This window comes from Flavobacterium enshiense (assembly GCF_022836875.1).
Classification (GTDB): Bacteria; Bacteroidota; Bacteroidia; order Flavobacteriales; family Flavobacteriaceae; genus Flavobacterium; species Flavobacterium enshiense_A.
This window is the reverse complement of record NZ_CP090376.1, coordinates 346,028-403,698: the sequence shown is the minus strand read 5'-3', so window position 1 is coordinate 403,698 and position 57,671 is coordinate 346,028. Positions and strand designations below refer to the sequence as shown.

At 39.6% G+C, this 57,671-nt stretch carries 46 protein-coding genes, 2 tRNA genes and 1 riboswitch (2 of these 49 running past the window's edge); of the genes, 26 read left to right on the top strand and 22 right to left on the bottom strand.

What is annotated here, in order from left to right:
- The 15 genes from LZF87_RS01810 to polA form a co-directional block, all read right to left on the bottom strand.
- A protein-coding gene (locus tag LZF87_RS01810) for a thiazole synthase (protein ID WP_272494292.1) crosses the window boundary here: on the bottom strand, positions 1-415 show its 5' portion. It extends 356 nt beyond the left edge of the window; only the first 415 of its 771 coding nucleotides appear in the window; it begins with the start codon at positions 413-415; its stop codon lies beyond the left edge, outside the window.
- Positions 402-1,025, bottom strand: a complete 624-nt coding sequence (locus LZF87_RS01805; RefSeq protein WP_244340700.1) for a thiamine phosphate synthase — start codon at positions 1,023-1,025, stop codon at positions 402-404. Before LZF87_RS01805 ends, LZF87_RS01810 begins: the two co-directional genes overlap by 14 nt.
- The gene (locus tag LZF87_RS01800; protein ID WP_244340697.1) at positions 1,018-1,773 is read right to left on the bottom strand and encodes a hydroxymethylpyrimidine/phosphomethylpyrimidine kinase; all 756 of its coding nucleotides are present in this window, start codon (positions 1,771-1,773) and stop codon (positions 1,018-1,020) included. The genes LZF87_RS01805 and LZF87_RS01800 overlap by 8 nt, the downstream gene beginning before the upstream one ends.
- Positions 1,746-2,330, bottom strand: coding sequence for a thiamine phosphate synthase (locus LZF87_RS01795; protein WP_244340695.1), 585 nt, complete (start codon positions 2,328-2,330; stop codon positions 1,746-1,748). The genes LZF87_RS01800 and LZF87_RS01795 overlap by 28 nt, the downstream gene beginning before the upstream one ends.
- A gap of 129 nt (positions 2,331-2,459) precedes the next feature.
- Complete coding sequence (gene thiC / locus LZF87_RS01790) at positions 2,460-4,283, bottom strand: phosphomethylpyrimidine synthase ThiC (protein WP_244340693.1); 1,824 nt, start codon at positions 4,281-4,283, stop codon at positions 2,460-2,462.
- Between the two features lie 219 nt (positions 4,284-4,502).
- Positions 4,503-4,709 carry a sulfur carrier protein ThiS gene (thiS, locus tag LZF87_RS01785; protein ID WP_244340691.1) on the bottom strand — a complete coding sequence of 69 codons (207 nt, stop codon included), beginning with the start codon at positions 4,707-4,709 and terminating at the stop codon, positions 4,503-4,505.
- 67 nt (positions 4,710-4,776) lie between these two features.
- Positions 4,777-4,873, bottom strand: a riboswitch (TPP riboswitch).
- An 84-nt stretch (positions 4,874-4,957) separates the two neighbouring features.
- Complete coding sequence (locus LZF87_RS01780; RefSeq protein ID WP_244340689.1) at positions 4,958-5,521, bottom strand: DNA-3-methyladenine glycosylase I; 564 nt, start codon at positions 5,519-5,521, stop codon at positions 4,958-4,960.
- A 116-nt stretch (positions 5,522-5,637) separates the two neighbouring features.
- A complete protein-coding gene (locus LZF87_RS01775) occupies positions 5,638-5,886 on the bottom strand; it encodes a hypothetical protein (RefSeq protein WP_244340687.1) in 249 nt (82 codons plus the stop codon).
- Positions 5,887-6,023: 137 nt separating this feature from the next.
- Entirely contained in the window at positions 6,024-6,692 is a 669-nt protein-coding gene (locus LZF87_RS01770; protein ID WP_244340686.1) for a queuosine precursor transporter, read from the bottom strand.
- Between the two features lie 92 nt (positions 6,693-6,784).
- Positions 6,785-7,606, bottom strand: coding sequence for a translation elongation factor Ts (tsf, locus tag LZF87_RS01765; RefSeq protein ID WP_244340684.1), 822 nt, complete (start codon positions 7,604-7,606; stop codon positions 6,785-6,787).
- Positions 7,607-7,745: 139 nt separating this feature from the next.
- The gene (gene rpsB, locus LZF87_RS01760) at positions 7,746-8,510 is read right to left on the bottom strand and encodes a 30S ribosomal protein S2 (RefSeq protein ID WP_244343867.1); all 765 of its coding nucleotides are present in this window, start codon (positions 8,508-8,510) and stop codon (positions 7,746-7,748) included.
- A gap of 138 nt (positions 8,511-8,648) precedes the next feature.
- Positions 8,649-9,035 (bottom strand): 30S ribosomal protein S9, encoded by a 387-nt coding sequence (gene rpsI / locus LZF87_RS01755; RefSeq protein ID WP_035630211.1) that lies wholly within the window; start codon positions 9,033-9,035, stop codon positions 8,649-8,651.
- Positions 9,035-9,490 carry a 50S ribosomal protein L13 gene (gene rplM, locus LZF87_RS01750; protein WP_244340682.1) on the bottom strand — a complete coding sequence of 152 codons (456 nt, stop codon included), beginning with the start codon at positions 9,488-9,490 and terminating at the stop codon, positions 9,035-9,037. Before rplM ends, rpsI begins: the two co-directional genes overlap by 1 nt.
- Before the next feature lie 148 nt (positions 9,491-9,638).
- A complete protein-coding gene (locus LZF87_RS01745) occupies positions 9,639-10,949 on the bottom strand; it encodes a serine hydrolase domain-containing protein (protein ID WP_244340680.1) in 1,311 nt (436 codons plus the stop codon).
- 73 nt (positions 10,950-11,022) lie between these two features.
- Positions 11,023-13,860: a DNA polymerase I gene (gene polA, locus LZF87_RS01740; protein ID WP_244343864.1), complete on the bottom strand. Its 2,838-nt coding sequence runs from the start codon at positions 13,858-13,860 to the stop codon at positions 11,023-11,025.
- 249 nt (positions 13,861-14,109) lie between these two features.
- Here polA and LZF87_RS01735 point away from each other — a divergent pair, with 249 nt between their 5' ends.
- Both LZF87_RS01735 and LZF87_RS01730 read left to right on the top strand, forming a co-directional pair.
- Positions 14,110-15,342 carry a metallophosphoesterase gene (locus LZF87_RS01735; RefSeq protein ID WP_244340678.1) on the top strand — a complete coding sequence of 411 codons (1,233 nt, stop codon included), beginning with the start codon at positions 14,110-14,112 and terminating at the stop codon, positions 15,340-15,342.
- 74 nt (positions 15,343-15,416) lie between these two features.
- Complete coding sequence (locus LZF87_RS01730; RefSeq protein WP_023573323.1) at positions 15,417-15,713, top strand: thioredoxin family protein; 297 nt, start codon at positions 15,417-15,419, stop codon at positions 15,711-15,713.
- Here LZF87_RS01730 and LZF87_RS01725 read toward each other — a convergent pair.
- A complete protein-coding gene (locus tag LZF87_RS01725; RefSeq protein ID WP_244340676.1) occupies positions 15,710-16,420 on the bottom strand; it encodes a polysaccharide deacetylase family protein in 711 nt (236 codons plus the stop codon). The two genes, LZF87_RS01730 and LZF87_RS01725, sit on opposite strands and share 4 nt — an antisense overlap.
- Before the next feature lie 68 nt (positions 16,421-16,488).
- Positions 16,489-19,701, bottom strand: a complete 3,213-nt coding sequence (locus LZF87_RS01720) for a glycosyltransferase family 117 protein (RefSeq protein WP_244340674.1) — start codon at positions 19,699-19,701, stop codon at positions 16,489-16,491.
- A gap of 166 nt (positions 19,702-19,867) precedes the next feature.
- Here LZF87_RS01720 and LZF87_RS01715 point away from each other — a divergent pair.
- Positions 19,868-19,938, top strand: a tRNA-Gln gene (locus LZF87_RS01715).
- A 138-nt stretch (positions 19,939-20,076) separates the two neighbouring features.
- Positions 20,077-20,147, top strand: a tRNA-Gln gene (locus tag LZF87_RS01710).
- A gap of 133 nt (positions 20,148-20,280) precedes the next feature.
- Here LZF87_RS01710 and LZF87_RS01705 read toward each other — a convergent pair.
- The gene (locus LZF87_RS01705) at positions 20,281-21,105 is read right to left on the bottom strand and encodes a universal stress protein (RefSeq protein ID WP_244340670.1); all 825 of its coding nucleotides are present in this window, start codon (positions 21,103-21,105) and stop codon (positions 20,281-20,283) included.
- A gap of 167 nt (positions 21,106-21,272) precedes the next feature.
- On the opposite strand from LZF87_RS01705, the gene rimP reads away from it, so the two are divergent.
- The 5 genes from rimP (at position 21,273) to LZF87_RS01680 (ending at position 27,696) form a co-directional block, all read left to right on the top strand.
- Positions 21,273-21,737, top strand: coding sequence for a ribosome assembly cofactor RimP (gene rimP / locus LZF87_RS01700; RefSeq protein ID WP_244343849.1), 465 nt, complete (start codon positions 21,273-21,275; stop codon positions 21,735-21,737).
- 13 nt (positions 21,738-21,750) lie between these two features.
- On the top strand, positions 21,751-22,995 hold the full coding sequence (nusA, locus tag LZF87_RS01695) for a transcription termination factor NusA (RefSeq protein ID WP_023573328.1): 1,245 nt from the start codon (positions 21,751-21,753) through the stop codon (positions 22,993-22,995).
- A gap of 51 nt (positions 22,996-23,046) precedes the next feature.
- A complete protein-coding gene (gene infB / locus LZF87_RS01690) occupies positions 23,047-25,914 on the top strand; it encodes a translation initiation factor IF-2 (RefSeq protein ID WP_244340664.1) in 2,868 nt (955 codons plus the stop codon).
- Between the two features lie 75 nt (positions 25,915-25,989).
- Positions 25,990-26,967 carry a hypothetical protein gene (locus LZF87_RS01685; RefSeq protein ID WP_244340662.1) on the top strand — a complete coding sequence of 326 codons (978 nt, stop codon included), beginning with the start codon at positions 25,990-25,992 and terminating at the stop codon, positions 26,965-26,967.
- A gap of 243 nt (positions 26,968-27,210) precedes the next feature.
- Entirely contained in the window at positions 27,211-27,696 is a 486-nt protein-coding gene (locus LZF87_RS01680) for a hypothetical protein (RefSeq protein WP_244340659.1), read from the top strand.
- A gap of 96 nt (positions 27,697-27,792) precedes the next feature.
- Here LZF87_RS01680 and LZF87_RS01675 read toward each other — a convergent pair whose 3' ends face one another.
- Entirely contained in the window at positions 27,793-28,182 is a 390-nt protein-coding gene (locus LZF87_RS01675; protein WP_244340657.1) for an SPOR domain-containing protein, read from the bottom strand.
- Positions 28,183-28,385: 203 nt separating this feature from the next.
- On the opposite strand from LZF87_RS01675, the gene LZF87_RS01670 reads away from it, so the two are divergent.
- The 10 genes from LZF87_RS01670 to LZF87_RS01625 all read left to right on the top strand — a co-directional run bounded on the left by LZF87_RS01670 (position 28,386) and on the right by LZF87_RS01625 (position 40,791).
- Positions 28,386-29,687, top strand: a complete 1,302-nt coding sequence (locus LZF87_RS01670; RefSeq protein WP_244340653.1) for a c-type cytochrome — start codon at positions 28,386-28,388, stop codon at positions 29,685-29,687.
- Positions 29,688-29,718: 31 nt separating this feature from the next.
- Positions 29,719-32,772 carry a TAT-variant-translocated molybdopterin oxidoreductase gene (locus LZF87_RS01665; protein ID WP_244340651.1) on the top strand — a complete coding sequence of 1,018 codons (3,054 nt, stop codon included), beginning with the start codon at positions 29,719-29,721 and terminating at the stop codon, positions 32,770-32,772.
- A gap of 43 nt (positions 32,773-32,815) precedes the next feature.
- Positions 32,816-34,222 carry an NrfD/PsrC family molybdoenzyme membrane anchor subunit gene (gene nrfD, locus LZF87_RS01660; RefSeq protein WP_244340649.1) on the top strand — a complete coding sequence of 469 codons (1,407 nt, stop codon included), beginning with the start codon at positions 32,816-32,818 and terminating at the stop codon, positions 34,220-34,222.
- A gap of 6 nt (positions 34,223-34,228) precedes the next feature.
- The gene (locus LZF87_RS01655; protein WP_035630109.1) at positions 34,229-34,756 is read left to right on the top strand and encodes a DUF3341 domain-containing protein; all 528 of its coding nucleotides are present in this window, start codon (positions 34,229-34,231) and stop codon (positions 34,754-34,756) included.
- An 8-nt stretch (positions 34,757-34,764) separates the two neighbouring features.
- Positions 34,765-35,316: a c-type cytochrome gene (locus LZF87_RS01650; protein WP_244340647.1), complete on the top strand. Its 552-nt coding sequence runs from the start codon at positions 34,765-34,767 to the stop codon at positions 35,314-35,316.
- A gap of 22 nt (positions 35,317-35,338) precedes the next feature.
- Entirely contained in the window at positions 35,339-36,850 is a 1,512-nt protein-coding gene (locus LZF87_RS01645) for a quinol:cytochrome C oxidoreductase (protein ID WP_244340645.1), read from the top strand.
- A gap of 20 nt (positions 36,851-36,870) precedes the next feature.
- Positions 36,871-38,037: a cytochrome c oxidase subunit II gene (locus tag LZF87_RS01640; RefSeq protein WP_244340643.1), complete on the top strand. Its 1,167-nt coding sequence runs from the start codon at positions 36,871-36,873 to the stop codon at positions 38,035-38,037.
- 36 nt (positions 38,038-38,073) lie between these two features.
- Positions 38,074-39,876 (top strand): cytochrome c oxidase subunit I, encoded by a 1,803-nt coding sequence (locus LZF87_RS01635; protein WP_244340641.1) that lies wholly within the window; start codon positions 38,074-38,076, stop codon positions 39,874-39,876.
- A gap of 161 nt (positions 39,877-40,037) precedes the next feature.
- Positions 40,038-40,262: a hypothetical protein gene (locus LZF87_RS01630; RefSeq protein ID WP_244340639.1), complete on the top strand. Its 225-nt coding sequence runs from the start codon at positions 40,038-40,040 to the stop codon at positions 40,260-40,262.
- Between the two features lie 7 nt (positions 40,263-40,269).
- The gene (locus tag LZF87_RS01625) at positions 40,270-40,791 is read left to right on the top strand and encodes a MepB family protein (protein ID WP_244340637.1); all 522 of its coding nucleotides are present in this window, start codon (positions 40,270-40,272) and stop codon (positions 40,789-40,791) included.
- Between the two features lie 662 nt (positions 40,792-41,453).
- Here LZF87_RS01625 and LZF87_RS01620 read toward each other — a convergent pair.
- Positions 41,454-42,854: an APC family permease gene (locus LZF87_RS01620; protein ID WP_244340635.1), complete on the bottom strand. Its 1,401-nt coding sequence runs from the start codon at positions 42,852-42,854 to the stop codon at positions 41,454-41,456.
- Positions 42,855-42,945: 91 nt separating this feature from the next.
- Here LZF87_RS01620 and LZF87_RS01615 point away from each other — a divergent pair, with 91 nt between their 5' ends.
- The 4 genes from LZF87_RS01615 to queG all read left to right on the top strand — a co-directional run bounded on the left by LZF87_RS01615 (position 42,946) and on the right by queG (position 45,681).
- Complete coding sequence (locus LZF87_RS01615) at positions 42,946-43,182, top strand: (4Fe-4S)-binding protein (RefSeq protein WP_244340634.1); 237 nt, start codon at positions 42,946-42,948, stop codon at positions 43,180-43,182.
- A complete protein-coding gene (locus tag LZF87_RS01610; protein WP_244340632.1) occupies positions 43,172-43,480 on the top strand; it encodes a GNAT family N-acetyltransferase in 309 nt (102 codons plus the stop codon). Before LZF87_RS01615 ends, LZF87_RS01610 begins: the two co-directional genes overlap by 11 nt.
- Positions 43,481-43,546: 66 nt before the next feature.
- Positions 43,547-44,569 (top strand): Holliday junction branch migration DNA helicase RuvB, encoded by a 1,023-nt coding sequence (gene ruvB / locus LZF87_RS01605; RefSeq protein ID WP_244340626.1) that lies wholly within the window; start codon positions 43,547-43,549, stop codon positions 44,567-44,569.
- A gap of 188 nt (positions 44,570-44,757) precedes the next feature.
- Positions 44,758-45,681: a tRNA epoxyqueuosine(34) reductase QueG gene (gene queG / locus LZF87_RS01600; RefSeq protein ID WP_244340619.1), complete on the top strand. Its 924-nt coding sequence runs from the start codon at positions 44,758-44,760 to the stop codon at positions 45,679-45,681.
- Here queG and LZF87_RS01595 read toward each other — a convergent pair whose 3' ends face one another.
- Together LZF87_RS01595 and LZF87_RS01590 are read right to left on the bottom strand one after the other, a co-directional pair.
- Positions 45,682-46,107: a DUF2062 domain-containing protein gene (locus tag LZF87_RS01595; protein ID WP_244340614.1), complete on the bottom strand. Its 426-nt coding sequence runs from the start codon at positions 46,105-46,107 to the stop codon at positions 45,682-45,684.
- A gap of 1 nt (position 46,108) precedes the next feature.
- Positions 46,109-47,269 carry a phospholipase D-like domain-containing protein gene (locus tag LZF87_RS01590; protein WP_244340612.1) on the bottom strand — a complete coding sequence of 387 codons (1,161 nt, stop codon included), beginning with the start codon at positions 47,267-47,269 and terminating at the stop codon, positions 46,109-46,111.
- A 267-nt stretch (positions 47,270-47,536) separates the two neighbouring features.
- On the opposite strand from LZF87_RS01590, the gene LZF87_RS01585 reads away from it, so the two are divergent.
- The 3 genes from LZF87_RS01585 to sprA all read left to right on the top strand — a co-directional run.
- A complete protein-coding gene (locus LZF87_RS01585; protein WP_244340610.1) occupies positions 47,537-49,831 on the top strand; it encodes an NADP-dependent malic enzyme in 2,295 nt (764 codons plus the stop codon).
- A gap of 96 nt (positions 49,832-49,927) precedes the next feature.
- Positions 49,928-50,509, top strand: a complete 582-nt coding sequence (gene ruvA, locus LZF87_RS01580) for a Holliday junction branch migration protein RuvA (protein ID WP_244340608.1) — start codon at positions 49,928-49,930, stop codon at positions 50,507-50,509.
- A gap of 37 nt (positions 50,510-50,546) precedes the next feature.
- On the top strand, positions 50,547-57,671 hold the 5' portion of the coding sequence (gene sprA, locus LZF87_RS01575) for a cell surface protein SprA (RefSeq protein ID WP_244343843.1). The gene runs 72 nt beyond the window's last position; 7,125 of the gene's 7,197 nt are visible here — the first part of the coding sequence; the start codon lies at positions 50,547-50,549; its stop codon lies off the right edge, out of view.

Genomic DNA, 57,671 nt, shown 5'->3' with positions numbered 1-57,671 from the left:
ACAGTACAGGGTCCGCATGAACGTAAGGAAGGATGATGAAACCCAGTTTAGCTAATTCTTCAGTCGCTTTGAGGGTTTCAATCGGGTCAGGCAGTAAATATTTCGGATCTGGGTGGATTTCAAGTTTCAGCCAGTTCGTTTCCAATGCTTCTCTAGCCAACTGGGCCGCAAAAATGGCTTCTTTCGCATTACGTGCTCCTGATGTGTTTGGTAACAGATTGATGTGATGGTGATTGATATGTGACAATATCGCATCGGTTTCTGTTTCCAAATCAATGCGTTTTAAGGCTACGGTCACCAATTCACTTTCAGAGGCCAGGATTGCTTCTTCCATTTGCTGGTTAGAACCAAATTTTCCTGTTCCCAAAAACAATCGTGATGTAAAAGTTTTGTCGGCTATGTTAAATATTGACATAAAGTTTTTCATTGAGTTGTGTTAATAATTGAGGATTTTCGGTGATCAGACCTGAGATGGCAATGCCGTGTATTCCGGTTTCCATTAGTGACTCAGTGTCCTCTAACCGAATTCCGCCGATGGCATAAACAGGGATGTCCAGGTTTTGGACTTTCATCTGGGCGACAATGTTCTGATAACCCCGCAATCCTAAAATCGGACTGAGATTGTCTTTTGTAGTTGTAAATCGGAAAGGGCCTAATCCGATATAGTCGCAATTTTCTTTAATGCGTTGCAAAACATCTTCTATTGTGTTTGCGGTACCACCAATAATTTTATGGTTACCTAATATGTTTCGGGCGTCTTCTATTTTCATGTCATTCAATCCTAGATGAACGCCGTCGGCATTGATGTGAACTGCCAAGTCAACATTGTCATTAATGATGAAAGTAGCCAGGTATTCTTCGCAAAGTGTTTTTATGGCTTCCGCCAAAGTGAAAAGTTCCTGTGGATTTCTGTTTTTGAACCGCAACTGAATCCAATCGGATCCGTTATCCAAAGCCTGATGAATGTTGTACAGTTGTTCTTTGGTCGTTTTCCCTTGAGAGATATATTGTAGTTTGCTAAACATGGTGATATCCTAATAAAGTTGTGTTTGAGGTTAGGTATTTTTCTATATAATTTTTGGCTTTCATCGATGATAAAATAAAATCATGCCCTAAAGCGAGATTTGCCGTAATAGCAGAGGATAAGACACAACCGGAACCGTGTTTTTCGGAAGTAATGACCTTGGTGCTGACCAATTTTGCACATTCTTCGTCCATGAAGAGATAGTCTACCCCTTTTTGCTTGGGATGATGTCCTCCTTTGAGTAAAACGGAACAATATGTTGAAAGCTCCTGAGCAATTTCCTTTGCCGAATTTTTCGAATCGGAAAGTTTCAGTATTTCATTGTAGTTCGGTGTAATCAAATCGATTTTCTTTAAAATTTTCTGCAGTTCCGCTTTGTTTTCTACGGTTGTGAATTCAAATTCGGTGGTCGATTTCAAGACGGTATCCCAAATGATTTTTGTTCGGGGAGAATGTTTTTTTATAAGGGAAACAATTTTTTTTAAATATTCCAATGAAGGAATAATTCCTATTTTCACGGCTTTTATATCATAAGTCCTAAATATTTTTTTTATTGAATCCAATACAAAATCCAAATCGGTCCATTGTATCATATAGAATTGATTTTCCGTTTGGATGGTATTTCCAGTTGTAATGGCCAGACCGTAAACCCGATGTTGTTCGAATGTCTTAATGTCCGACAAAATACCGGCACCACCTGATGGGTCAAGTCCGGCAATAGTTAAAACGAAAGGACGATTTGCTGACATTTTTTAAAATTTTCAATAGGGTTAATGTTAAGCCAGATGCTTCCCAATAGTGCAACATCATCGAAACCGTGTTCAAGTGTTTTTTGAATGTTTTCTGATGAGATCCCACCCAAAGCAATGATTTTAGTTTTTAAATTGTTGCGTTGTTTTATTGCTTCGAGATGATTGTTACCGGAAATGTAATCTGATTTTGAAATGCTGGAGAAAACCGGACTCAAAAAAGCATAATTCCAATCGCCTTCAAGTGCGTTGAAGGCTTCTATTGAGTGAACAGATGCTGATTTTATCCATTTTGATTCTGAAAATAGTTTGGCTTTACTTCGGTTACTTTCCGTGAAATGTAGTCGGTTGACGCCAAAAGTGTCTGCCAAATGATGGTCACTGTGTAAAACCAATCGGTTTCGAAATTCCAATCCGATTTCCGATAGAAACGACTTCATTTCCGCTTCTGAAAAATCGGGCTTACGCACATGCAATAATGGCAAGCCTTCCGCAAAAAGCGAATGGATAATGCTGATTTCGTTTTCAATGTTAGTCGGATTGGTAATTATGATCATGTTTTTGTTTTAGGGATAAGTTTGAAGAGATAAGGGATAAGTGAAAAGTGTCTGATTTGAAGAAAATCATGTTTTTTTATTAATTCCATGTCTTTTCCCTTGTCCCTTTTCCCTTATTACTTTTAACTCTTACAAATAAATTTCTTTTCCGCTTTCCACAAATTCTTCCGATTTGGCTTTCATGCCTTTGTCGGCCTCGGCTACATCACGGATTTCCTGTGAGATTTTCATCGAGCAGAATTTCGGTCCGCACATCGAGCAGAAATGTGCCACTTTAGCACCATCAGCGGGAAGGGTTTCGTCGTGAAATTCCCTTGCCGTATCCGGATCCAAAGCCAAATTGAACTGATCCTCCCAGCGGAATTCAAAACGCGCTTTGCTCAATGCGTTGTCGCGGTATTGTGCTCCCGGATGTCCTTTGGCCAAGTCCGCAGCGTGGGCAGCAATTTTATAGGTGATAACCCCGTCTTTAACATCTTTTTTGTTTGGTAGGCCAAGATGTTCTTTTGGTGTTACGTAACATAGCATCGCGCAACCGTACCAACCAATCATGGCCGCACCGATTGCAGAGGTGATGTGGTCATAACCTGGGGCGATATCGGTAGTTAACGGACCTAATGTATAGAAAGGCGCTTCCGAGCAATGTTCTAATTGTTTGTCCATGTTTTCCTTAATCATGTGCATCGGTACGTGACCAGGCCCTTCAATGAATACTTGTACATCATGTTTCCATGCGATTTTGGTCAGCTCTCCTAAAGTCTCGAGTTCGGCAAATTGGGCTGCATCGTTAGCATCTGCTATGGAGCCGGGGCGTAATCCGTCACCTAAGGAGAAAGCAACATCGTATTGCTTCATGATTTCGCAGATTTCTTCGAAATGTGTATACAGGAAGTTTTCCTTGTGGTGGAACAAACACCATTTGGCCATTATGGAGCCACCACGGGAAACGATTCCGGTTACACGGTTGGCGGTTAGATGGATGTAACGCAATAAAACTCCGGCGTGAATGGTAAAATAGGAAACCCCTTGTTCTGCCTGTTCGATTAAGGTATCACGGAAAATTTCCCAGGTTAAATCCTCGGCTACACCTTTTACTTTTTCCAATGCCTGGTAAATTGGCACGGTTCCGATGGGTACTGGAGAATTTCGGATAATCCATTCGCGTGTTTCGTGGATGTTCTTTCCTGTAGATAAGTCCATGATGGTGTCGGCGCCCCAACGGCACGCCCATACCGCTTTTTCCACTTCCTCTTCAATTGATGAGGTTACAGCGCTGTTTCCGATGTTGGCGTTTATTTTCACCAGGAAATTACGGCCTACAATCATCGGTTCGCTTTCCGGGTGGTTGATGTTGTTCGGGATGATGGCGCGGCCGGCAGCGATTTCACTGCGCACGAATTCAGGAGTGATTTTATTTTTAGGCGTGTTTGCCCCGAAGTTGTGACCGGCGTGTTGACATTTCATGGCTTTTTGTGCTGTTTCCAGCTGTTCGATGCGTTGGTTTTCGCGGATGGCTATGTATTCCATTTCGGGCGTGATGATGCCTTGTTTGGCATAATACAATTGCGTAACATTCTCCCCTTTTTTGGCACGCATCGGTTTGTGTAAATATTCGAAACGCAGATGGTTCAGTTTTTCATCATTCAGGCGTTGTTTTCCGTAATCGGAGGAAATCTCGGTTAGTTCTTCCACGTCGTTTCGGTCGAGAATCCATTGTTCACGGATTCTTGGCAAGCCTTTTCGAACATCGATTTCGATATTTGGGTCGGTGTATGGGCCCGAAGTATCATAAACGGTTACCGGAGGGTTTTTTTCGGTGTTTCCATTGGTGAGTTTGGTGTCGGAAAGTCTGATTTCTCGCATGGCGACTTTAATCGGGTGGATTTTCCCGTCGATGTAGACTTTTGAGGAATTTGGGAAAGGTTGTCTGGATATTTTTTCTTCTGAGTTCATGTTTTGAATTGCTTTTTTGGTTTTTGTGAGAGTCGTTTTTTAATGTGCGGATTCTGCCAGGGATGGGAGTGGAAAGCCCGTAAAGGGAAAAACTGTTAAAAACAAGTACGTGAAAGGGGCGACCAGCGGAAGCCACTTGCAGGGCTATGTTTTTTTAGTTTTTGACTGCGGACTTGCAACTTTCCGATAGCTATCGGGAAGCCCGGCTGCGCAGCCATTTTATCCGCCTTGTGTTGCTGTAATGATTAAAATATCGTCGGTTTCGGAAAGGGTAGTGGTCTCCCAGTGGATTTTAGGGATAACATTGTTGTTCACGGCAAGCGCGATTCCGTTTTGTTTGTTCGGAAATTCAAGGTCAAGCAAAGCTTGTACCGAAAGACTTTCGCTTTCGAATTGTTTGTATTGGTTGTTGATTTTTAGTTCCATTCCTGTTGGGTTTAGTATATCAAAATACTTTAGGAATGGCTGCAATGCGTGCTTAAAAGCACTCGAATGAAGTCATCTTACTTTTCCCTACGCTGGTATTAACCAGATCAGGTTCAGAGGGTAAAATCTCAGCCTGCGTTTTGCAGACACCCCTAAAGTGAGACAAATGTAGTAAAAATTATGAATTGCGAATTACGAATCGCTAAATTGTTTAGTGGTTGTAATTGTCAACTGAGACTGCAAACTGCCTACTGTTTTCTCGTCCAGCAGTCTTCCACGTGATCATTGACCATTCCTGTGGCCTGCATATGTGCGTAAACTACGGTTGAACCTACGAATTTAAAACCACGTTTTTTCAGGTCTTTACTCAAAGTATCGGAGATTTCGGAAGTGGCGGGAACTTCTTTTATGGTTTTGGGTTTATTGTCCTGAGGCTTGTGGTTTACAAAGCCCCAAATGTAGTTGGAAAACGTGCCGAATTCTTTTTGGACTTCCATAAAAGCGACTGCATTGGTCACAGCGGCTTTGATTTTTAATCCGTTGCGGATGATGCCGGCGTTTTGTTTTAGTGATTCGATTTTGGCTTCGGAATAATTGGCAACTTTCTTGTAATCGAAGTGGTCAAAAGCGTTTCGGAAGTTCTCCCTTTTTGCCAAAACGGTGTACCAGCTCAGCCCGGCCTGAAAGGTTTCCAGAATCAGGAACTCGAATATTTTCTGATCGTCATAAACGGGAACGCCCCATTCGGTGTCGTGGTAGTTGCGATACAAATCGTCTTTTTCGCACCAGGCGCAGCGGTTTTTAAGATTCATTTTCTTTCCCTTTGAATCAAATATATGGTAAAATTCTTTTCAATAGACGGTGAGTATTTAATAAATAAAAAGGGCGATTAGCAAGATTAATCGCTCTTTTTATTTTTTTTAGTAGACTATTCGGGGTCTTGCACTATTATGCATGCACAGGGGTAGCCAGGTATTTTCTCATAATCGCCATGGGCTTGGTGAGTTGGCCATCCTTTTTTACTAATTGTTATTTCGTTAACTTTAGTTTGATTTGCATGTGGATAGTGGCAAATAGTCATTTTGTCTTCCTGGTCGTTTTGTTTTATGTTTGTGGTAAATGCAAATGCAATCAGCACAGCTCCCACTGCTCCCAATAGTAATACATACTTTTTCATATTTTGTAAATTTAATAGTTAATATGTTAAATTTAATTAATGTGCTGATAATCAATATTGGTATTTTTTTTTTTTTGTTGAAATGAGAGAATTTTGGGTTAAAATGCGCAAGATACTTTGATAAATCTCTATTTGAATTATTGAATGTCAGTTTCGGAATTTGTTTCATTCAAATATCTGTCAATAACGTAGTGGCCCAGATAGATTAGAGGTGTTAAAACAACGGCGAGGATTAATTTGAAAACGTAGCCAGTAGCCGACATATTCAGGTATTGGGTGGTTGTGATCTTTCCGGTCAGCCAAAAAGCGATTCCGGTCACAATGAAACTGTCAATTAATTGGGAGAATATGGTCGAACCGGTACTTCGCAGCCAAATCATTTTTTTTCCGGTTTTGTTTCTTAAAAACCAAAAGATGCTTACGTCGATTAATTGGGAAACCAAAAAAGCAATGATGCTCGCGACCATAATGAATAAACCTTGCCCAAATACGGCATAGAATTGTTCGTCATTCACGGTTTCTCCGGTTTCAAAGGCTGGGATTTTGGTACCGATAAAGAGGACGAGTATGCAATAGGCAAACAATCCTGCGGTTATAAAAGACAATTTCTTTACGCCATCGCGACCAAAATGTTCATTGATGATATCTGTGGTGATGAAAACAATTGGCCAGGGCAAAATACCGATACTCATTATGAAAGGGCCAATCTGGATGAGTTTTCCGCCGGTTAATTCGGCTACAATGGCATTGGTGATGAAAATGCCGGCCAATATGATGTAGACAATGTCTTTTTTGGTTTTGAACATAAATTGGGTTTAAAACCAAATGTACGTTATTTCGGAGAATAAAAAAACCCCAGTCTTTCGACTGAGGTTTTCGTTATATAAGTTAGGATGGATTATCCTAAAGCTACACGTCTGAAACCTGTAACAGTTAAACCACCATCAACAGTTTTGATGTATGAAGCAACGCTCATAGAACCGTCTTTGATGAAATCCTGGTTTACCAAAGTGTTGTCTTTGTAGAAACGTTGGATTTTTCCTTTAGCGATGTTGTCTAACATAGCTTCTGGTTTTCCCTCAGCACGTAATTGTTCTTTAGCGATTTCGATTTCTTTTTCGATGATAGAAGCATCAACTCCAGCCTCATCTAAAGCGATTGGGTTCATCGCAGCAGCTTGCATAGCTACGTTTTTAGCAGCTTCGTCACCACCATTAACGTTAGCTGATAAAGCAACTAAAGTAGCGATTTTTCCAGCGTGGATGTAAGATCCTACGAAAGCACCTTCTAAACGCTCGAACTGACCTACTTCAATTTTTTCACCGATAACACCAGTTTGCTCGATTAATTTTTCGTTAACTGTGATACCACCGAAATCAGAAGCTAAGAAAGCATCTTTATCAGCGTAGTTTAACGCTTGGTTAGCTAAATCTGTAGCTAATTTTACGAAACCTTCATTTTTACCAACGAAGTCAGTCTCACAGTTCAAAGTGATAACTACACCAGCGGTGTTGTCAGCGTTTACCACAGCGATAGCAGCACCTTCTGTAGATTCTCTGTCAGAACGGTTAGCAGCTACTTTTTGACCTTTTTTACGTAAGTTTTCGATAGCTAAATCGAAATCTCCATCAGCTTCCACTAATGCTTTTTTACAATCCATCATACCAGCTCCGGTGATGGTTCTTAATTTATTTACGTCTGCAGCAGTTATTGTTGCCATAGTTTTATAAAATTTAATTTGTGTTAAAAGTAAAAATTCCAAATCTCAAATCCTTGATTCCAATGTTTTCAAATCATGAACGAAACGTTACAGATTTTGATTGGAGCTTGGAATTTAAAATTTGGAATTAATTTTTTATTTATTCTTCAGTTGAAGTTGTTGCTTCAGTTTGAGCTGCTGCTACTTCTCCAGCTGGTTGCTCTTCTTTGTCAGATTTTCTATCAGAAAGTCCTTCAATGATAGCGCCAGATACTAAAGATAAAACTTTGTCGATTGATTTTGAAGCATCATCGTTTGCTGGGATAACATAGTCAACCTGACGTGGGTCAGAGTTGGTATCTACCATAGCGAAAACTGGAATGTTTAATTTTTGAGCTTCTTTAACAGCGATGTGTTCTGCTTTGATATCTACAACGAATAACGCAGCAGGAAGTCTTGTCATGTCTGCAATAGAACCTAAGTTCTTTTCCAATTTAGCACGTAGACGATCTACTTGTAAACGTTCTTTTTTAGATAAAGTCATGAAAGTACCGTCTTTCTTCATTTTATCGATAGAAGCCATTTTCTTAACAGCTTTACGGATAGTAACGAAGTTAGTCAACATACCACCTGGCCATCTTTCAGTGATGTAAGGCATGTTTGCTGCTGCAGCTTTTTCTGCAACGATATCTTTAGCTTGTTTTTTGGTAGCTACGAAAAGTACTTTTCTACCAGATGCAGCGATTTTTTTCAAAGCTTCGTTAGCTTCTTCGATTTTAGCTGCAGTTTTATATAGATTGATAATGTGAATACCATTACGCTCCATATAGATGTAAGGAGCCATGTTTGGGTCCCATTTTCTAGTCATGTGTCCGAAGTGAACACCTGCTTCTAGTAATTCTTTAACTTCTACTTTGTTTGCCATTTTGTAATAGTTTACGTTCTTGTGTATTAGCAATGATTTAGTAGCGATTGTCTCGGTCTTAACCATTTAGATGCTAAACTAATTCCCACCTCAATGGGAGAGCAACAAAAACTTAGTGTTTTTAAATAATAATAAATATTAACGTTTAGAGAACTGGAATCTCTTACGAGCTTTCTTCTGACCGAATTTCTTACGCTCAACCATACGAGGGTCACGAGTTAGTAAACCTTCTGGTTTTAAGATTGCTCTGTTTTCAGCTTCTACTTCGCACATTGCTCTTGCGATAGCCATACGAACAGCCTCAGCTTGTCCTGTAGTACCACCACCATATACATTAACTTTTACGTCAAAGTTAGATGCGTTCTCAGTCATAGAAAGAGGTTGCATTACTTTGTACTGTAATGTAGCAGTTGGGAAGTAAGTTGCGAAATCTTTTTTGTTTACGGTGATGTTTCCTGATCCTTCAGTAACATAAACACGTGCCACAGCACACTTTCTTCTACCGATTTTGTGAATAACTCCCATTACTTAAGATCGTTTAAGTTTACAGTTTTAGGTTGTTGAGCTTCATGTTTGTGCTCAGAACCTACATATACGTTCAAATTGCGGAATAACTCAGCACCTAATTTGTTTTTAGGTAGCATTCCTTTTACAGCTTTCTCTACTATTACAGCTGGGTTTTTCTGTTGCTGTACTCTAGCAGTTAAAGTTCTTTGACCTCCTGGGTAACCAGTGTGACGCATGTAAATTTTGTCGTCTAATTTGTTACCTGTTAGGTTGATTTTCTCTGCGTTGATAACGATTACGTTGTCTCCACAGTCCACATGCGGTGTATAACTCGGTTTGTATTTACCTCTTAAAAGCATTGCAACTTTAGAAGCAAAACGACCTAAGTTATGACCTTCAGCATCCACAACGATCCACTCTTTCTGAGCACCCGCTTTGTTTACTGATACTGTCTTGTAGCTTAAATTGTCCACGTTTTTTTTATTTTAATTAAACATTCCATCCCCAATAAAGGGAGTGCAAAAGTACAATTATTTATTTATTATACAAACTCACGGGGGATAATTTTATAAGTTGATTGTCAGACGACTAGTTGATTGTTAGGTTTGTATGTGGAAATTGTTACTCTTTGTTAAACTTAATTTCCATGCCTCCCTGCTTTAATACCATTGTTTTTTGGCCGAATGTCATGTTCACGCCGCCCGGATCAAAGACAAATTCCGTTTCGCTAACCGCATTTAAAGGGAAAGCCCCTTGTCCGGTAGCTTGTGCAATGATCTGTCCTTTATCTACTTTAATGTTGATCTTCATGGGGATTTCTTTTGATGAATAAGTTCCTTCATATGATTTAAGGATTTTTTCATCGACTTTCACCGTTTTCAGATTCGGAAATGTATATGGCATTTTGTAATAGATGCTCAGGATACCAATCATGATGTCGTTTCGGTTGTAGTTGTCGCCGTTCACGATTAAGGAAACGCCGAGTTTTTCGGCCGGATAATACCCGACTACCGATTTATAACCTTCGATACCTCCCGTATGACCGAAAAATTTGCGCTCTCCAAAAGGAAATGTCACCAGTCCGATGCCGTAACTTTCTTTTAGTTGTGTCATTTCGTCTACTGATGTTGGTTTCAACAGTTTGCCGTTAAAGATACTGCGTAACAACATGGTCAGGTCGTTAGCTGTTGAGGAAATGGATCCGGCAGCAAACGGTAATGACATGTCCCATTCCGGGACGGCTTGCCATTGTTCTCCTTTATAAGAATAGGACAATGCTTCGTTTCGTTTTGGATCGACTTTGTCTACTATATAGGTGTTTTTTAGCTTTAGCCTGTCGACAATCCTGTTTTTCAAATTGTCTTTATAGGATGTTTTAGTAATGTCTTCCACGATACAGCCTAAAAGGTAATAGTTGGAGTTGCTGTATTCTGCTTTGGAATTAGGTGCGAAAAGTGGTTTATAGGCGGCAATCTTGGTCAACATTTCTTTTTTGCCGATGGATGCAGTCATGTTTGTGGTGCTGTCGGCATTTACATAGTCGACGATTCCGGAACGATGGCGTAATAAATCGTTGATAGTGATTTTATCCGCATTGGGGATTTGTGGGTAAAATTTTGAAAGCGTTTGGTCAAGTTTCAGTCTTTTTTCTTCTACAAGCTGCATGATCATCACTGCTGTGAAGGTTTTGGTGACCGATCCTATCTTGTATTTCGTGTTCTTGTTGGGCTGCTCTTCCTTTTTGGCTGAAGGTAAACCGTATGCTTTTTCAAAAACCACATTATCTCCTTCGCGGATGCTGATTTGTCCTAAAAAGCGGTTGTTATGGTTCAGATAGCTAAGCAGGCTGTCTATTTTTCGGAAACGCGCGTTCTCCTGGGCTGCAATATTCAGTGTGATAAAGAATGAAATTGCCAAAAGGACTTTTTTCATGATTAATGTGTTTATGGTTTTGTAAACTGCATCTACTTCTGTAAACTGTTGCTCAGGGTTGCTACTGCTGCTCTTAATGTGCCTCCAGCCAGTCTCTTCCGGTTCCTAGATCCACTTCGAACGGAACGGCTAATTTGAAAGCGTTTTCCATTTCGTATTTGATCATCGGTTTGATTTTTTCCAATTCGCTGTTGTGAACGTCGAAAACAAGCTCATCGTGTACCTGTAACAACATTTTTGATTTCCAGTTTTCGGAAGTCAGTTTTTTGTGGATATTGATCATCGCAATTTTGATGATATCGGCCGCACTTCCCTGAATTGGCGCGTTTACGGCATTTCGTTCGGCAGCACCACGCACCACTGCGTTTGCTGAATTGATGTCTTTCAGGTAACGGCGACGTCCGGAAACGGTTTGTACATAGCCATGGCTTCTGGCGAATTCAATCTGTTCCTTAATGTATTCGCGCAATCTCGGATAGGTTTTGTAATACGCTTCTATCAAAGCGGCACTTTCACTGCGTGATAAATTCGTCTGATTGCTCAATCCAAAAGCGGAAACCCCGTAAATGATTCCGAAGTTCACAGTTTTGGCATGGCTACGCTGTTCTTTCGTCACTTCTTCCAAAGGCACATGGAACACTTTGGCGGCTGTACTTTTATGAATGTCCTCTCCGTGCTGGAAGGCTTTTATCATGTTTTCTTCACCACTCATGGCGGCAATGACACGCAATTCAATTTGAGAGTAATCGGCAGATAATAGAGTATAGTTTTCGTCTTTAGCTATAAAGGCTTTTCGGATTAGTCGACCTCTTTCGGTACGGATGGGGATGTTCTGCAGATTCGGGTTATTTGAGCTCAAACGACCTGTGGCTGCTACCGTCTGCATGTAATCGGTGTGAACGCGGTTTGTTCCTTCGTCGACCTGTTCCGGTAAGGATATGATGTAAGTGCTTTGCAGTTTTACCATCTGGCGCCATTCGAGAATCTGACGAACGATTTCGTGTTCGTTGGCCAAATAACTCAGTACTTCCTCGCCGGTTGCATATTGTCCGGTTTTGGTTTTCTTTTGTTTAGTGCCTCCGATTTTCATCTTATCGAAAAGTACTTCGCCCAACTGTTTCGGTGAAGCCAGATTGAATTTCTCGCCGGCAGTTTCATAAATTTTCTGCTCCAACTCTTTGATTTCGAAATCCATATCTTTCGACATCGATTTCAGATAATCCACATCCAAACGGATTCCTTCCCGTTCCATCGCGGCTAGGACTTCGATTAACGGAATTTCGATTTCTTCGAACAGTTTTTTGGTGCCAGTACTATCTAGTTTTGGGTCGAAAACTTCTTTCAGTTGTAAGGTGATGTCGGCATCTTCGGCTGCATATTCTTTGATGTCTTCCAAAGGTACATCACGCATCGATTTCTGGTTTTTTCCTTTTTTACCGATTAAGTTTTCAATCGGCATCGGAGAATATTTTAAATAGGTTTCCGATAAAACGTCCATATTGTGACGCATGTCCGGATTAATCAGATAGTGGGCAATCATGGTGTCGAAAAGTTTTCCTTTTACAGGTACGCCATAATTTGCCAGTATTTTAAGGTCGTATTTTATGTTTTGACCGATTTTTTCGATTTCTTCATTTTCAAAAAACGGTACTATTTTTTGCAATAAAGCTTTGGCTTCTTCCTGATTTTGTGGAAACGGAAGGTAGAATGCTTTTCCTTTTTCCCAGGAGAATGACATTCCTACCAATTCGGCATTAAGGGCATCGATTCCGGTAGTTTCGGTGTCGAAACAAACCGATTTCTGCTGTAATAATGTCTGCATGAAAAGTTGAACACCCAAATTGCCCTGAACGATTTCGTAGTGGTGATTGGTGTTTTCAAGCGTATTGTAATAACTATGATGTCCTGCCGGTGCTTCGCTGTCGCCACTGTCAAAAAGCGAAAACTGATCCTCGTTTTTAGCTGTCTTCTTTGCTGCTTTTGGGGCAGTGTCTCCATTTCCATTTATTTCGTCATATTCTTTACCGCCGCCGAAAAGTTTGTCGAATTGGGTTCGCATCTGACGGAATTCCAGTTCGATGAAAAGGGCGTCGGTTTTTTCTACGTCGGGTTTACTTAATTCATAATCGGTTTCGTTAAACGTTACCGGGCAATCGAGTAGGATGGTGGCCAGTTTTTTGGATAAGACTCCCTGTTCTTTGTTGGCTTCGATTTTCGTTTTCAAAGCGCCTTTCAATTTATCTGTATTGGCAAGTAGGTTTTCCATGGAACCAAATTCCGCCAATAATTTCTTCGCAGTTTTTTCTCCCACCCCCGGTAATCCCGGAATGTTGTCAACGGCATCACCCATCATGCCTAAATAATCAATTACCTGTAAAGGGTCTTGTATTTCAAATTTTTCCAATACTTCCGGAACACCCCAAATTTCGATGTCGTTCCCTAAACGTGCAGGGCGGTACATGAAAATATTTTCGGAAACCAATTGCCCGAAATCTTTATCGGGAGTTACCATGAAAACCTGATAACCTTCTTTCTCGGCTTGTTTGGCCAATGTTCCGATCAAATCATCGGCTTCGTATCCAGCTTCTTCAATAATGGGAATATGCATAGCACGAAGGAAATCCTGTATGTAGGGAACAGCTATTTTAATGGCTTCCGGAGTCGCATCACGGTTGGCTTTATATTCGGCAAACATTTCACTGCGTACCACACTGCCTCCTTTGTCGAAAGCCACGGCCAAATGATCCGGTTTTTCACGTCTGATAACATCAAGCAACGAATTCATGAATCCTAGTACAGCCGAAGTATCGACTCCTTTGGAATTGATTCGTGGATTTTTGATGAAAGCGTAATAGCCACGGAAAATTAAGGCGTAAGCATCTAAAAGGAAAAGGCGTTTTTGCGACATGATTGCGTTAGATTAAAGACTTCAAATATATGAAAAATCAGGACAGGATTTGAGGACATAGCCTAATTACATAGGTTTGTACTGTTGTAAAGTCAATTGTTGAAAGTGGTCTCTTTTTAGTTGGCTGTCGTTGCAAGAATGTTAGTGCTGTTCTCATGTTTTTGTTGCAGAGCCGATTGAAGTTAAAAAAAAGCTAATTAAGCATTGTAGCCGTAATCATTAGTTGTTACTTTGTTGTTTCTTAAAGTAAAAATGATGCGTTTAGTCTTTATTGGGGTTATACTACTTTTGGTGGAGCTCTATGCTTTTCAGGCGGTAAAAACAATAACCCGCGAACGGTGGATATTGATAGTTTATCAGGTCGTTAGCTTTCTCGCTTTTGCATATATTCTGTATGGGTTCAGTCAATTTGACCGGAGAGTAGGGCAGAATTCCCAATCGCTTTTTACCATTGGCTTGTTTTTACTGATGCTTGTTCCGAAGTTATTGATGGCTGTAATTCTTTTAGGGGAAGACATTTTCAGAATGTTTGCTACAATTATCAACTATTTTACGCAGGCTGACAGTATCAGTGAAGCGATACCGGGCAGAAGGAAATTTATCAGTCAGGTTGCTCTTGGTATAGCTGCTATTCCGTTTACTTCGCTTTTGTATGGAATGACAAAGGGGAAATACAACTATAAAGTAATCCGTCAAACCTTGTTTTTTCCTGACTTGCCGGAAAGTTTTGATGGTATGACTATTACACAGATTTCGGATATTCACAGCGGTAGTTTTGATAATCCGGAAAAAATTGAATACGCCATCGATTTGGTGAACCAGCAAAAATCTGACTTGATTCTTTTTACCGGTGATATCGTAAATACACATGCTGTAGAAATGCATCCGTGGATTGATACTTTCCGTAAAATCGAAACGCCAAAATTCGGGAAGTATTCCGTTTTGGGGAATCACGATTACGGGGAGTATGTTGAATGGCCTTCAAATGCAGCAAAAGATAAAAATTTTCAGGAAATAAAAGATTTGTATGGTCAGATTGATTTTAAGCTGTTGCTTAATGAAAACGTCAGAATCAAGAATGGGGAAGATGAAATTGCACTGGTAGGTGTTGAAAACTGGGGCGTGAAATTCAAGCAAGCAGGTGATCTGAATAAAGCTTCTGTGGGAGTTAAGAAAGAAGACTTTAAAATCCTGATGAGCCACGATCCTTCTCACTGGGATGCGGAAGTACAGCATCACGAAAATAATTACCAACTGACCTTATCAGGTCATACCCACGGATTGCAGTTTGGTATTGAAATTCCTGGTATACTCCGATGGAGTCCGGTGCAGTATGTGTATAAACAATGGGCCGGATTATACGAAAATATGGGTCGCTACATTTATGTAAACCGGGGGTTTGGCTTTCATGCTTATCCCGGGCGTGTCGGTATTTGGCCGGAAATAACGGTGATTCAACTAAAAAAAGGCGAAAGAGTAGCGTAATTGCGTAAAAATGTTATATTTGTATACTATTTTTTTAAGAAAAAAAGTTTTTAATTAATCTAAACTTTTAGCTTATGTCAAAATTTGGAGAACTAATCAATACGCAGGTTCCTGTTCTTATCGATTTTTATACCGATTGGAATGAGTCCTCTGTTTCCATGCATCCGGTAATCAGAGATGTTGCAGCGGCGCTAGGCGATAAGGCCAAAGTGATTAAAATTGACGTGGACAAAAACCAGGAATTGGCTGAAGCTTTGCGAATTAAAGGATTGCCAACGTTGATGATTTATAAAGAAGGTCAAATGGTTTGGAGACAATCCGGAGAATTGGATGCCAATACCATAATTGGTCTGGTTCAGGAAAACACTTAATCGATTGTAGCGAATTGAAAACCTTTCCCCTTTAAAATTTCAATTGCTTTCGGTAAAGCATACTCAACATTACGAAAGGCTTTTTTACTATCGTGAAACACGATAATAGAGCCTTGCGCTGTATTTTTAACTACGTTTTGCAGGCATGATTCCGGTGAAATGTTTTGGTCAAAGTCGGCACTTAAAACATCCCACATAATAATTTTATAGCCCTTTTTTCGCAATTGCGTAGATTGGGAAGGTTTTATTTTTCCGTATGGTGGTCGGAATAGCCCCGTTATTTTGCGTGGAATCCCATTGGAATTTCCGTTGTTGGATTTCTCTTTTTCTTCTTTTTTCTCATGTAGTTTTATATCTTGAATTTTCCGGCCGATTTCTTCTTCACATAAACGGATGTTTTCAAGGTATGTATGGTTGGTTGTTTTCCATCCTTGCAGATGATTGTAAGTATGGTTTCCTATGGCATGACCATCAGAAATTACTTTTAGAAAAAGTTCAGGGTGTTTGCGGATGTTATCACCGATGCAGAAAAAAGTGGCTTTCACTTCGTGTTTTTTTAAAACAGACAATACCCATTCTGTGGCTTCGGGAGTTGGCCCATCGTCAAAGGTGAGGTATATTTTCTTTTCCGTATTCGGGAGGTCCCAAACCTGATTGGAAAATATCTTTTTAATTAGTTTGTTTGTTTTTATCCAATAGAAATCCATAACATAAAAATAAGGCTTTCAAAGTTAAAAACCTTAAAAGCCTTATTTTATTTTAGGAAGAATTTTACTTATTCCATGTCTCTTTCAAAAAGAGGAAACAGTTTGTTGTAGCTGTTGAATTTGACTTTGTTTTGATAGTAGAACTCCATATCGCCTCTTTCCTTCATTATGTCAAGTAAGCCTCTGTAGCTTTCGATGTCGGTAACAATGTCTACATATAAATCGTTTTGATCTGTAGGTTTCAGAGTGCTGTAATACATTAGATTTTCCTGATATTTTTTCATCAGTTGAGACAATAGTGTTCTGGCCTTTGTTTTTTCGCCTAATTCATAATATCCTCCTGCAAACGGATCGATAAAACGGTAGTAATCAAAATAATCGACAGGCATTTTTGTTATGGCTAGATCAATCACTTTTTTGGCTTTGTCTTTTTTGCCTTCGTTGATTAATGCTTCCGTTAAACGAGCAAGATTGGTTCTGTAAGAAATACTGTTTTTACGTGTTTCCGGATCATGGTAGATATTCGGACTTTCGCTGTTCCCCCAATCCCAAGACATCACGTTTTTATACATTTTTTCTGTATCAAGATAACCCATTTCAAATTGGTTGGATTCTTCATTTCTCGCTGTTTTCACTGGTACTAATCGATAAACCATGCCTTCTAATTGCAGGTATTCTTTCATCCAGATATAATCTTCGTCGTCAAAACTTCCCGGAGAGAAATAAATAGGACGTTTCCAATTGTTGTTGGCTACCACGTCCAGCATCATCAATCGGTTTTTGTAAATCACACCACCTTTAATGTCTACATCGATTTTTGAAACAATAGAATCATTCAGACTTGATGGAACTACTTTGTTTCTTATAACTGTATTTTTATCTACCGGAATGCTGATTTTATCAGTAGGATAGAATTGTACTTTCTGTCCGTTTGGCATTGTTTCGATCGTTCTTTCATCTCCGGATTGGATAAATTTGAGGAATTGTTCAATCGGGAGCCTTTCTTTTGTGAGTTCTCTGTGAATGACATAATCACGGGTTCCTGCCACATATTGATCGTGTGTGAAGCGTATCGGTAATGGTTCCGATTTGTATACCTTGGCTTTCATTTGGTCGATGTACCAGTCGGTAGCGAAAAGCTGTGTATTTACGATACGAATATCGGTTCTGTAGCCTTCGATTTCCTGGGCGTACCATAGTGGGAAAGTGTCGTTGTCACCGATGGTAAACAAGATGGCATTCGGTTCGCATGAATCCAGATAGGCTTTTGCCATGGCAATTGCTGTGTAGCGGTCCGAACGGTCGTGGTCGTTCCAGTTTTCTTTCGCCATTAATACCGGCGCGGCTAATAATGAAGCGGCAATAATTACCGGGCCGGCTACTTTCGGCTGTAAATATTTTTTAATGGCTTCGTAAAGGGCGTAAACGCCAAAACCTAACCACATTGCAAATACATAGAAAGAACCAACCACGGCATAATCCCGCTCTCTTGGTTCAAAAGGACGCTCATTTAAAAATATCTTTAAAGCGAAACTGGTGAACAGGAACAGTGCCAGTAAAACATAAAAGCTCTTTAGGTCTTTTTTAGCATGGAACACCATTCCGATGATCGCTAATATGAATGGCAAGAAGAAGTAGGTGTTTCTTGCTTTGTTGTTAAGAACATCCGGAGGAAGGTTTTCCTGGGATCCAAGGTGGATTTCGTCAATGAAATTGATACCGCTTAACCAGTTTCCGTTTTGGGAGTCGTATTTTCCCTGAATATCGTTCTGGCGGCCCACAAAGTTCCATAATAAGTATCTCCAGTACATATAGCCGAACTGATATTCAAACATGAATTTCATGTTGTCGCCAAAAGAAGGCTTCTCGATGATTAAATAGTCGCCATATGACTTAAGGAATTTGTCGTAACCTTCAAGGTCTATTTTTCCGGCTGCAAAAGCGCTTCGGAATTCGGAAACGATTTGTACCAATTCGTCTTCGTGAGAATACTCTGGGTTGATGGTGAAGTCTAATGGTTTGGTGAATGTCATGTAGTTTACACGTGCGTCTTCAGTGTCGCCGTACCACATCCTTGGCAAAACGCCATTGTGTTTGTCGTCGCCATTGCTTTTTGCATTGACATAGTTGTTTACGATAACGTATGTGCCTGTTTTGTAGTCTCTTTCGTAGTTGGGTTTGTCATCTTCGTATGGTTTGTCTTCGTCTAAACCGGCATAAGTTTCAGAGAATAATGGGCCGTAGAATGTTTTTTGTTCACCGTATTGCTCACGGTTGTAATAGGCTAAAACCTCTGCGGCATCGGAAGGTTTGTTTTCGTTGATAACTACATTAGCGTTGGCGCGTATCGGAAGCATTAACCAGGTTGAGAATCCAATTAATACGAAAAGGACGCAAAGTAAAAGCGTATTGTAAAGTGGTAGTTCTTTCTTTTTGGTGTATTTCAATCCGAAATAGAAAAAGGCAATAATCAATATGAAAGCAAAAATAGTCCCGGAATTAAATGGCAAGCCAATGCTGTTAACCATGAAGATTTCCATTTTTCCGAAGAATGCCAGTGTGTAAGGTAGTAAGAACTTGAAAACGAAAAATAGAATCGCTACCATTATCACGTTGGCAATTATGAAGTTTTTAACGGTGATCTTTTCGTAATTCTTAAAGTAGTATAGTAATCCTATAGAAGGAATAGTTAGTAAGGCCATAAAGTGAACTCCGAACGAAAGGCCAATGACAAGAGAAATCAGTAATAACCATTTGTTACCGCGCGGCGTGTGCATTTCTTCTTCCCAGCGTAAACCCATCCAGATTAAAAGAGCTATGAATAAGGAAGCCATGGCGTATACTTCGGCTTCGGTAGCGCTAAACCAGAAACTGTCAGTAAAAGTGAAGGCTAAAGAGCCTACAAATGCGCTTCCTAAAACTACAATTGCATTTTCTTTACTGAATTCGGAATATGATGAAATTACTTTTTTTAAGATTAAGGTCATCGACCAGAACATAAATAAAATGGTAAATGCGCTGGAGAAAACAGAAGTCATGTTAACCATCAGTGCAATTTTGCCTGCGCTTGGAGCGAACATCGCGAAGAAGGCTCCAATCATTTGGAATAAAGGTGCGCCCGGTGGGTGTCCGACTTCCAGTTTAGCTGAAGTGGCTATGTATTCTCCACAGTCCCAGAAGCTTAATGAGGGTTCTACTGTTAAAGTGTAGGTTAGAAGTGCGATGGCAAACGTAAGCCATCCTAAAATGGTATTCCACTTTTTAAAATTGAAAGTAGTCATATAAGATATGTCGATTTTTTCAGATTGAATTCTACTACAAAGAAACTCTTTTTTTACATATGGAAACGCTCTGGAAATTTTTTTTAATATTTTTTTGAGAAAAATTTGGATAAAAAAAAATATGTGCTACATTTGCACCCGCAATCACAATGATAGCGCTGGTTATTGGCCTATGGTGTAATGGTAACACTCCGGTTTTTGGTACCGTCATTCAAGGTTCGAGTCCTTGTGGGCCAACAAAATAATCCTCTCACTCTGAGAGGATTATTTATTTTAAAATTTTTTGAATTTTTTTGGTCAACAGGTCGTTCTGATTTTGTTTTGATTAAAATTGTAGTATATTTGTACCCGCTATTGCAAGATAGTTTTGGTTATTGGCCCATGGTGTAATGGTAACACTCCGGTTTTTGGTACCGTCATTCAAGGTTCGAGTCCTTGTGGGCCAACAATAGAAACCTCTCATTTGAGAGGTTTTTTTATTCTATACCTTTATTGTGTTAAGTAGGTTAAGAAGGAGGTGAGGTAAGGCATAAAAAAAAGCCCGTTCGAAAGAGCGGGCTTTTTTATATTTGATATTAATTAGATTTTAAAAGTTACCACAGGTCTTGCGGAGTGGTTTACTAAATCTTCGCTAATGCTTCCGTTGAAGAAGTGGGCAAGTCCTCTTCTTCCGTGGGTGCTCATTCCGATTAAATCAGCGTCTATGCTGTTGGCGAAATTCAAAATGCCTTTTTCTACGTTCACATCGTTATAGATGTGGGTGGAGAAATTATCAAGTTGGAATTTAGCAGCGAATTCGTGCATATTTTTCTCGGCAATACCTGTTGATTTGAAGTTGTTTGGTGTGTTTATGCATACTAAATGTAGGTGAGCGCCAAATTTATTGGTGAATTCAACTGCTTTTGCAAAGGTTTTTGCTACTTCGTCTGAAAAATCGGAAGCGAAAACAAAATTGTTGACATTGAAATTCGGCATTTCTTGTTTAATGACCAAAACCGGGATATCTGAAGTTCTAACTACTTTTTCTGTATTGGAGCCGATGATCATTTCTTTGAAACCGTTAACGCCATGTGAGCCCATTACAATTAAATCGATATCGTTTAATTTGCTGATATCAATAATTCCGGTAAAAGTAGAGTGGATTTTAATGATTTGAGAAACTTCAATGCCATCTAAATAACTGATAGTAGCAAGTTCGTCTAATCTTTCTTCGGCTCTTCTTTTGAAATACATGATTTCAGGAATGTCATGGCCGTGGGATTGAGCGTCGCTTCCTTCATGTGGAAGATCAAGCATATGTAGTAAAAAGATCTCTCCGTTATTTTTTCTGGCAATTTGTGCAGCTACTTTAAGGGCGTATTCGGCGTGGTTTGAAAAATCGGTGGGTACTAAAATTCGTTTCATAATTATAAATGTGAGAAATTCGGGTTAAAATAGTTTTTATAAAAGTATAAAATTATTTAGAATTAACAATGATTTTCAATATTTAAAAAAAATTTGTATATTTGCACAGTTATTTATTAAGGAACTAAATAATGAGGCACGCTATGCGTGCCTCTTTTTATACAGATATGACATTTAAAGAAAAAGTAAGTGGTATTCTGGAGGAAGCTTTAGAACAAAAGCCTTCTCTTTTTCTGATCGACCTGACAATTACTGATGCATTCAAAATTATCGTAACTTTAGATGGTGATAACGGAGTGACACTTCAGGATTGTATTGATGTAAGCAGGGTTGTTGAAAACGGCTTGGACAGGGAGGAGCAGGATTTTTTGCTGGAGGTAGCTTCAGCAGGTGCCACATCGCCTTTGCGAATGCCGAGACAGTTTAAAAAGAACATCGGAAGAAAACTGAAGGTGACTACCGCAGCAGAAAAAATCGAAGCGAATATTACTGATGCAAATGATGAGTTCATTGTTTTGGAATGGACGGCCAGAGAGCCAAAACAAATTGGCAAAGGAAAAGAGACTGTTCAGAAAAGGGCAGAGATAAAATACGAAGATATTAAAGAAGCAATTGTTATAATAACATTTTAAATAGAGAGTTGGTATGGAGAATATTGCATTAATCGAGTCGTTTTCAGAGTTTAAAGACGATAAACTAATCGATAGAGTTACCTTAATGGCAATTTTAGAAGATGTGTTTAGAAATGCATTGAAAAAGAAATACGGTTCAGATGATAACTTCGATATCATTATCAATCCTGATAAAGGGGATATGGAAATTTGGAGAAATCGTGTGGTGGTTGCTGATGGAGAAGTAGAGGATGAAAATTCTGAAATCTCATTGTCGGAAGCCAGAAAGATCGAGCCGGATTTTGAAGTGGGTGAGGATGTTTCTGAAGAAGTGAAATTAATACAATTGGGTAGAAGAGCGATTTTGGCTTTGCGTCAAAACCTGATTTCTAAAATCCACGAACACGATAATACCAATCTTTATAAACAATTTAAAGATTTAATTGGCGATATTTACACGGCAGAAGTTCATCATGTTCGTCCAAAAGCTGTAATTTTGGTAGACGATGAAGGAAACGAAATTGTATTACCGAAAGAAAAACAGATTCCGTCTGATTTCTTCCGCAAAGGGGATAACGTTCGCGGAATCATTGAAAATGTTGAATTGAAAGGAAACAAGCCTCAGATCATCATGTCGAGAACATCTGAGAAATTCCTTGAAAAATTATTTGAACAGGAAATTCCTGAAGTATTCGACGGTTTGATTACGGTTAAGAAAGTAGTCAGAATTCCGGGTGAAAAAGCAAAAGTAGCTGTGGATTCTTATGATGACCGTATTGATCCGGTAGGAGCTTGTGTTGGTATGAAAGGTTCCCGTATCCACGGAATTGTTCGTGAATTAGGCAACGAAAATATCGACGTTATCAACTATACGAGCAATACACAATTATATATTACAAGAGCATTGAGCCCTGCAAAGGTTTCTTCTGTTAAAATCGATGAAGATAAAAAGTCAGCAGAGGTGTTCTTGAAATTAGAAGAGGTGTCTAAAGCAATCGGACGTGGCGGACATAATATTAAATTAGCCGGTTTATTAACAGGTTATGAATTGGATGTTATCCGTGAAGGAAACATTGCTGAAGAAGAGGATGATGTTGAATTAACAGAATTCTCCGATGAAATTGACGGATGGGTTATCGAAGAGTTTGCGAAAATTGGCTTGGATACAGCAAGAAGCGTGCTGAAACAGGATGTTGCCGATTTAGTAAGACGAACTGATCTTGAAGAAGAAACTATTTTGGATGTTATGCGAATTCTGAAGAACGAGTTCGAAGAATAATCCGCGCTAACAACAACACAACACGCATTAAGGTAATAATAAAAAGATTATATGTCTGAAGAAAGAGTAATAAGAATTAACAAGGTTTTAAGGGAATTAAATATTTCTCTAGATAGAGCTGTGGATTATTTGAAAGATAAGGGTCATACCATCGAATCAAGTCCGAACGCCAAAATTTCTAATGAGGAATACTCTATCTTGTGCGGTCAATTCTCTGCCGATAAAGGTAAAAAAGTTGCTTCTTTGGAGGTGAGTGAAGAAAAGAAAAAGGAAAAAGAAGCCCTTCGTATCGAGCGTGAAAGAGAAATTGAAGAAAAACGCAAGCAGGAAGAGGAAAGACAGCGCCAGGAAGTAATCAAAGCCAGGGCTTCTCTTACGGGACCAAAAGCAGTTGGTAAAATTGACTTGGAGCCCAAAAAACCGGAAGTTGTTGCTGAAACACCTTCTTCAGAAAAAATCGAAAAAACGGTTGAGCCAGCTGCTGAAAAAGTAGTTGAAAAACCGGTTGTTGAAGAAGTTCAAAAACCAGTTGAAAAAGTTCAAAAGCCAATTGAAAAAGTTGAAGAAGCTTCAAAAGTAGAGAAGGCGGAACCGGTTGAAAAAGTTGAGGCAAGACCTGCACCAACGACTCCAGAAGCTACTCCTGCTTCAGAGCCGGTAGAGGACGAGAAAATCGAGACACAATACCAAAAACTTTCCGGTACTACCTTTACTGGCCAGACTATCGATTTGTCTCAGTTCAACAAGCCTAAGAAAAAGAAAGAAGATTTCAAAAAAGATGCAGCCAAGGGAACTGCAGCTGGAACTCCAGCTGGTCAGGGACAAGGTGGAGCAAACAAAAATAAAAGAAAACGTATTCCGGGTAAACCGGGTGCGCCTGGAACCGGAGCGCCGGGACAGGGTGGTGGTGCTCAAGGCGGTGCTAACAGACCGGGAGGTGCTGGTAAATTCACGCCTAACAAACCGGGCTTCCAAAAAGGAAACCGTCCTGCTATTGTAGCTAAGGTTGAGCCTACCGAAGAAGAAGTTAAAAACCAAATTAAAGAAACTTTAGAAAGACTTCAAGGTAAAGGAAGTAAATCTAAAGCGGCTAAATACAGAAGAGACAAACGTGATTCTCACCGTCAGAAAACTGACGACGAGCAAAGAGCAATTGAAGAAGGAAGCAAAATCCTGAAAGTAACGGAATTCGTTACCGTAGGTGAAATTGCAACGATGATGGATGTGCCTATCACTAAAGTTATCGGAACGTGTATGTCGCTTGGGATCATGGTAACCATGAACCAGCGTCTGGATGCTGAAACTTTGTCTATTGTTGCTGATGAGTTTGGTTACGAAGTTGAATTCATTACTACTGATATTGAAGAAGCAATTGAGGTTGTTGAAGACAGACCGGAAGATTTGACACACAGAGCGCCAATCGTTACGGTGATGGGACACGTTGACCACGGTAAAACATCCTTGTTGGATTACATTCGTAAAACAAATGTAATTGCAGGTGAGTCCGGAGGTATTACTCAGCACATCGGAGCTTATGGAGTGGAGTTGGATAATGGTCAGGAAATTGCTTTCCTTGATACACCGGGTCACGAAGCGTTTACAGCGATGCGTGCTCGTGGAGCTCAGGTTACCGATATCGCGATTATCGTAATCGCTGCCGATGATGACATCATGCCACAAACGAAAGAGGCAATCAGTCACGCACAAGCAGCGGGAGTTCCATTGATTTTTGCTATCAATAAGGTAGATAAGCCACATGCTAATCCGGAAAAGATCAAAGAACGTTTAGCAGCTATGAACTTGTTGGTGGAAGACTGGGGTGGTAAATACCAATCGCACGATATTTCTGCTAAAACAGGTTTAGGGGTTAAAGAGTTATTAGAAAAAGTATTGCTTGAAGCTGAAATCTTAGATCTTAAAGCAAATGCAAATAAACCGGCTATCGGAACTGTAGTTGAGGCTCAGTTAGACAAAGGACGTGGTTATGTGTCGACAATCCTTGTTCAGGCAGGTACACTAAAAGTTGGGGATTATGTATTGGCCGGTAAAAACCACGGAAAAGTGAAAGCTATGTTCGATGAGCGTGGTAATTCTGTGAAAGAAGCAGGTCCATCTACACCAATTTCTATCTTAGGTCTTGACGGAGCACCTACGGCTGGAGATAAATTCAACGTGTTCGAAGATGAAAGAGAAGCGAAACAAATTGCGGCAAAACGTATGCAGTTGTTACGTGAGCAATCGGTTCGTACACAAAAACACATTACACTTGCCGAAATCGGTCGTCGTATCGCATTGGGTCAGTTTAAGGAATTGAACATTATCCTTAAAGGAGACGTGGATGGTTCTGTTGAAGCATTATCGGATTCCTTCTCTAAATTATCGACAGAAGAAATTCAAATTAAGATTATCCACAAAGGAGTTGGGGCAATTACAGAGTCAGACGTATTGTTAGCTTCGGCTTCGGATGCGATCATCATCGGATTCAACGTTCGTCCGCAAGGAAATGCAAAACAACTTGCTGATAAAGAAGAAATCGATATCCGTCATTATTCAATTATCTATGATGCTATTGATGACTTGAAAGATGCAATGGAAGGTATGTTGTCTCCGGAAATGAAAGAAGAGATTACCGGTACAGCAGAAGTTCGTGAGTTGTTCAAGATTTCTAAAGTGGGTACTATTGCAGGATGTATGGTTACTGACGGAAAAGTATTCCGTAATTCAAAAATCCGCTTAATCCGTGAAGGAGTGGTTATCTATACAGGCGAATTATTAACGTTGAAACGTTTCAAAGACGACGTGAAAGAAGTAGCCAAAGGTTATGATTGTGGTATGCAGGTTAAAAACTACAATGACCTTCATGAATACGACCTGATTGAGTGCTTCCAGGAAGTTGAAGTGAAAAAGAAACTTAAATAAGTTATTCTTAAAATGATATAGAAATCCCGATTCGTCGGGATTTTTTTATTGCCATAAACGAATAGAGTATAAAAAATGCTTTTATTTTTGCGTAATCAAATTCCTAAAAAAATGAATAAGCTGAAATTTTGTCTTTCTTTGATTTTTTTCTTTGTCTTAACGGCTGTTTTTTCGCAGAATTATCGTGATACTGTTATTAATGATCTTCTCAATGTTTCATTTGGCCTCAGTAGAAAAGATAAAGACCAATATCTGGCCGCAAAAGAGAAAGTGCTCAAACTAGAGGAAGATTATGGTTACGAGGTAGATTTGAAGATGAGGCTTATCGACTACAGTTATTTACATAAGGATCTTGGATTCTTCAAGGAGCAACTTGAGATTCTAGTCAAAAACCATGGTTTTACAATTGCTTATATGACCGGGGGCGAATCGTATTCCGATGCAATTATGAAAGGTGAACTATCCCAGTGGTTCAAGGAAATGTATCTCAAAAATCATTTTATCTGGCTTGATAATAACTTTGAAAAGCAAATTGATCAGCGAAAATTACATGATAACCAAATAAAAATTCAGACTATACAGTCAGTGGTTTCAAAACTCCAAGAAACTGAGGCTTTATCGGTAACGGATAAAAAAGCAGTTGATTCCAAGTGCAATGAGGTTCTTTTCAGTACCATATCTTTCTTGCATGATCTTTGTCGTAAATACGATCAATACCCAACTGGAAAAAATTTTGCGATAGTCCAGACAAGCACCATTTCAAAGTTATATATTAATTTAAGCATAAAAGAAAATATCGGGCGTACATGGTTGCTCATTGAGCCGTATATCAAAAAAAGCTATTTAAAGCATGAAACGGATTATAGAGAGTATGTTGTATTCGATGCTTTCAGTTATATTCATTTTGGTTATCAAAAATACGGATTGCTCTCAAAGGACAGTCTTCCTTCCTCCCTCCGTTTCAAAACCCATATAGAAGATATAGCCGGCGAGGTTCCTGTTCAAAACGTTTTTTTTTCGGATAGCATAAAAAGAGAATTTGGCTGGAAGTAAAAAGCATGATAAACTCCTTTTTTGGTTTGTAGTATGATTTTTTGAGTGACACTGCAATTGTTTTAATATGGTGTATATTGTACTTTCTGGTTTTTCGTGGGTAAATAATAGTTAAGATGTGTTTGAGGGAACAGATAGTTAGTGAGATATATAATTAAATGTAAAAAAATTACATAAAACTAATTAAAATTCATAATTTTACTATTAAATTCATAAGGTATTGGGAACTTAAAATGTAGCGTCATGAAATCAAAAATTGCAGTTTATGAAACTCACGAAGAAGCAATAGATGCTATCAAAGTGTTGAATGATCAAGACTTTCCCATGAGTAATGTTTCGCTCTTAGGAACAGCGGAAATTGTTGAAGACCACATCCACGTAAGATCAACGGATACGTTTAAAAAAGCGCCTGCTGTAATCGGTATGGGGGCGGGGACAGTTATTGGTTTACTTTCCGGTATTGGGATTTTTGCGATTCCAGGTTTTGGTTTTTTGTATGGTGCTGGCGCTTTGATTGGTGCCATTGCCGGATTTGACTTAGGAATTTTAACTGGAGGACTTATTTCGTTTTTGTCTTTATTAGGTTTTAAAGATGATGTCGTTGTAAAATGTGAAGAGCATTTGAAAGAAGGAAGATTTATGGTTGTTGTAAACGGTACAATTGAAGAAGTAGAAAATGCAGAACATATTTTACATACTGAAGGAACTCATTTAGAGTTTGTGGAATAGGGAAAAGATAAAAGAGATCTAAATAAAAAAAGCCGGCTAAAGCCGGCTTTTTTTATGGTATATGACTGATTTATCGGTCTGATTTTGAAAATATGTTTACTTATTCGGGCGAATAAGTAGCGCAGTAGGGTATTTTTTTAAAATTTCCTTGTAATTTTTTTCGGCCTCAATTCGGGTTTTGAAAGTGCCAACCCATACCTTGTAGCTCGGATTCGAATAAATAATGGTGCCATCCAGGTTTCTGAACTCTTTTTTGAATTGGGAGAGGTTTTTTTTAGCTTCTTCGTTGGTTCCGTAAAAAATCTGAACCTTATACCTGTCATTAACAGTGATGGACGAGTTTATTTTTCTCTTTTCGTTCAAGAGCATTTCGAACTTCGGATCCTGTACAATGTTAATTTTGGAAGGTTGTGAATAGGCTTTAAAGCCTGAAAAAGAGGATAAAATAAAAAAAGCTAAAATAGATTGGGTTCTTAAAATTCTCATAATAAGTTGATTTGGAACAAAAATACAATTAAAACATTCAATCTGAAAACTTCAATTTATTTAGAATTGGTATAAATTACAATTTATGATAAATTTAAGGTTTTGATAATAGCTCATAAGTCGTATTTTTGTGCCAGTTTTTAAATAAGGCTTGTTCTTATCTGTGAAGAACAGTGCTAAATTTAGTTGATAATCTTTTAATTATGAAAAAAGTGGGTAACCATAATTCGTTTTCAAAAAAATTAATATTCAGCCTTGCGATGGTATTGTCGCTGTCGCTGAGTTCTTTAGCCCAAGATGCGGCTGCTCCTGCGGCCGGTGCTGGTGATCCAGCGAAAGGGAAAGCAATTTTTAATACAAACTGTGCTGCGTGTCATAAACTTGATGCAAAATCTACGGGGCCTGCCTTACGTGGTGTTGCAGATAAGTATGACAAGGAGTGGATTTACAAATGGGTGCACAATAGTGCCGAAGTGATCAAATCCGGTGATGCAGATGCGGTTAAGATATTTGAAGAGTTTAATAAGACTCCAATGCCTGGTTTTCCTCAGTTATCTACAGAGGATATCGATAATATTTTAGCATATACTTCTGTTAAGGAAGAAGCTCCAGCTGCTGCGGTTACTGCTGCTGCGCCGGGCGCTGCTCAGGAGGGTGGTGTTTCCAATAATCTGATATTGGGCGTCTTGGCGGTTGTTTTGATGATGTTGGTGGCAATGTTGTTCTTTGTTAAGAATGTGCTTAATAAGATCGCTGCTGCTAATGGTGTAGAAGTTCCTGCAAAAGAAAAGTCACTTCCGCTTTGGAAAGCATTCGCTAAAAATCAGTTTTTAGTTTTGGTTTCTTCTATTGTGATGATTTTGATAGGTATGTATTTTATCTATGGATATTTGATGCAAATTGGAGTAGATCAAAATTATGAGCCTATTCAGCCAATTCATTATTCACACAAAATCCACGCGGGTGATAATAAAATTGAATGTAAATACTGTCACTCTTCTGCGAGAGTAAGTAAGACTGCCGGTATTCCTTCGTTGAATGTTTGTATGAATTGTCATAAAAATATTTCTGAATTCCAGGGTGACAAAGATTCTTCATATGTTGACTATTCGAAAGAGTTTTACACTGCTGAAATCCAGAAGTTATACGATGCTGTGGGATGGGATAAAAACACACAGAGTTATACTGGTAAAGTTAAGCCGGTAAAATGGGTTCGTGTTCACAATCTTCCGGATTTCGTTTACTTCAACCACTCTCAACACGTATCTGTTGCTGGAGTAGAGTGTCAGAAATGTCACGGTAAAGTTGAGACTTTTGAAATCATGAAACAGGATCAGCCGTTGACTATGGGATGGTGTGTTAACTGTCACAGAGAAACAGATGTAAAAGTAGAGGGTAACGAATACTACGCGAAAATTCACGAAGAACTTTCTAAAAAATACGGTGTAGACAAATTGACAGCTGCACAAATGGGAGGTTTAGAATGTGGTAAGTGTCACTATTAATAATAAATTAAGAAGCTAATATTTATATACAATGGCATCAAACAAAAAATACTGGAAAAGTGTTGAAGAACTAGACCAAAATAGTTCTATTGTTGAGACGCTAAGAAACAATGAATTTGTTGAAGAAATTCCTACAGATGAATTTCTTGGAGATGCAGCTACGCTGTCTGCTTCATCAACAACTCGTCGTGACTTTTTGAAATACGTTGGATTTTCTACAGCAGCAGCTTCTTTAGCTGCGTGTGAAGGTCCGGTTGTTAAGTCTATTCCTTATGTAGTTCAACCTGAAGAAATCATTCCTGGAGTTGCAGATTATTATGCAACGACGATGATGGATGGATTTGATTTTGCTAACATCTTGATCAAAACCCGTGAAGGTCGTCCTATTAAAGTAGAAAATAATAATTTACCAAATGCAAAGTTTGGTGCAAATGCAAGGGTTCATGCTTCTGTGTTGTCGTTATATGACAGCATGCGTGTGAAACAACCAAAGATTGCTGGTAAAGACGCTTCTTGGTCAGATGTAAATGCTGCAGTTGCAAAAAGCTTGGCAGAAGCTAAAGCTAAAGGAGGTCAGGTAGTATTATTGACTAATACTATGTCGAGCCCTTCTACTGACAGATTGATTGCTGATTTCATTGCAAAAAACCCAACAGCTAAACATGTAACTTATGATGCGGTTTCTTCTTCTACTGCTTTGGATGCTTTCCAAATGGTTTACGGAGAAAGAGCTTTGGCAGAGTATGACTTTGCAAAAGCTGATGTTATCGTTTCAATTGGAGCAGATTTCTTAGGTGATTGGCAAGGTGGTGGATATGATGCAGGTTATGGAAAAGGACGTATGCCTAAAAACGGCAAGATGTCTAAGCATATCCAGATCGAAGCAAATATGTCTTTGGCAGGTGCTAATGCTGACAAACGAATTCCTTTGACAGTTACTGAGCAAAAACATGCTTTAGTTAAAATATATAATGTCATTACTGGCGGTTCTGCAGGCGGAGCTAATTTAGGCAAGCAGGAAGAAGCGGTAATGAAAGCAGCACAACAATTAAAAGCTGCGGCCGGAAAAGGTGTTTTAGTTTCCGGTTTGGATGATGTTAATGCACAATTATTGGTATTGGCTATCAATAAAGCATTAAGCTCTGAAGCTTTCAATCCGGCAGCGGCTCGTTTGATCCGTAAAGGTGACAGTAAAGCTGTAGCACAATTGGTTGCAGATATGAAAGCCGGTGCGGTTCATACCTTAATTATGAATGGTGTTAACCCACTTTATACTTTGGCAAACGCTTCTGAATTCGCTGAAGGTTTAACAAAAGTGAAAACGTCAGTTGCGTTTACTTTGAGAGAAGACGAAACAGCTGTTAAATCTACTATCGTAGCAGCAGCTCCTCATTACTTAGAATCATGGGGTGATGTAATGATTTCAAAAGGTCATTATGCTATCATGCAGCCGACAATTCGTCCGTTGTTTGATACTAAACAATTCCAGGAAGCTTTAATGGCTTGGACTGGTAATACAACTTCTTATTATGATTTCTTAAAAGCAGTTGGTTCTTCAATTGCGGTTGGAACAACATGGAACAAATTGGTTCACGACGGAGTATATACTTCTGAAGTGGGTGCTGTTGCAGGTGGTTCAGCTGATTTCGGTACTGCGGCTTCTACGTTAGCGCAAGCTAAAAATGAAGGTGGTCTGGAATTGGTGTTGTATACTAAAACCGGAATGGGAGATGGTCAACAGGCAAATAACCCTTGGTTACAAGAGTTCCCAGATCCAATTACCAGAGCATCTTGGGATAACTATGTAACAGTTTCTAAAAAGGATGCTGAAAAATTAGGATTACAAAACTATAATGTAGCTAACGGTGGTCTTAATGGTAGTTACTCAACTATTGAAGTAGCTGGTGTTAAATTGCAAAATGTTCCGGTTATCATCCAGCCAGGTCAGGCAGTTGGTACTATCGGTTTGGCATTAGGTTACGGTAGAAAAGAGGCAATGCAGGAAGAAATGCAGGTTGGTGTTAATGCATATAAATTGTATGCAAACCAAAATGCAAACCAGGTTGCTAAAGTTGCCAAAGCTGAAGGTGATCATGAGTTCGCTTGTGTTCAGTTACAAAAAACATTAATGGGTAGAGGTGATATCATCAAAGAAACTACCTTAGAAATATTCAATACTAAAGATGCTGAAATCTGGAACCCGGTTCCAATGGTGTCTTTAGACCACCAGGAGACTCCTGCTACAGAGGTTGATCTTTGGAATTCATTTGACCGTTCTGTTGGACATCATTTTAATCTTTCTATCGATTTGAATGGTTGTACAGGTTGTGGTGCTTGTGTTATAGCATGTCACGCTGAAAACAACGTTCCGGTAGTTGGTAAATCTGAAGTAAGAAGAAGCCGTGATATGCACTGGTTGCGTATTGACCGCTACTATTCTTCTGAAGAGACTTTCAAAGGTGATGGTGAATTAAAAGCAAAAGCAGTTGGATTGTTAAATTCAATTGATACATTAACAGGAATGGAAGATCCTTCTGAGAACCCTCAGGTGGCTTTCCAACCGGTAATGTGTCAGCACTGTAACCACGCTCCTTGTGAAACAGTATGTCCGGTTGCGGCAACATCTCACGGTCGTCAAGGTCAGAACCATATGGCTTACAACCGTTGCGTAGGTACTCGTTACTGTGCAAACAACTGTCCGTATAAAGTACGTCGTTTCAACTGGTTCTTATACAGCAAAAACAGTGAGTTCGATTATCATATGAATAATGATTTAGGTCGTATGGTATTGAATCCTGATGTAAACGTTCGTTCTCGTGGAGTTATGGAGAAATGTTCAATGTGTATCCAAATGACACAGGCTACTATCCTTAAAGCGAAGAAAGAAGGTCGTCAGGTAAAAGATGGTGAATTCCAGACAGCATGTTCGGCAGCTTGTACAAGCGGAGCGATGGTATTTGGAGATGTAAATGACAAAGAAGGTCAAGTGGCTAAATTAGCAGAAGACGAAAGAATGTACCATTTATTGGAGCACATCGGAACGAAGCCAAATGTATTCTACCACGTAAAAGTTAGAAATACTTAAGAGTAAAAAATAAATAAATTATTAAGAAACAATATAAAGGATTATGTCGTCTCATTACGAAGCACCCATTAGAAAACCGTTAGTCCTAGGTGATAAAAATTATCACGATGTGACTGTAGATGTAGCTCGTCCTGTAGAGGGTAAGGCAAACAAACAGTGGTGGATTGTATTCTCAATCGCTTTAGCTGCGTTCCTTTGGGGAGCAGGCTGTATGGTTTACACCATTTCTACCGGTATCGGAACATGGGGATTAAATAAAACAGTAGGTTGGGCTTGGGATATCACCAACTTCGTATGGTGGGTGGGTATCGGACACGCCGGAACTCTAATTTCTGCCGTACTATTATTATTCCGTCAAAAATGGAGAATGGCGATTAACCGTTCTGCGGAAGCTATGACCATCTTCTCGGTTGTTCAGGCAGGTTTGTTCCCGATTATTCACATGGGTCGTCCATGGTTAGGGTACTGGGTATTACCGATTCCGAACCAATTCGGTTCGCTTTGGGTAAACTTTAACTCACCATTACTTTGGGACGTATTCGCGATTTCTACGTATCTTTCAGTATCATTGGTATTCTGGTGGACTGGTTTATTACCTGACTTCGCAATGATTCGTGACAGAGCGGTAACACCTTTCAACAAAAGAATCTATTCCATCCTTTCTTTCGGATGGTCTGGTAGAGCTAAAGACTGGCAGCGTTTTGAAGAGGTTTCTCTTGTATTGGCTGGTTTAGCAACGCCGCTTGTACTTTCTGTACATACAATCGTATCCTTTGACTTCGCAACTTCTGTTATTCCGGGATGGCATACTACAATCCTTCCTCCTTACTTCGTTGCGGGTGCGGTTTTCTCTGGTTTCGCGATGGTAAACACATTGCTTATCATCATGAGAAAAGTTTGTAACCTTGAAGATTACATCACTATTCAGCATATCGAATTAATGAACATTGTAATCATGATTACAGGTTCTATTGTTGGTATCGCTTATATCACTGAGTTATTCGTGGCTTGGTATTCCGGAGTAGAGTATGAGCAGTATGCTTTCTTGAACCGTGCTACAGGTCCTTACTGGTGGTCATACTGGTTGATGATGACTTGTAACGTTTTCTCTCCACAGTTCATGTGGTTCAAAAAATTAAGAACCAGCATCATGTTCTCGTTTATCATCTCTCTTGTGGTAAACATCGGTATGTGGTTTGAGCGTTTCGTAATTATTGTTACTTCATTACACAGAGATTATTTACCATCATCTTGGACAATGTTCCAGCCAACATTTGTTGATGCAGGTATCTATATCGGTACAATTGGTTTCTTCTTCGTATTATTCTTATTATATTCAAGAAGTTTTCCTGTAATTGCTCAGGCAGAGGTTAAAACTATTATGAAAACTTCTGCAGAGAACTACAAAAGAGAAAGAGAAAAAGAAGGACATCATTCACACAATCATTAATAGATCATGAGTACGAATAAAGTTATACATGCTATATATAACGATGATGATATCTTAATGGATGCAGTTAAGGCATCAAGAGCAGCTCATCATCATATTGAAGAAATTTATACTCCATTCCCGGTTCACGGTTTGGATAAGGCTATGGGGTTAGCACCTACAAGAATTGCTATCGCTTCATTCCTTTATGGAGTAGTGGGATTAACTGTTGCAGCTAATTTGTTGAACTACATGATGATTGTAGATTGGCCGCAGGATATCGGAGGTAAGCCAAGTTTTGCATTCTACCAGAACATGCCGGCTTTCGTGCCGATTCTGTTCGAGTTAACAGTATTCTTCGCAGCGCACTTAATGGTAATCACATTCTATTTGAGAAGTAGATTATGGCCGTTTAAAGAAGCTGAAAACCCGGATGTAAGAACTACAGATGATCATTTCCTAATGGAGGTTGCAGTGAATGGAAATGAGGAAGATATGATTTCTTTCTTCAAAAACACTGGTGCTGTAGAAGTTAAAGTAATTGATAAGCATTAATAGTAGATATGAAAGCCTTATATAAAATAGTAGCATTAGTAGGTGTGTCGATTGCCGCGACGTCATGTTTCGACAAATCAAAGCCTAACTATCAGTTCTTTCCTAATATGTATGAGTCAGTAGCTTACGAGACTTATTCTCAGTCTTCTGCATTCAAAGGTGGAAAAGAGGGGTTAAAACCAGCTCACGGAACTATTAAGAGAGGTTTCGAGCCTTATGATATTCCAAATACACCAGAAGGTTATGCATTAGCGAAAGCAAATCTTAAATCTCCGTTGGATTCATTATCTGTTGATGCTGAAAAAGGTGCTGAATTGTTCGATATCTATTGTGCAATCTGTCACGGTGAAAAAGGTGACGGACAGGGAAATCTTGTAAAAAGAGAAAAATTCCTTGGTGTGCCTAACTATGCAGACAGAGAAATTACAGAAGGTAGTATTTTTCACGTAATCACTTATGGATTAAATTCCATGGGTTCTCATGCTAACCAATTGTCTCAGAAAGAGCGCTGGATGGTTACAGCTCACGTGTTAAAATTAAAAGGAGAATTAAATAAGTAAAACTCATTTGAACGTTTAGAATATGTACACATTTTCAAACAAATTAAAAACCTTTGCTTTTGTCCTGATGGCGCTTGGCTTGTTAGGTATTGCTTACGGTTTTTTAACTGCACCTAAAACTACGCAAGACGTAGAAAAAATATTAGCAGAAAGTCATCACGAAGGTGGTCATCATGCTGCTGCAGCCACACATGAGGCTGCTGCTGGATCTGAAGCACATCATGAGGCTGCTGCCGATTCAGTAAAACAGGAAACTCCTGCTGCTGAACACCACGTAGTTGCTACTGATTCTGTTAAAACGGAAGAGGCTGATTCAACTAAAGCAGTTGTAACTCCTGTTGTTGAAGAGGATCACCATGACGCTCATGCTGCTCATGCTGCGTCGCACGATGCGGATGCTCACAAAGAACATGAAAAACACTTGGAGCACGTTTTACACCAATTACAAAACAAACCATGGGCTGCTTTGTATGTGGCTTGTATCTTCTTCATGTTGATTTCAGTTGGAGTTTTAGCTTTTTATGCAATCCAATGGGTTGCTCAGGCAGGTTGGTCTCCAGTATTGTTCCGAGTAATGGAAGGAATCACTTCTTACTTGTTGCCAGGATCAATAATCTTCTTGCTTCTTTTGATTTTATCTGGTATGCATATGAACCATTTATTCGCATGGATGGTAGAAGGTGTAACGGATCCGAAAAGTGAGCATTATGATGCAATCATTGCCGGAAAATCAGGTTTCTTAAACGTTCCTTTCTTTTTGATCCGTGCTATAGTTTTCTTAGCAGGATGGAATTTATACCGTTACTTCTCAAGAAAAAATTCATTGGCTCAGGACGAAGCTTCTGATGATTCTTTTTACAAAAAGAACTTCAAAATGGCCGCTGGTTTCTTAGCATTCTTCATTGTTACGGAATCAATCGCATCTTGGGACTGGGTTATGTCTGTTGACCCACACTGGTACAGTACATTATTTGGATGGTATGTTTTTGCCAGCTTCTTCGTGAGTGGTATTACAACAATCGCATTCGTTACTTTATATTTAAAATCTAAAGGATATTTAGAGTATGTGAATACAAGCCACATCCACGATTTGGCAAAATTCATGTTCGGTATTTCTGTATTCTGGACTTATTTATGGTTCTCTCAGTTCATGTTGATGTGGTACTCTAACATTCCAGAAGAGGTAACTTATTTCGTTACTCGTATCGAGCACTTCAAATTGCCATTCTTTGGTATGGTTGTATTGAACTTCGTGTTACCAATTTTAATCCTAATTAACACTGACTTTAAACGTCTGAGTTGGGTTGTTGTAATGGCAGGTATCATTATCTTAACAGGTCACTATATTGATTTCTTCAACATGATTATGCCGGCTACGGTTGGTGATCAGTGGTTCATCGGAGTGTCTGAGATCAGTTCATTGTTATTCTTCTTCGGATTATTCATTTTTGTAGTGTTTACAGCTTTAACAAAGGCACCTTTATTGGCAAAACGTAACCCATTAATCGAAGAAAGTAAACATTTCCATTATTAATATTTTAAAGAAATAAACAAATGACAAGTTTATTGGTACTTACAGTTGTAGTTTTATTAGGAATTGCTGTTTGGCAGTTGACTAAGATATTCGATCTGACACAAATCGGCGTAAAGAAGGATAATTCCGAAATTGCTAATGATCATGATAATAATGTGAATGGTTACTTAATGTTTGCCTTCTTGGTGTTCATTTACTTAACGACTATTTACTGTGTTGTAAAATTTGGTGACTTACCTTTAATGAGTAACGCTGCTTCTGAGCACGGTGCTGATTATGACAACCTGATGTGGATTTCAATGATTTTAATCTTTGTAGTTCAAACTATCACTCAGGCTTTGCTTCACTATTTCGCTTTCAAATACCGTGGTAAACAAGGTAACAAAGCTTTATATTTTGCAGATAATGACAAATTAGAGTTTATCTGGACGATTATTCCGGTAATTGTATTGGCTGGTTTGATCCTTTACGGATTGTATGCATGGACAAATATTATGTTTGTTGATGAAGAGGAAGATGTAATGTATGTAGAATTGTATGGTAAGCAGTTTAGCTGGGAAGCAAGATATGCTGGTAAGGATAATACCCTTGGAAAAGCTAACGTTCGTTATATAGAAGGTGTTAACACATTAGGAGTTGACATGTCTGATCCTAATTCACAAGATGATAAGCAAGTAGCAGAAATTCACTTGCCGGTAGGTAAAAAAGTGGTTTTCAAAATACGTTCCCAGGATGTATTGCACTCGGCTTACTTCCCTCACTTCAGAGCACAAATGAACGCGGTTCCGGGTATGGTTACTCAATTCGCTTTCACACCAACAATGACTACTGATCAGATGCGTAACACACCTGAGATGGTTGAAAAAGTTGCAAGAATCAACAAGATCAGAGCTGCGAAAAGCCAAGAGTTGGTAGCAGCTGGGAAAACAGCTTTAGATCCTTATACTTTCGATTATTTATTGTTATGTAATAAAATTTGCGGACCATCTCACTTTAACATGCAAATGAAAGTTATCGTTGAGAGCGAAGCAGATTACAAAAAATGGTTGAACGAACAACCTCTATTGAGCAAAACAGTGAGTGAAGCAAAAGCTAAAGAAGCTCCGGCAACCGACGCTACAGTTCCGGCTGTAAAAATGGAAACTGTTAAGGTAGATACTACCAAAGTTGTAGCTCAGGTTAAATAATAATTGATTTTTTAATACTATTCAAATTAAAAGAATATGTCAGCAGCAGGACACGATTTAAGTCACGATCACGGACACGATCACGAACACCACCATAAAGATACTTTTATCACAAAGTATATCTTTAGTATCGACCACAAAATGATTGCGAAGCAATATTTGATTACTGGTCTTATAATGGGTATCATTGGTGTTATGATGTCATTATTATTCCGTATGCAGATTGCTTGGCCGGAAGAGTCTTTCGGTATTTTTAAATTCCTTTTAGGAGAAAAATTTGCTCCGGGAGGAGTAATGCGTAACGATATTTACCTTGCATTAGTTACCATTCACGGTACAATCATGGTATTCTTTGTATTAACTGCAGGATTGAGCGGTACTTTCAGTAACTTGTTAATTCCATTGCAGATTGGTGCAAGAGATATGGCATCCGGTTTTATGAATATGATTTCTTACTGGTTGTTCTTTGTTTCAACAATAATCATGTTATGTTCTTTGTTCGTTGAATCAGGACCGGCATCTGCAGGTTGGACAATTTATCCTCCGTTGAGTGCATTGCCTCAGGCAATACCGGGTTCAGGTACAGGTATGACATTATGGTTAGTTTCAATGGCTGTGTTCATCGCTTCTTCCTTGATGGGATCTTTGAACTATGTGGTTACTGTGATCAACTTGAGAACTAAAGGAATGTCAATGACAAGATTGCCACTTACTATATGGGCATTCTTCGTTACGGCTATCATTGGTATCGTTTCGTTCCCTGTTTTATTATCAGCTGCTTTATTGTTGATTTTTGATAGAAGTTTCGGTACTTCTTTCTACTTGTCAGATATCTTCATTTCTGGTGAAGTATTACATTACCAAGGAGGTTCACCGGTATTGTTCGAGCACTTATTCTGGTTCTTAGGTCACCCTGAGGTATACATCGTATTATTACCGGCATTAGGTATCACATCAGAAATTATTGCAACAAATTCACGTAAGCCAATCTTTGGTTACCGTGCGATGATTGCTTCTATCTTAGCGATTGCATTCTTATCAACTATCGTTTGGGGTCACCACATGTTCATCTCCGGTATGAACCCATTCTTAGGATCAGTATTTACATTTACAACGTTATTGATTGCGATTCCTTCAGCGGTAAAAGCATTCAACTATATTACAACATTATGGAAAGGTAACTTGCAGTTAAACCCTGCGATGTTATTCTCTATCGGATTGGTTTCTACATTCATCACAGGAGGTTTAACAGGTATCATCCTTGGAGATTCAACTTTAGATATCAACGTACATGATACATATTTCGTAGTGGCTCACTTCCACTTGGTAATGGGTATCTCTGCGCTTTACGGATTCTTCGCTGGTGTGTACCACTGGTTCCCTAAAATGTTCGGAAGAATGATGAATAAAAACTTAGGGTATATCCACTTCTGGATTACTGCGGTTTGTGCTTACGGAGTATTCTTCCCAATGCACTTCATCGGTATGGCAGGTTTACCACGTCGTTACTATACAAACACAGCATTCCCGTTATTTGACGATTTAGCTGATGTTAACGTATTGATCACGGTGTTCGCTTTAGTAGGAGCTGCTTTCCAAATCGTATTTATCTGGAACTTCTTCTACAGCATTTTCTACGGTAAGAAAGCTGAACAAAACCCTTGGAAATCTAACACGTTGGAGTGGACAACTCCAGTAGAGCACATCCACGGAAACTGGCCAGGTGAAATTCCTCACGTACACAGATGGGCTTACGACTACAGTAAACCAGGTCACGATGACGATTTCGTTCCGCAAACAGTTCCTTACAAAGACGGAGAAGAAAAACTTCATCACTAAGATTATAAATTCATTTAAAAAGCCTTTCCAAATGGAAAGGCTTTTTTATTTATTTTTGTCGGATGTTGCTAGTTGTTGTGGTCTCTTTGCTTTTGGAGGCTATATATCAATTCTGTAGCGTGGATTTGCAATCCGTGCCCACAAAGAGAGTAATTAAAAAAATGCAACCGCAAAAAGTAGTAGTTTTTGTTTTTTCAGAAGGAGAGTGGCTTAGGGTTAGGAGTTTTAATCCTAGATTTGGTATAGTTGGAGTGGGCACGGATTGCAAATCCGCGCTATCTGGGTATGTCCTTTTTGATAAGGAAGGTAAACTTGTTAATGAAAATGCATTCGGACCAAAAGAAGAAAAGTGTAAAGCGGAATTGCTTCAGCTTTTAAATAAGTAATTGAGTGATGATGGTTGAAAATGGAATTCCTTATGCTTTAAGCGAACTGAAGCAAATGGTTTATGACAAATGTGGTTTTGTGCTTTTAAATCCTTTAGCGGAGAAGGAAAGTGCCGATTATGCCGCTTGTCGTTTTCAATTGAATAACCTGAATATAGTTTTGCGCTCAGCAAAAGTAACACCGACTAAGATTGGTCAGTTCGTTACGCTATGGAAAAGAATCGAAAACGGACCCATTCAGCCCTTTGACTTTTCCGATGATGTGGATTTATTCGTTATCAACACAAAATCCGAAAATCATTTCGGGCAATTTGTATTCCCGAAATCTGTTTTTTTAGAGCAAGGTGTGCTTTCTTCCGGGTTGAAAGACGGTAAACGTGCTATTCGCGTGTATCCGCCCTGGGATATAACAATAAGCAAGCAAGCGAAGAAAACACAAAACTGGCAACGGGACTATTTTTTAGAAATCCCATTTGACGGAATGATAGATTTGGATCGGGTAACCCAACTTTATTTCCAGAAACTTTAATGAAAAAGCTTTTAGTATTTCAGTAGTTGTAAACTTTCATTCAGGAAGTTGAAAAGGTTGCACTCCACTAACCCCGATAGCGCGGATTTGCAATCCGGGCCCACAAAGAGAGTAATTTAAAAACTATGACTGTGGCTGGACAGATGTTAACTTTGAGCCACGCCCTCTATGCGCGAATTTAACTTCGAAAATTCCTTTCCCGTAGTTTTAATGTCTTAGAAAATCTCCCGCGATCGAAAATTACCCCAACTAGGATTACGATTTTCTAAAGATAAAATTAATAGATATAGCACTGATATAGCACTGATGTAGCACTGATATAGCATAGCTATAGTATAAATATAGCATAAGTAATCAATGATTGCCTTAATGATAAATTAGGTGTTAATTATGGAGACTTTAGGCGATAATTAAATGAATACGCACAAATCCTGGGAAATTCATTGTAGTGTATAAATAAAAAAAGAGGTCATATTTCTATGACCTCCCAATAAATTCTTGATTTACTATCACCCTACACTTTAACAATAGATAGGATAGCGCCCGAAAAAGAACACGTTTGTAGTGCCTCTTATTCAAACAAACAATAAATCAAAAATCGTATAGTAAAATTACATCTTTTTTTAATTTTAACCAACTGAAAAACAGACTTTAAGAAAATTTTATTTACGTTGTGTAAAATAATAAACCGGTATGCCTGCCAACATAATTAAAACGCCCCACCCACAGGTAGAAAATTTCGTAATCAATAATGAAATACTGATAGCCGAAGCCACTATTATATAAAACAACGGTAAGAACGGGTAGCCAAACGCTTTGTAAGGTCGTTCTGCATCGGGTTGTTTTTTTCGTAAAATGAAAATGCCGTAAATGGTAAGTATATAGAAAATCAAAACGATGATTACCACAAAGTCCAGTAAATCACCATATTTTCCGGTCAAACATAAAAACGAAGCCCAAACACATTGCGACCAAAGCGCCCACGCCGGCACGCTGAATTCGTTTAAGTGCGCCGCTTTTTTGAAGAACAAACCGTCTTTGGCCATCGTATAATACACGCGGGCTCCGGCCATAATCAATCCGTTGTTACATGCAAACGTGGAAATCATAATCATCACGGCGATAATTAATGTCCCTATATTTCCGAAGATGTTGTTGGCCGCTACTACCGCCACACGATCCGATTTGGCAAAAGCAATTTCTTCCAAAGGTACCACGGCAACGTACATTACATTAGCCAATACATAAATAATGGTCACGATAAAGGTTCCCAAAAACAAACTCAACCCTACATTGCGCTGCGGATTTTTAATCTCTCCCGCAATAAACGTAACACCATTCCAGGCATCGCTGGAAAATAAGGATCCCACCATCGCGGCAGATATCCCGGTAATAAGACTCATACCGGAAATAGGAAGCCAGGAACCGCTTTCGGCATTCCAGGATCTTGTTGTCCAGGTATCGGTCCAGTTAGCGTCCCAAACCTGACCTTTAGCGGCTATTAATCCGAAGACGATCAAACCTACTAATGATGCGATTTTGATGATGGTCAGAACGGTTTGCAGTACCTTTCCGTTTTTTACCCCACGGCTGTTGATGAAGGTCAACACTATAATCGTAAAAATAGAAACCAACTGTGCAGCATTAAGTTTGAACGATCCGATTTCGTATAAAACGTTCTCATCACTCACTGCCGGAACAAGGTAAGCGGTAAACTTTGAAAAAGCCACACCAACAGCGGCGATGGTTCCGGTTTGTACCACACCAAAGAAGCTCCAGCCGTACAAAAAGGCGATGAGTTTATTGTAAGCTTCTTTTAAGTATACATACTGTCCGCCCGCTTTTGGGAACATGGCACTCAATTCGCCATAACTCACAGCGGCAATAATGGTAATCAATCCCGACAATAACCAGATGATTAATAACCAGGCGGTAGATCCAACCTGACGGGCAATGTCGGCACTTACAATAAAAATTCCCGAGCCAATCATCGAACCCACCACTAGCATGGTTCCATCCAATAATCCTAATTCACGTTTAAAATGTTGCTGTTCGTCTTGCATAAAATTTTTGTTAAATTGCTCTAAAGATATAAAAACATCCTTTTAGTGATACTTTTTTTTGTAACTTACGAAAAGCTAAATTCTTACGATTATGGAAAGTGCAAAAGAATACACAAATGGAGAAATCACTATTGTCTGGAAGCAACACTTGTGTCAGCATTCCGGTAATTGCGTTCGCGGATTACCTGAAGTTTTCCGTGCCAAAGTCCAGCCATGGATTAATCCCCGCGGAGCCAGTTCGGACGAAATGATGGAACAGGTGAAGAAATGCCCGTCAGGCGCTTTGTCATTTTATTATAATAAAGATAAGGTTAAGGATGGAGAATAGTCTGGACGCCTTGCCACTCCGTATTAATGAGGAGAAAGGTCGTTTCGAACTGGAAGTGGAAGGATACATCGCTTTTTCTGAATTCAAGATCACCAAGCAAAACATCATTTTTATAACCCATACCGAAGTACCACCGGCCTTGGAAGGAAAGGGTGTCGGTTCTGCATTGGTTTTGAAAACCCTGCATTGGATCAAAGAGAAAGGCTATCCGTTGGCGCCGCTTTGTCCATTTGTGGCTTCTTACATCAAAAGGAATCCGGAATGGAAAGAAATTCTTGCAACGGGCTATAATGTTTGATTTTCAGGTTTTAGAAACTGCCGGCTGAACACTGTAATCTGCTAACTTTCTTTATATCTTTGCCCCATGAATGAAAATCTGAATCCCAATAAAGAGCGTTGCACCCCGCAGGAAGTTGATATAGAAAAGGCATTGCGCCCACTGAGTTTTGATGATTTTACCGGACAGGATCAGGTCCTGGAGAATCTGAAGATATTTGTGGAAGCGGCCAATCTGCGAGGCGAGGCTTTAGATCATACCCTTTTTCACGGTCCCCCGGGATTAGGAAAGACAACTTTGGCGAATATTTTAGCCAACGAATTGGGCGTGGGCATCAAAATAACTTCCGGCCCCGTATTGGACAAACCCGGCGATTTAGCGGGATTGCTTACCAATTTGGATGAACGCGACGTTTTGTTCATAGACGAAATCCATCGTCTGAGTCCGATAGTGGAAGAATACCTGTATTCCGCCATGGAGGATTTCAAGATTGATATCATGATCGAAAGCGGACCCAATGCCCGTACGGTACAGATTAACCTGAACCCGTTTACCCTGGTAGGGGCAACCACACGTTCCGGATTGCTGACAGCGCCCATGCGTGCACGTTTCGGAATCCAAAGCCGCTTACAATATTACAATACTGAATTGTTAACCACGATCGTTCAGCGAAGTTCAGCGATTTTAAACATGCCGATTTCAATGGAAGCCGCCATCGAAATTGCAGGTCGAAGCCGAGGAACGCCTCGTATTGCCAATGCGCTATTACGTCGTGTTCGTGACTTTGCTCAGATAAAAGGCAATGGGAAAATCGATATCGAAATTGCCCGATATGCCTTGAAGGCTTTACACGTAGATGCGCACGGTCTGGACGAAATGGACAACAAGATTCTTACGACTATTATCGATAAATTCAAGGGCGGTCCAGTGGGTCTGACCACTTTGGCGACAGCTGTTTCTGAAAGCGGGGAGACCATTGAGGAAGTATACGAACCGTTTTTAATTCAGGAAGGATTCATCATCCGTACGCCAAGAGGAAGGGAAGTAACGGAGAAAGCGTATAAGCATTTAGGAAAAATCCGAAATAATATTCAGGGAGGATTGTTTTAGGGTATTCCCCTTCGGGTCGGGCTTTCGCACTCGCTTTTTTAGTTTCGCAAAGCTCCACTAAAAAGAGCTCAGACAATTGCTCGCCCGAACGAAGTGAACTGGTCGCAGATAATCCCTAATGCAGGCCCGGAACATTAAGATTCGCGTCAATCTATGAAATCTGAGTGATCTTCATAATTTGATTTCAAATGACAAACCAACAATCAAAATACACGCAAATGATAAAGTCCGAAGCCGCTCGCCTCGGGTTTTTGTCGTGCGGTATTTCCAAGGCCGGTTTTCTGGAAGAAGAAGCCCCGCGCCTGGAACGCTGGCTCAAAAACGGAATGCAGGGCGAAATGCACTACATGGAAAATCATTTCGACAAACGCCTAGATCCAACATTATTGGTAGACGACGCGAAAAGCGTGATTTCCCTATTGCTGAATTACTTTCCTTCGGAAACTCAAAATCCGGAAAGTTACAAGATTTCGAAATATGCTTATGGAGAGGATTACCATTTCGTAATCAAAGACAAACTCAAAGACCTGCTGCAATTCATCCAAACCGAAATCGGAGAGGTGTCCGGACGAGCGTTTGTAGATTCGGCACCAGTATTGGATAAGGCTTGGGCAGCCAAAAGCGGCTTGGGTTGGATAGGCAAAAACTCCAATCTGCTTTCCAAACAAGTCGGTTCCTTCTTTTTTATTGCAGAATTGATCGTGGATTTAGAGTTGGACTACGATACCATTACCACAGATCACTGCGGGAAATGTACCGCCTGCATTGATGCCTGTCCAACGGAAGCCATTGTGGCACCATACTTAGTGGATGGCAGTAAATGCATTTCGTATTTTACCATCGAACTGAAAGACAATCTTCCCGAAACGATGAAAGGCAAATTCGATGACTGGATGTTCGGCTGCGATGTCTGTCAGGATGTTTGTCCGTGGAACCGTTTTTCAAAACCGCATAACGAACCGCTTTTTAATTCGAATCCCGAATTACTGTCGTTTACCAAAAAAGACTGGATAGAAATCACGGAAGAAACGTTCCGCAGGGTTTTTAAAAATTCGGCTGTAAAAAGAACCAAGTTAAGCGGGCTAAAGCGCAATATTGATTTTTTAAAATAATCAGGGTTGGTTTTTATTCCTCAATTTCAAAACCATGAATTTTGAAAAGAAATAGGCGATAACCGCCATAGCGCCACTGACAATAATTGCCCCGATTAAAATAGTCAATCCTGTATCCTTCAAATTTTCTTTCCAGTTATCGATGTCAAACACAATGGGATTCTTAAAAAACATCGAACCGACTTTATAATTCAGAAGCATAAAGAAAGGACTCGTGAGCGGGTTTGAAATGATACTGGCAGCAAGGGCTATGGCCAAATTAAATTTCAGTACCCGACTTAATACAATCACAAGCGGGGCGCCCAATCCGAAAGTAGGAAATACACTGATGAATGTTCCGATGGCAGCTCCCCAGGCAATCTCTTCCGCACTGTTGTGTGATTTAGCAATCTTCCAAAAGAAATCAACTATTGTTTTCCACTTCATTTTAGCGTCGTTTTAGAAATCGGTTATAAGGCAGGTATGTAAGTAGGATTTCGAAAAAGCGAACAATGTGATAGGAGTTCCAATCTTTGAATCGCTCCAGCGGATTGTTTTGTTTTTTAAAGGCGGCCGGAGTGATTTGTAGACATTGTGAAATGATTAGCTCGAGGTGATTTTGATATTTTTGAGCAAACAAAACTGAATCAATGCAGACATTCATTTCGATACTGGCATATGAACTTAAATGATTCAGGTTGAATGATCCGATGGTGCTCCATGTTTGATCCATAACGGCGGTTTTTCCGTGTAAAATGGATTGATTCCACTCGTAAAGTTCAATGTTATTCCGCAGCAGAAAAGGATAATAATAATTGATGGCTCCTTTTACTAAGGGGACATCTGATACGCTGGAAAGAATTAGTCGGATACGGACGTTTCTTTGCGCCGCTTGCTTAAGTGCCTGAGTGAGTTTTCTTCCGGGTAAAAAATAACCACATACAATTATTATTTCGTTCTGTGCATTCTGAATGGATTTCAGATAAGTCTTCTGAATTTCGTTTTTCCGTCTGAGCCAGTCATTTTGTATCAGCTTTATGGTGTTTTGATTGTTTACTTTTTCTAAAAGTGTTTTTCCGTTAGGACGTTTCCCTTTTTTGAAAAAATAGTAATGACAAATCGATTGTGCCTGTTGTGCAATTGTGCTGTCATTGATTAAAACGGCATAATCCAGCCAAGGAGCTTCTGTAGCCGTACCTTCATATTTTTTGGCAATATTTATACCACCAATCAGGACGGTTTTTGCATCGGCAACAACAATTTTATGATGCAGCCGTCTTCCGAAGTAAAATGACTGATAGGAAAACAGTGGGGCGAAAAAACGAAAATAGATACCGCTTTGCTGTAAATCGGTAATAAATTTGTCTGGCAAAGCACGAGAACCCAGTCCATCCAATAAAAGATAAACGTTAACCTTTCTCAAGACGGCTTTTTTGAGAGCGTTGACTATTTTGTTTCCGGTAATGTCGTCTTCGATGATGTAGGTTTGAAAATGAATTTCGGTAGACGCTTCATTAATCAGTTTTAGCAGCCTGTCAAAATAATCCCTTCCGCTGTGAACGAGTGTGATGGAGTCTGCAGCAATATTTGAAGAAAAGCCGTTTTTCATTTTCTGTCATTCAAAATTAACCGGTATAGATTGAAAGTCTGCTGATTATCAATTTAGGAATAATAAATAAACTGGACAATAACTTTATGTCACTTTCTTTTTAGGTTTTTTTAGGTTAAAAACATGAATTGCTTAAAATCAGGTACTTGTAAATGTAGTGAATTAATATAGATAAATTCTGGTGAAAACTTTTTTAAAGATTGAGGGTAAAAATTTCAATTATTGTCATCATCCTCATATCTTTGTTAGTTAGTAAATAAACAAACCATGCACAAAGACAGTAAAAGAAGAGAAGCTTTATTATACCATGCCAAACCCACCCCTGGTAAAATTCAGGTGGTACCCACTAAAAAATATGCAACACAAAGAGACTTGGCATTAGCCTATTCACCTGGAGTTGCCGAGCCTTGTTTAGAAATCGAAAAAGACGTAGAGAACGTTTATAAATATACTGCAAAAGGAAATTTAGTAGCCGTTATTTCAAATGGAACCGCTGTTTTAGGTTTAGGGGATATCGGTCCAGAAGCCTCAAAACCTGTAATGGAAGGGAAAGGTCTTTTGTTCAAAATCTTCGCGGATATTGATGTTTTCGATATCGAAGTAGATACCAAAGATGTTGAAAAATTCATCGAAACCGTAAAAAATATAGCACCGACTTTCGGAGGTATCAATTTAGAAGATATCAAAGCACCGGAGTCTTTTGAAATCGAAAGACGTTTGGTGGAAGAATTGAATATTCCGGTAATGCACGACGACCAACACGGAACCGCCATCATTTCCTCGGCAGCATTACTAAATGCAGTGGAATTGGCCGGAAAGAAAATGGATGAAGTGAAAATGGTGGTTTCCGGAGCAGGTTCCGCAGCCATCGCCTGTGCGAATCTGTATGTTTCTTTTGGTGTGAAACGCGAAAATATCGTCATGTTCAACAGTAAGGGGGCTTTACGCAAAGACGATCCGAAAATTTCGGAAATGCAGCGTGCATATGCTACCGATAAGCATTTTGAAGGACTTGGGGATGCCATGAAAGACGCTGATGTTTTCATCGGATTGTCTTCCGGTGATATTGTGACCCCTGAAATGTTGTTGAGTATGGCGGATAACCCGATTGTTTTTGCTATGGCAAATCCAACGCCGGAAATCCGATACGATTTGGCCATCGCTACCCGTAAAGATATCATCATGGCAACCGGTCGTTCCGATCATCCTAATCAGGTGAATAACGTACTTGGTTTCCCGTTCATTTTCCGTGGAGCGCTTGACGTTCGTGCGACGAAAATCAACGAAGAAATGAAAAAGGCAGCGGTAGTTGCCTTAGCGAACCTGGCAAAGGCTTCTGTGCCTGAGCAGGTGAATATCGCTTACGGTGAAACGAAACTGACTTTCGGCCGTGATTATATTATTCCGAAGCCGTTCGACCCGAGATTGATTGCCGAAGTGCCTCCAGCAGTTGCAAAAGCCGCTATGGAATCCGGTGTTGCTACAGCACCTATTGCGGATTGGGATACATACAGAGAGGAACTTTTGGAGCGAATGGGCTCGGACAACAAGATGGTCCGTTTGCTGCATAACCGTGCGAAGACCGATCCTAAAAGAATAATTTTTGCCGAAGCCGATCATTTGGATGTATTGAAAGCTGCCCAAATTGTGATGGAAGAAGGTATCGGAACGCCAATTTTATTAGGAAATAAAGAAACAATTTTAGAACTGAAAGAGGAAATTGGTTTTGATGATGATGTAGTTATTATCGATCCTAAAACCAAGGAAGAAGAAGGAAGAAGAAATCGTTTTGCTGATGTATATTGGGAAGCCAGAAGACGAAGAGGGACTTCGTTATTGGATGCTCAAAAGTGGATGCGCGAGCGTAATTATTTTGCTGCAATGATGGTGAATGAAGGCGAGGCAGATGCTTTGGTTACCGGATATTCCAGAAGTTACCCTACAGTGGTAAAGCCAATGTTAGAGTTAATACCTAGACAACAAGGTGTTCATCGCATTGCGACCACAAATATGATGATGACTAAACGCGGTCCTGTGTTTTTAGCTGATACGGCTATCAACCCTAATCCTTCAGCCGAAGACTTGGCCAGAATTGCATTAATGGCTGCGAAAACGGTTCGTATGTTCGGGATGGAACCAGTAATCGCTATGGTTTCTTTTTCCAATTTCGGGTCTTCATCTGCAGAAAGTGCGGTAAAGATCAGAAATGCAGTTGCGATTTTGCATGAGCAGTACCCGGATTTGATTGTTGATGGTGAAATCCAAACCGATTTTGCATTGAATCAGGAAATGTTGGCAAGTAAATTCCCGTTCTCGAAACTAGCCAATAAAAATGTAAATACTTTGGTGTTTCCTAATCTGGATGCAGCCAACATCACTTACAAAATGTTGAAAGAATTGAATAAAGTGATGTCGGTAGGGCCAATTATGATGGGGTTAGATAAACCGGTTCATATTTTCCAGTTGGGAGCCAGCGTGGAAGAGATGGTCAATATGGCTGCTGTTGCAGTAGTAGATGCACAGGAGAAAGAGAAAAAGCTTAAACAAATCATAGTAAAATAATCTCAGCAAATCTTTTATCCGATAAAAGTGAACTTCCTCGGTTCTGATTATCAGGATAAAAGATTTTTCTTATTTTTGATAGAACAATTTGTAAGTATGATTGCACATATTCAGGGAAAACTAGTGGAAAAGTCACCTACCGAAGTTGTAATTGATTGTAACGGAGTTGGTTATAGTGTTAATATTTCATTGCATACCTTTTCTTTATTACCGGAATCCGATTATCTGAAGTTATTTACATTTCTTCAGGTGAAAGAAGATGCTCATACCTTATTTGGTTTTGTCGAAAAAGCGGAACGCGAATTATTTAAACTTTTATTATCAGTTTCAGGAGTAGGAGCCGGTACGGCAAGAACCATGTTGTCCTCCATAGCTCCTCAACAGATTATTCAGGCAATCGCTTCGGGCGATGTGGCTGCCGTACAATCGATAAAAGGCATCGGGGCAAAAACAGCCCAACGCATTATTTTGGACCTGAAAGACAAGGTGTTGAAAATATACAATCTGGATGAAGTATCTTTCTCACAAAGCAATACAAACAAAGATGAAGCGTTATCTGCTTTGGAAGTTTTAGGATTTGTCCGAAAATCGGCTGAAAAAGTAGTCGACAAAATTGTAAAAGCAGATGCAGATGCTTCTGTGGAAACTATTATTAAACTAGCCTTAAAAAACCTGTAGTCCTTTGAAAACAAAATATATTAGAAACTTTTTCAAGATATTTAAAATTGGGGTTACCCTATTGATATTGTTTTTTGGTGTTTCCATACAGGCGCAAGTTGATGAAGAAGAGAAGGATTCTATTAAAACAGGAGTTGATTTAGGCCACTTAGAATTAGGTAATCCTCAAAGTATTACAGAGGCATATACCTATGATCCTGCTTCGGATCGTTATATCTATACAAAAACCCTTGATGGTTTTAATATAAATTACCCCATTATTTTAACGCCTCAGGAATATGAAGAACTCCTGACTCGTGAGTCCATAAGAGATTATTACCAAAAGAAATTGGATGCCATCGATGGTAAGAAAGCTGGTTCTGAAGAAGCGAAAAAAGATTTGTTACCTCGCTACTATGTGAACTCCGGTTTGTTTGAGAGTATATTCGGTAGTAATACTATTGACATAAAACCTACAGGGTCTGTTGAAATGGATTTGGGAATCCGATTTACAAAACAGGATAACCCGTCGTTCTCGCCAAGAAACAGAAAAACCCTTACCTTTGATTTCGATCAGCGAATCAGTATGAGTCTTCAGGGGAAAGTAGGAACGCGTTTGTTGGTTAACATCAATTATGATACGCAGTCGACTTTTGCCTTCCAAAACCTGATCAAATTAGAATACACACCAACGGAAGACGACATCATACGAAAAATTGAAGTAGGTAACGTAAGTTTCCCGTTAAACAGTTCCTTAATTCGTGGAGCGCAGAGTTTGTTTGGGGTTAAGACGCAATTACAGTTTGGTAAGACGACTGTAACAGGGGTTTTCTCCGAGCAAAAATCGCAAACAAGATCTGTATCTGCACAGGGCGGGGGAACATTGCAGGATTTTGAGTTGTTTGCATTGGATTATGATGCAGACAGGCACTATTTTCTTTCGCAATATTTCCGAAACAAGTACGACGAAGCATTGGCAACCTATCCGGTTATCAGCAGCCGTGTCCAGATTACCCGTATGGAAGTTTGGATTACCAACAAACAAAACCGTGTTAATGCAACAGACAATAATTTAAGAAATATTCTTGCTTTACAGGATTTGGGAGAAGGTCAGTTAACAGATGTAGCAGGGGCAGATATTACGGATTCTACCGTTGGTGTTCATGATCAGAATATTGCCGGTTTTTACACTCCACCGTCATTTAATTTGCCGTCCGACAATACCAATAACCGTTTTGATCCAGCATTAATTGGAAGTGCTACAGGTTTGTTAGATCCTGACATCAGGGATATTGCCACTGCGAATAATGGTTTTAGTTCGGAGGTTGCAGTCGTGGAAGGAAGGGATTATGCGAAATTGGAAAACGCCCGAAAATTATCGCCAAGCGATTATACGTATCATCCACAGTTAGGATACATTTCCCTAAATCAGCGATTGGCCAATGATGAAGTTTTGGCAGTTGCTTATCAGTACAGCGTTGGTAATGATATTTTCCAGGTGGGTGAATTCGGAACGGATGGCGTTGATGCGACTGAGATAAATGGCGGGATACCGACGTCACAGAGTTTGATTCTGAAAATGCTGAAAAGTAATCTGAACAATATCGATCAGCCTGTTTGGAATTTAATGATGAAAAACATTTATCAGATTCCGGGTGGCTATCAGTTGTCTCAGGAGGATTTTCGATTCAATATCCTTTATACGGATCCATCACCGTTGAATTACATTAATCTGGTACCGCCTTTGCCTAATCCAGATGAGGTTACCAGCACACCATTGTTGAAAGTCTTCGATTTGGATAAATTGAATTACACCAACGACCCTCAAGAAGGGGGAGATGGGTTCTTCGATTTTATTCCCGGTATGACCGTAGACACACAAAACGGGCGTTTGATTTTTACAACGGTTGAACCTTTCGGTAAAACGCTGTTTGAGAAATTAAGAGATAATCCCTCACGAAATTATGAAGATCCGCTGACGGGATATAATGATAACCAGACAAAATACGTTTTCAAAAACTTATATGATAAAACACAGGCTTTAGCGCTTCAGGATAGCGAGAAGAACAAGTTCCAGTTAAAAGGAAAATTTAAATCAACCGGAGGTGACGGAATATCCATCGGTGCTTTCAACGTACCTCAGGGTTCAGTTGTGGTTTCTACTGGTGGGCGTGTTTTGATAGAAGGTGTAGATTATACCGTAGATTATCAGCGCGGACGTGTTCAGATTTTAGACCCTACACTTGCTAATGCCCCAATAGACGTTTCACTTGAAAACAACTCGGTTTTCGGACAGCAGACAAGACGTTTTTACGGAGTTAACGTAGAACACAAAATCAGTGATAAATTTCAGGTAGCAGGAACATTCCTTCGTTTGTCTGAAAAACCATTTACCCAAAAATCAAATTACGGACAGGAATCCGTAAACAATACGATAGTTGGTATGAATGGGAACTTTTCTACAGAGATACCGTTCTTTACCCGTATGGTGAATAAATTGCCAAACCTTGATACGGATGTGCCTTCTAATTTCTCTTTCCGTGGAGAGATTGCATACCTGATGCCGGACGCATCCAAAAATGACAGTTTTAATGGAGAGGCTACCGTTTATATCGATGATTTTGAAGGTTCACAATCAACCATAGATATGCGCGCCCCTCTGTCCTGGTCATTGGCCAGTACGCCTGTGGAAGGAGATTATGACGGTTCAGTGCTTGATGATCAACCATTTGATAATTTGTTGTTGGGATACAAAAGAGCTAAATTATCATGGTACACTATCGACCCGGTATTTTATGTGGAATCGCAGCGACCATCAGGAATTTCAGAACAGGATATGCTTACCAACAGGGTGCGACGAATTTACAGTGACGAGCTGTATCCGAATGTTGATATTGCCCAAGGGCAGTCCACTGTAGTGAGTACGCTCGACATGACCTATTATCCGGGGGAAAGAGGGCCTTATAATTACAGTCCTCTCGCAGATCCCGCTACTAATGCGTTGGCTAATCCAACAAGCAACTGGGCCGGAATTATGCGTCCGATCAATTCAACCAACTTTGAACAGTCTAATGTGGAATACGTTCAGTTTTGGATGATGGATCCTTATTACGGGCAAAATCCCGGAGATACAACTCCTGAGACCAATGTCGGTAAACTGACAATCAATTTAGGTGAGATTACAGAAGATATACTTAACGACGGTCGAAAATTATACGAAAACGGATTACCGGAAGTAGGTTCTACCATACCAACCCACAGCACCAACTGGGGTAAAATACCGTCAGCACAATCCTTGATTTATGCTTTTGATTCCGATGAGGCAAACCGAGCCGTTCAGGATGTGGGATTAAACGGATTAAGTGATGCGGAAGAAGCTGTTAAGCATTCGGATTTTGCTGCCAATCCCGACCCTTCAGCGGATAATTACCAATATTATTTAAATGCTGGCGGGGATGTGCTTCAGCGTTATAAAAACTATAATGGTTTGGAAGGGAACTCGCCGATCAGTTTATCGGATGATAACCGCGGATCCACAACTTTACCGGATGTAGAAGATATCAATCGTGACAACACGATGAACACGATCAATGCCTATTATAGATTTGAAATACCTATTCAGCCAAATCCGGTAATTGGCCAGAATTACGTTGTTGATACCAGGGTGAATGATGCTGTTTCGATAGCTAACGGAACAACTAAAGTAAGATGGGTTCTTTATAAAGTTCCTATTTTGGAAGCTACAGCTGCCAATACGGTTGGTTCGATATCCGATTTCCGTTCGATTCGTTTTATGCGTATGTTCCTGACGGATTTCCCTGAAGAGCTAACCCTGCGTTTTGGATCTTTGGATTTGGTTCGCGGAGAATGGAGACGTTATCTGTCTTCTATGGATAATAATGATCCAGATGCGAGTGATGATAATACAGGTTTTGATGTGACATCACTGAATATTCAGGAAAATGGAGACAGAAGGCCAATTCCTTACGTGATGCCTCCGGGAGTGGCACGTGAGCAATTAAACAACAATAACTCGATTATCAATCAGAACGAGCAATCGCTTTCTTTAAGAGTGTACAGTAAAGATGGCTCGCCAACCGGTGGTTTGGAAGAAAAAGATGCCCGCTCTGTATTTAAGAATGTGAGTGTTGACATGCGTCAATTTAAAAAATTGAGAATGTTTCTTCACGCGGAATCCTTAGAAACAAGCAGTGATTTGCAAAATGACGAAATGGTGGCTTTCTTACGTTTCGGAAATGATTTCACACAAAATTTCTATGAAGTTCAGATTCCGTTGAAACCAACTGCTTTTGGAGAAAAAGACCCTGCTAGAGTTTGGCCTACTGCCAATGAAATTGATTTGGCTTTGTCTTTACTTACTCAGTTAAAGATTAGAGCCTTACAAGGGACACTTCCTCCCGACGATGATTTGACCGACGGTATTCAGTTTGTTAATGAAGATTTTCTTGATGGATCGTTGGCAGGAAAAGAGAACTTACTGAGAATTGGAGTGAGTGGAAATCCTAATTTTGGTTTGGTAAGAACTTTAATGGTTGGGGTCAGAAACAGAACGAATCCTGGGAAAACGATCCGTGGTGAGGTTTGGTTCAACGAATTGCGTATGTCCGAAATGGATAATAAAGGTGGCTGGGCCGCCGTTGCTGCCATGGATACTAATTTTGCTGATTTTGCAGACATTTCTGCTACAACCAGAAAAACAACTATAGGGTTTGGCGGATTGGAAGAAGGACCAAACGAGAGAAGTCGTGAGGATGTTTTCCAGTATAATGTGGTGACCAATGTTAATGCCGGGAAATTGCTTCCTAAAAAATGGGGTATTACCATTCCTTTCAATTATGCAGTGGGAGAAGAAACAATAACACCAAAATATGATCCTTTCTATCAGGATATCGAATTGGAGCAATTGTTGGACGTGACTCAGGATCCGGCAGAAAGAGCTAATATTGAGGATCGAGCCATCGACTATACAAAGCGTACCAGCATTAATTTTATTGGTGTTAAAAAAGAAAGAACCCAAGATCAGAAACAGCATTTCTACGATCCGGAAAATTTCACTTTTTCACATTCGTATAACGAAATGAATCACCATGATTTCCAAATTGAGAGCATGCTGGATCAACAGGTGAGGACTTCTGCAGATTATGCTTTTGCTTTCAAGCCAAATTCTGTGGAACCGCTTAAAAATACTAAATTCATGAAGAAAAGCAGTTATTGGAAATTGCTGAGTGATTTTAATTTCAGCTATTTACCAACAACGGTTTCTTTTTCAACCAATATACTACGTCAGTATAACAGACAAGAATTCAGACAGGTTGAGGTAGAGGGCATTGGTCTAGATCCATTATACAGAAGAAATTATTTGTATAACTTTAATTACGGATTCAATTACAGTTTTTCTAAGGCGTTGCGCTTCAGCTATAACGTGTCTACAAATAACATTGTCCGAAATTATTTTGACGAAAACAAAATTCCTATTGATGATCTGACTGTTTGGGATGATTATTTCAATATTGGAGAGGCTAACTTGCATACACAGCAATTAATAGTTAATTACGATATACCAATTAATAAAATTCCGTTCTTGGCATTCGTGAAGTCTGCTTATTCATATACCAGTGATTACAGTTGGACGCGTTCTTCAGATGCCCTTTCTTCAGTAGAGTTTCAAGGGTCGCTTTGGTCTTTGGGTAACACTATTCAGAATGCGGCATCCCATAAACTGAACACCACTTTAACCATGGATTTATTTTATAAATACATTGGATTAACGGCTAAGAAGAATAAAACTGTCAAACCACAGGCTAAACCTGCTACTCCGAAACCTGGACAAAAAGTAACTGCTGCCCCAACAAATGTGGCTGAAGAAAGAAGTTTGTTTAGTGAACGAATGATTGGGTTGGTTACGGCATTAAAAACGCTTCAGGTGAATTATACTCAAAATGAAGGTACGATGCTTCCGGGATATTTGCCAAGAGTCGGTTTTATTGGTACTACCAAACCTACCATTGGTTTCGTATTGGGAAGTCAGGATGATGTGCGTTATGATGCTGCGAGAAATGGTTGGTTGACTTACTATCCAGAGTTCAACCAAAACTTTACTCAGGTAGACAATAAAATTCTGAACGTAACAGGACAATTGGAGCCGTTCCCGGATTTTAAAATAGATATCCTGGCCGATTGGATCAAGAGCAAGAATTTCTCGGAACAATACGACGTGTCCCCTGATGGTACATACAATCCACGTTCGCCGTACACTTTCGGTAATTATTCGATGTCTACGATTCTTATTGGTACGGCTTTCAGTAAAAGTGATGAAAACGTCTCCTCGGCTTTTGATGATTTCAGAGAGAACCGTTTGAAAATAGCTAACCGATTGGCTACGGAACGAGGAATTGATATTAATGATCCGGCAAAGATCGATGCAGATGGCTATCCTAAAGGATATGGAAAAAACAGCCAGGCGGTATTGCTTCCGGCATTCTATGCTGCTTATAAAGGAACCGATGCTTCGAAAATCCAAACTGGGCCTTTCAGGGATTTACCGCTGCCTAACTGGAATGTTAAATATACCGGTCTAATGCGTTATAACTGGTTTAAAGAGAAGTTCAAACGTTTCTCCTTACAGCATGGATATCGAGCGGCATATACGTTAAATCAGTTCCGTTCTAATTTTGAATATTACGAGAATCCAAATCCGGATGTTTCGTCGGGAACTGTTAATTATCCGACTAAAGACATTATTTCCAATGTGAACTTAGTGGAACAGTTCAATCCTTTGATCCGAATGGATTTTGAAATGAAAAGCTCGATCAAGGTTCTCGCCGAAATGAGAAAAGACCGTGCCTTGTCGCTGAGTTTTGATAATAACTTGCTGACAGAAGTAAAAGGTAACGAATACATTGTAGGTTTGGGTTACCGTGTTAAGGATATAACTTTCACATCTTCTTTGGCGGATGATCCTTCGGGAGTTATCAAAAGTGATATTAACATGAAGGCGGATGTGTCATACAGAAGTAATAAAACGATTGTTCGTTATCTGGATTATGATAACAATCAGTTGGGTGGTGGTCAAGATATCTGGTCAATTAAATTCACTGCCGATTATTCGTTCAGCAGGAATCTGACCGCTATTTTCTATTATGATCATTCGTTCTCAAAAGCT

Excerpts from the sequence above, each read along its gene's own strand:
- LZF87_RS01735 (WP_244340678.1), top strand. The coding sequence starts at position 14,110 with ATGATGCGTTTAGTCTTTATTGGGGTTATACTACTTTTGGTGGAGCTC.
- LZF87_RS01585 (WP_244340610.1), top strand. The coding sequence starts at position 47,537 with ATGCACAAAGACAGTAAAAGAAGAGAAGCTTTATTATACCATGCCAAA.
- LZF87_RS01630 (WP_244340639.1), top strand. The coding sequence starts at position 40,038 with ATGCAACCGCAAAAAGTAGTAGTTTTTGTTTTTTCAGAAGGAGAGTGG.
- infB (WP_244340664.1), top strand. The coding sequence starts at position 23,047 with ATGTCTGAAGAAAGAGTAATAAGAATTAACAAGGTTTTAAGGGAATTA.
- LZF87_RS01640 (WP_244340643.1), top strand. The coding sequence starts at position 36,871 with ATGACAAGTTTATTGGTACTTACAGTTGTAGTTTTATTAGGAATTGCT.
- LZF87_RS01720 (WP_244340674.1), bottom strand. The coding sequence starts at position 19,701 with ATGACTACTTTCAATTTTAAAAAGTGGAATACCATTTTAGGATGGCTT.
- rimP (WP_244343849.1), top strand. The coding sequence starts at position 21,273 with ATGACATTTAAAGAAAAAGTAAGTGGTATTCTGGAGGAAGCTTTAGAA.
- LZF87_RS01725 (WP_244340676.1), bottom strand. The coding sequence starts at position 16,420 with ATGGATTTCTATTGGATAAAAACAAACAAACTAATTAAAAAGATATTT.
- LZF87_RS01665 (WP_244340651.1), top strand. The coding sequence starts at position 29,719 with ATGGCATCAAACAAAAAATACTGGAAAAGTGTTGAAGAACTAGACCAA.
- LZF87_RS01675 (WP_244340657.1), bottom strand. The coding sequence starts at position 28,182 with ATGAGAATTTTAAGAACCCAATCTATTTTAGCTTTTTTTATTTTATCC.
- tsf (WP_244340684.1), bottom strand. The coding sequence starts at position 7,606 with ATGGCAACAATAACTGCTGCAGACGTAAATAAATTAAGAACCATCACC.
- LZF87_RS01625 (WP_244340637.1), top strand. The coding sequence starts at position 40,270 with ATGATGGTTGAAAATGGAATTCCTTATGCTTTAAGCGAACTGAAGCAA.
- ruvB (WP_244340626.1), top strand. The coding sequence starts at position 43,547 with ATGAATGAAAATCTGAATCCCAATAAAGAGCGTTGCACCCCGCAGGAA.
- LZF87_RS01610 (WP_244340632.1), top strand. The coding sequence starts at position 43,172 with ATGGAGAATAGTCTGGACGCCTTGCCACTCCGTATTAATGAGGAGAAA.
- LZF87_RS01650 (WP_244340647.1), top strand. The coding sequence starts at position 34,765 with ATGAAAGCCTTATATAAAATAGTAGCATTAGTAGGTGTGTCGATTGCC.
- LZF87_RS01685 (WP_244340662.1), top strand. The coding sequence starts at position 25,990 with ATGCTTTTATTTTTGCGTAATCAAATTCCTAAAAAAATGAATAAGCTG.
- rpsB (WP_244343867.1), bottom strand. The coding sequence starts at position 8,510 with ATGGCAAACAAAGTAGAAGTTAAAGAATTACTAGAAGCAGGTGTTCAC.
- LZF87_RS01595 (WP_244340614.1), bottom strand. The coding sequence starts at position 46,107 with ATGAAGTGGAAAACAATAGTTGATTTCTTTTGGAAGATTGCTAAATCA.
- LZF87_RS01645 (WP_244340645.1), top strand. The coding sequence starts at position 35,339 with ATGTACACATTTTCAAACAAATTAAAAACCTTTGCTTTTGTCCTGATG.
- nrfD (WP_244340649.1), top strand. The coding sequence starts at position 32,816 with ATGTCGTCTCATTACGAAGCACCCATTAGAAAACCGTTAGTCCTAGGT.
- LZF87_RS01800 (WP_244340697.1), bottom strand. The coding sequence starts at position 1,773 with ATGTCAGCAAATCGTCCTTTCGTTTTAACTATTGCCGGACTTGACCCA.
- thiC (WP_244340693.1), bottom strand. The coding sequence starts at position 4,283 with ATGAACTCAGAAGAAAAAATATCCAGACAACCTTTCCCAAATTCCTCA.
- rpsI (WP_035630211.1), bottom strand. The coding sequence starts at position 9,035 with ATGGGAGTTATTCACAAAATCGGTAGAAGAAAGTGTGCTGTGGCACGT.
- LZF87_RS01615 (WP_244340634.1), top strand. The coding sequence starts at position 42,946 with ATGGAAAGTGCAAAAGAATACACAAATGGAGAAATCACTATTGTCTGG.
- thiS (WP_244340691.1), bottom strand. The coding sequence starts at position 4,709 with ATGGAACTAAAAATCAACAACCAATACAAACAATTCGAAAGCGAAAGT.
- nusA (WP_023573328.1), top strand. The coding sequence starts at position 21,751 with ATGGAGAATATTGCATTAATCGAGTCGTTTTCAGAGTTTAAAGACGAT.
- LZF87_RS01655 (WP_035630109.1), top strand. The coding sequence starts at position 34,229 with ATGAGTACGAATAAAGTTATACATGCTATATATAACGATGATGATATC.
- LZF87_RS01745 (WP_244340680.1), bottom strand. The coding sequence starts at position 10,949 with ATGAAAAAAGTCCTTTTGGCAATTTCATTCTTTATCACACTGAATATT.
- LZF87_RS01775 (WP_244340687.1), bottom strand. The coding sequence starts at position 5,886 with ATGAAAAAGTATGTATTACTATTGGGAGCAGTGGGAGCTGTGCTGATT.
- LZF87_RS01680 (WP_244340659.1), top strand. The coding sequence starts at position 27,211 with ATGAAATCAAAAATTGCAGTTTATGAAACTCACGAAGAAGCAATAGAT.
- queG (WP_244340619.1), top strand. The coding sequence starts at position 44,758 with ATGACAAACCAACAATCAAAATACACGCAAATGATAAAGTCCGAAGCC.
- LZF87_RS01670 (WP_244340653.1), top strand. The coding sequence starts at position 28,386 with ATGAAAAAAGTGGGTAACCATAATTCGTTTTCAAAAAAATTAATATTC.
- LZF87_RS01795 (WP_244340695.1), bottom strand. The coding sequence starts at position 2,330 with ATGATCATAATTACCAATCCGACTAACATTGAAAACGAAATCAGCATT.
- LZF87_RS01705 (WP_244340670.1), bottom strand. The coding sequence starts at position 21,105 with ATGAAACGAATTTTAGTACCCACCGATTTTTCAAACCACGCCGAATAC.
- LZF87_RS01635 (WP_244340641.1), top strand. The coding sequence starts at position 38,074 with ATGTCAGCAGCAGGACACGATTTAAGTCACGATCACGGACACGATCAC.
- LZF87_RS01770 (WP_244340686.1), bottom strand. The coding sequence starts at position 6,692 with ATGTTCAAAACCAAAAAAGACATTGTCTACATCATATTGGCCGGCATT.
- LZF87_RS01590 (WP_244340612.1), bottom strand. The coding sequence starts at position 47,269 with ATGAAAAACGGCTTTTCTTCAAATATTGCTGCAGACTCCATCACACTC.
- LZF87_RS01780 (WP_244340689.1), bottom strand. The coding sequence starts at position 5,521 with ATGAATCTTAAAAACCGCTGCGCCTGGTGCGAAAAAGACGATTTGTAT.
- LZF87_RS01730 (WP_023573323.1), top strand. The coding sequence starts at position 15,417 with ATGTCAAAATTTGGAGAACTAATCAATACGCAGGTTCCTGTTCTTATC.
- LZF87_RS01805 (WP_244340700.1), bottom strand. The coding sequence starts at position 1,025 with ATGTTTAGCAAACTACAATATATCTCTCAAGGGAAAACGACCAAAGAA.
- LZF87_RS01620 (WP_244340635.1), bottom strand. The coding sequence starts at position 42,854 with ATGCAAGACGAACAGCAACATTTTAAACGTGAATTAGGATTATTGGAT.
- ruvA (WP_244340608.1), top strand. The coding sequence starts at position 49,928 with ATGATTGCACATATTCAGGGAAAACTAGTGGAAAAGTCACCTACCGAA.